This is a genomic window from Nocardia sp. NPDC051756 (assembly GCF_040681495.1).
In the GTDB taxonomy this organism is placed as follows: Bacteria; Actinomycetota; Actinomycetes; order Mycobacteriales; family Mycobacteriaceae; genus Nocardia.
In genome coordinates, this window is the sequence record NZ_JBFAYV010000016.1 from 1 (window position 1) to 57,671 (window position 57,671).

49 protein-coding genes and 1 tRNA gene (1 of these 50 running past the window's edge) are annotated in these 57,671 nt (G+C 68.3%); 21 read left to right on the top strand and 29 right to left on the bottom strand.

What is annotated here, in order from left to right; translation table 11 throughout:
* The first annotated feature begins 210 nt into the window (after positions 1-210).
* Positions 211-3,519 carry an arabinosyltransferase domain-containing protein gene (locus AB0M22_RS42120; protein WP_364738863.1) on the top strand — a complete coding sequence of 1,103 codons (3,309 nt, stop codon included), beginning with the start codon at positions 211-213 and terminating at the stop codon, positions 3,517-3,519.
* 7 nt (positions 3,520-3,526) lie between these two features.
* Here AB0M22_RS42120 and rarD read toward each other — a convergent pair whose 3' ends face one another.
* A complete protein-coding gene (gene rarD, locus AB0M22_RS42125) occupies positions 3,527-4,447 on the bottom strand; it encodes an EamA family transporter RarD (protein WP_364738865.1) in 921 nt (306 codons plus the stop codon).
* Between the two features lie 35 nt (positions 4,448-4,482).
* Between rarD and AB0M22_RS42130 the strand changes: the two genes are divergently transcribed.
* Together AB0M22_RS42130 and AB0M22_RS42135 are read left to right on the top strand one after the other, a co-directional pair.
* Positions 4,483-6,906 (top strand): HAD-IC family P-type ATPase, encoded by a 2,424-nt coding sequence (locus AB0M22_RS42130; RefSeq protein ID WP_364738867.1) that lies wholly within the window; start codon positions 4,483-4,485, stop codon positions 6,904-6,906.
* An 80-nt stretch (positions 6,907-6,986) separates the two neighbouring features.
* Positions 6,987-7,805 (top strand): PhzF family phenazine biosynthesis protein, encoded by an 819-nt coding sequence (locus AB0M22_RS42135; protein WP_364738869.1) that lies wholly within the window; start codon positions 6,987-6,989, stop codon positions 7,803-7,805.
* A 159-nt stretch (positions 7,806-7,964) separates the two neighbouring features.
* Here AB0M22_RS42135 and AB0M22_RS42140 read toward each other — a convergent pair whose 3' ends face one another.
* Positions 7,965-10,034, bottom strand: coding sequence for an MMPL family transporter (locus AB0M22_RS42140; protein WP_364738871.1), 2,070 nt, complete (start codon positions 10,032-10,034; stop codon positions 7,965-7,967).
* A 131-nt stretch (positions 10,035-10,165) separates the two neighbouring features.
* On the opposite strand from AB0M22_RS42140, the gene AB0M22_RS42145 reads away from it, so the two are divergent.
* The 3 genes from AB0M22_RS42145 to AB0M22_RS42155 are packed head-to-tail and all read left to right on the top strand — an operon-like array spanning position 10,166 to position 12,037.
* On the top strand, positions 10,166-10,552 hold the full coding sequence (locus AB0M22_RS42145) for a hypothetical protein (protein WP_364738873.1): 387 nt from the start codon (positions 10,166-10,168) through the stop codon (positions 10,550-10,552).
* 37 nt (positions 10,553-10,589) lie between these two features.
* The gene (locus AB0M22_RS42150) at positions 10,590-11,384 is read left to right on the top strand and encodes a sensor histidine kinase (protein WP_364738875.1); all 795 of its coding nucleotides are present in this window, start codon (positions 10,590-10,592) and stop codon (positions 11,382-11,384) included.
* A complete protein-coding gene (locus tag AB0M22_RS42155) occupies positions 11,381-12,037 on the top strand; it encodes a response regulator transcription factor (protein ID WP_364738878.1) in 657 nt (218 codons plus the stop codon). Before AB0M22_RS42150 ends, AB0M22_RS42155 begins: the two co-directional genes overlap by 4 nt.
* Here the strand turns inward: AB0M22_RS42155 and AB0M22_RS42160 are convergent.
* Positions 12,004-12,561, bottom strand: coding sequence for a helix-turn-helix domain-containing protein (locus AB0M22_RS42160; RefSeq protein WP_364738880.1), 558 nt, complete (start codon positions 12,559-12,561; stop codon positions 12,004-12,006). The two genes, AB0M22_RS42155 and AB0M22_RS42160, sit on opposite strands and share 34 nt — an antisense overlap.
* Positions 12,562-12,597: 36 nt before the next feature.
* On the opposite strand from AB0M22_RS42160, the gene AB0M22_RS42165 reads away from it, so the two are divergent.
* Entirely contained in the window at positions 12,598-13,542 is a 945-nt protein-coding gene (locus AB0M22_RS42165) for an alpha/beta fold hydrolase (RefSeq protein WP_364738882.1), read from the top strand.
* A 96-nt stretch (positions 13,543-13,638) separates the two neighbouring features.
* On the opposite strand, the gene AB0M22_RS42170 is transcribed toward AB0M22_RS42165, so the two are convergent.
* The 3 genes from AB0M22_RS42170 to lspA are packed head-to-tail and all read right to left on the bottom strand — an operon-like array spanning position 13,639 to position 15,861.
* A complete protein-coding gene (locus AB0M22_RS42170) occupies positions 13,639-14,307 on the bottom strand; it encodes a hypothetical protein (protein WP_364738884.1) in 669 nt (222 codons plus the stop codon).
* On the bottom strand, positions 14,300-15,226 hold the full coding sequence (locus AB0M22_RS42175) for an RluA family pseudouridine synthase (RefSeq protein ID WP_364738886.1): 927 nt from the start codon (positions 15,224-15,226) through the stop codon (positions 14,300-14,302). The genes AB0M22_RS42170 and AB0M22_RS42175 overlap by 8 nt, the downstream gene beginning before the upstream one ends.
* On the bottom strand, positions 15,223-15,861 hold the full coding sequence (lspA, locus tag AB0M22_RS42180; protein ID WP_364738888.1) for a signal peptidase II: 639 nt from the start codon (positions 15,859-15,861) through the stop codon (positions 15,223-15,225). The genes AB0M22_RS42175 and lspA overlap by 4 nt, the downstream gene beginning before the upstream one ends.
* Positions 15,862-15,937: 76 nt before the next feature.
* Here lspA and AB0M22_RS42185 point away from each other — a divergent pair, with 76 nt between their 5' ends.
* From AB0M22_RS42185 to AB0M22_RS42195, 3 genes are all read left to right on the top strand, one after another.
* On the top strand, positions 15,938-16,891 hold the full coding sequence (locus tag AB0M22_RS42185) for a hypothetical protein (RefSeq protein WP_364738890.1): 954 nt from the start codon (positions 15,938-15,940) through the stop codon (positions 16,889-16,891).
* The gene (locus tag AB0M22_RS42190; RefSeq protein WP_364738892.1) at positions 16,879-17,604 is read left to right on the top strand and encodes a hypothetical protein; all 726 of its coding nucleotides are present in this window, start codon (positions 16,879-16,881) and stop codon (positions 17,602-17,604) included. Before AB0M22_RS42185 ends, AB0M22_RS42190 begins: the two co-directional genes overlap by 13 nt.
* Positions 17,605-17,685: 81 nt before the next feature.
* The gene (locus AB0M22_RS42195; protein WP_364738894.1) at positions 17,686-18,147 is read left to right on the top strand and encodes a VOC family protein; all 462 of its coding nucleotides are present in this window, start codon (positions 17,686-17,688) and stop codon (positions 18,145-18,147) included.
* On the opposite strand, the gene AB0M22_RS42200 is transcribed toward AB0M22_RS42195, so the two are convergent.
* The 4 genes from AB0M22_RS42200 to AB0M22_RS42215 form a co-directional block, all read right to left on the bottom strand.
* A complete protein-coding gene (locus tag AB0M22_RS42200; RefSeq protein WP_364738896.1) occupies positions 18,144-18,584 on the bottom strand; it encodes a Rieske (2Fe-2S) protein in 441 nt (146 codons plus the stop codon). The genes AB0M22_RS42195 and AB0M22_RS42200 overlap by 4 nt on opposite strands.
* A 14-nt stretch (positions 18,585-18,598) precedes the next feature.
* The gene (locus AB0M22_RS42205; RefSeq protein WP_364739128.1) at positions 18,599-19,144 is read right to left on the bottom strand and encodes a DUF6529 family protein; all 546 of its coding nucleotides are present in this window, start codon (positions 19,142-19,144) and stop codon (positions 18,599-18,601) included.
* A gap of 16 nt (positions 19,145-19,160) precedes the next feature.
* A complete protein-coding gene (locus AB0M22_RS42210; protein WP_364738898.1) occupies positions 19,161-19,823 on the bottom strand; it encodes a hypothetical protein in 663 nt (220 codons plus the stop codon).
* 557 nt (positions 19,824-20,380) lie between these two features.
* Positions 20,381-23,617: a BTAD domain-containing putative transcriptional regulator gene (locus tag AB0M22_RS42215; protein ID WP_364738900.1), complete on the bottom strand. Its 3,237-nt coding sequence runs from the start codon at positions 23,615-23,617 to the stop codon at positions 20,381-20,383.
* A 79-nt stretch (positions 23,618-23,696) separates the two neighbouring features.
* On the opposite strand from AB0M22_RS42215, the gene AB0M22_RS42220 reads away from it, so the two are divergent.
* Entirely contained in the window at positions 23,697-24,593 is an 897-nt protein-coding gene (locus AB0M22_RS42220; protein ID WP_364738902.1) for an alpha/beta hydrolase, read from the top strand.
* Positions 24,590-25,165 carry an NAD(P)H-dependent oxidoreductase gene (locus tag AB0M22_RS42225; RefSeq protein ID WP_364738904.1) on the top strand — a complete coding sequence of 192 codons (576 nt, stop codon included), beginning with the start codon at positions 24,590-24,592 and terminating at the stop codon, positions 25,163-25,165. The genes AB0M22_RS42220 and AB0M22_RS42225 overlap by 4 nt, the downstream gene beginning before the upstream one ends.
* 124 nt (positions 25,166-25,289) lie before the next feature.
* On the opposite strand, the gene AB0M22_RS42230 is transcribed toward AB0M22_RS42225, so the two are convergent.
* From AB0M22_RS42230 to AB0M22_RS42270, 9 genes are all read right to left on the bottom strand, one after another.
* On the bottom strand, positions 25,290-26,225 hold the full coding sequence (locus AB0M22_RS42230; protein WP_364738906.1) for a PHB depolymerase family esterase: 936 nt from the start codon (positions 26,223-26,225) through the stop codon (positions 25,290-25,292).
* A gap of 103 nt (positions 26,226-26,328) precedes the next feature.
* A complete protein-coding gene (gene acs / locus AB0M22_RS42235; RefSeq protein WP_364738908.1) occupies positions 26,329-28,272 on the bottom strand; it encodes an acetate--CoA ligase in 1,944 nt (647 codons plus the stop codon).
* 70 nt (positions 28,273-28,342) lie between these two features.
* Positions 28,343-29,977: a cation acetate symporter gene (locus tag AB0M22_RS42240; RefSeq protein WP_364738910.1), complete on the bottom strand. Its 1,635-nt coding sequence runs from the start codon at positions 29,975-29,977 to the stop codon at positions 28,343-28,345.
* The gene (locus AB0M22_RS42245; protein ID WP_364738912.1) at positions 29,974-30,330 is read right to left on the bottom strand and encodes a DUF485 domain-containing protein; all 357 of its coding nucleotides are present in this window, start codon (positions 30,328-30,330) and stop codon (positions 29,974-29,976) included. The genes AB0M22_RS42240 and AB0M22_RS42245 overlap by 4 nt, the downstream gene beginning before the upstream one ends.
* 163 nt (positions 30,331-30,493) lie before the next feature.
* A complete protein-coding gene (locus tag AB0M22_RS42250) occupies positions 30,494-32,248 on the bottom strand; it encodes a cation acetate symporter (protein WP_364738914.1) in 1,755 nt (584 codons plus the stop codon).
* A 90-nt stretch (positions 32,249-32,338) separates the two neighbouring features.
* Positions 32,339-32,707, bottom strand: a complete 369-nt coding sequence (locus AB0M22_RS42255) for a hypothetical protein (RefSeq protein WP_364738916.1) — start codon at positions 32,705-32,707, stop codon at positions 32,339-32,341.
* Complete coding sequence (locus AB0M22_RS42260; RefSeq protein ID WP_364738918.1) at positions 32,704-33,501, bottom strand: LytTR family DNA-binding domain-containing protein; 798 nt, start codon at positions 33,499-33,501, stop codon at positions 32,704-32,706. The genes AB0M22_RS42255 and AB0M22_RS42260 overlap by 4 nt, the downstream gene beginning before the upstream one ends.
* 160 nt (positions 33,502-33,661) lie before the next feature.
* Positions 33,662-34,861 carry a histidine kinase gene (locus tag AB0M22_RS42265; protein WP_364738919.1) on the bottom strand — a complete coding sequence of 400 codons (1,200 nt, stop codon included), beginning with the start codon at positions 34,859-34,861 and terminating at the stop codon, positions 33,662-33,664.
* A gap of 191 nt (positions 34,862-35,052) precedes the next feature.
* Entirely contained in the window at positions 35,053-35,502 is a 450-nt protein-coding gene (locus AB0M22_RS42270) for a hypothetical protein (protein WP_364738921.1), read from the bottom strand.
* Between the two features lie 133 nt (positions 35,503-35,635).
* Between AB0M22_RS42270 and AB0M22_RS42275 the strand changes: the two genes are divergently transcribed.
* Complete coding sequence (locus AB0M22_RS42275) at positions 35,636-36,025, top strand: DUF3052 domain-containing protein (protein WP_364738923.1); 390 nt, start codon at positions 35,636-35,638, stop codon at positions 36,023-36,025.
* A 258-nt stretch (positions 36,026-36,283) separates the two neighbouring features.
* Positions 36,284-39,832, top strand: coding sequence for a DNA polymerase III subunit alpha (dnaE, locus tag AB0M22_RS42280; RefSeq protein ID WP_364738925.1), 3,549 nt, complete (start codon positions 36,284-36,286; stop codon positions 39,830-39,832).
* 22 nt (positions 39,833-39,854) lie between these two features.
* On the opposite strand, the gene AB0M22_RS42285 is transcribed toward dnaE, so the two are convergent.
* The 3 genes from AB0M22_RS42285 to AB0M22_RS42295 form a co-directional block, all read right to left on the bottom strand.
* Positions 39,855-39,935, bottom strand: a tRNA-Ser gene (locus tag AB0M22_RS42285).
* Positions 39,936-40,054: 119 nt separating this feature from the next.
* Positions 40,055-41,242 carry a Cmx/CmrA family chloramphenicol efflux MFS transporter gene (locus AB0M22_RS42290; protein WP_364738926.1) on the bottom strand — a complete coding sequence of 396 codons (1,188 nt, stop codon included), beginning with the start codon at positions 41,240-41,242 and terminating at the stop codon, positions 40,055-40,057.
* Between the two features lie 76 nt (positions 41,243-41,318).
* Positions 41,319-41,891 (bottom strand): TetR/AcrR family transcriptional regulator, encoded by a 573-nt coding sequence (locus tag AB0M22_RS42295; RefSeq protein ID WP_364738928.1) that lies wholly within the window; start codon positions 41,889-41,891, stop codon positions 41,319-41,321.
* Positions 41,892-42,004: 113 nt separating this feature from the next.
* Between AB0M22_RS42295 and AB0M22_RS42300 the strand changes: the two genes are divergently transcribed.
* Both AB0M22_RS42300 and AB0M22_RS42305 read left to right on the top strand, forming a co-directional pair.
* On the top strand, positions 42,005-42,325 hold the full coding sequence (locus AB0M22_RS42300) for a hypothetical protein (protein ID WP_364738929.1): 321 nt from the start codon (positions 42,005-42,007) through the stop codon (positions 42,323-42,325).
* A complete protein-coding gene (locus AB0M22_RS42305; protein ID WP_364738931.1) occupies positions 42,322-42,645 on the top strand; it encodes a type II toxin-antitoxin system PemK/MazF family toxin in 324 nt (107 codons plus the stop codon). The genes AB0M22_RS42300 and AB0M22_RS42305 overlap by 4 nt, the downstream gene beginning before the upstream one ends.
* A gap of 136 nt (positions 42,646-42,781) precedes the next feature.
* Here the strand turns inward: AB0M22_RS42305 and AB0M22_RS42310 are convergent, their stop codons facing one another.
* Together AB0M22_RS42310 and AB0M22_RS42315 are read right to left on the bottom strand one after the other, a co-directional pair.
* A complete protein-coding gene (locus tag AB0M22_RS42310; RefSeq protein WP_364739130.1) occupies positions 42,782-43,399 on the bottom strand; it encodes a methyltransferase domain-containing protein in 618 nt (205 codons plus the stop codon).
* Between the two features lie 757 nt (positions 43,400-44,156).
* Positions 44,157-45,020: a hypothetical protein gene (locus tag AB0M22_RS42315; protein WP_364738932.1), complete on the bottom strand. Its 864-nt coding sequence runs from the start codon at positions 45,018-45,020 to the stop codon at positions 44,157-44,159.
* A gap of 246 nt (positions 45,021-45,266) precedes the next feature.
* Between AB0M22_RS42315 and treZ the strand changes: the two genes are divergently transcribed.
* Positions 45,267-46,991, top strand: coding sequence for a malto-oligosyltrehalose trehalohydrolase (treZ, locus tag AB0M22_RS42320; RefSeq protein WP_364738934.1), 1,725 nt, complete (start codon positions 45,267-45,269; stop codon positions 46,989-46,991).
* A gap of 89 nt (positions 46,992-47,080) precedes the next feature.
* A complete protein-coding gene (locus tag AB0M22_RS42325; protein WP_364738936.1) occupies positions 47,081-48,328 on the top strand; it encodes a serine hydrolase domain-containing protein in 1,248 nt (415 codons plus the stop codon).
* Position 48,329: 1 nt separating this feature from the next.
* On the opposite strand, the gene ilvA is transcribed toward AB0M22_RS42325, so the two are convergent.
* Positions 48,330-49,685: a threonine ammonia-lyase IlvA gene (ilvA, locus tag AB0M22_RS42330; protein ID WP_364738938.1), complete on the bottom strand. Its 1,356-nt coding sequence runs from the start codon at positions 49,683-49,685 to the stop codon at positions 48,330-48,332.
* A 54-nt stretch (positions 49,686-49,739) separates the two neighbouring features.
* Positions 49,740-50,177: a nitroreductase family deazaflavin-dependent oxidoreductase gene (locus AB0M22_RS42335; protein ID WP_364738940.1), complete on the bottom strand. Its 438-nt coding sequence runs from the start codon at positions 50,175-50,177 to the stop codon at positions 49,740-49,742.
* Positions 50,178-50,266: 89 nt separating this feature from the next.
* On the opposite strand from AB0M22_RS42335, the gene AB0M22_RS42340 reads away from it, so the two are divergent.
* Positions 50,267-50,494 carry a hypothetical protein gene (locus AB0M22_RS42340; RefSeq protein ID WP_364738941.1) on the top strand — a complete coding sequence of 76 codons (228 nt, stop codon included), beginning with the start codon at positions 50,267-50,269 and terminating at the stop codon, positions 50,492-50,494.
* On the opposite strand, the gene AB0M22_RS42345 is transcribed toward AB0M22_RS42340, so the two are convergent.
* Positions 50,491-53,178 carry an AAA family ATPase gene (locus AB0M22_RS42345; RefSeq protein WP_364738943.1) on the bottom strand — a complete coding sequence of 896 codons (2,688 nt, stop codon included), beginning with the start codon at positions 53,176-53,178 and terminating at the stop codon, positions 50,491-50,493. The genes AB0M22_RS42340 and AB0M22_RS42345 overlap by 4 nt on opposite strands.
* A 124-nt stretch (positions 53,179-53,302) precedes the next feature.
* On the opposite strand from AB0M22_RS42345, the gene AB0M22_RS42350 reads away from it, so the two are divergent.
* Together AB0M22_RS42350 and AB0M22_RS42355 are read left to right on the top strand one after the other, a co-directional pair.
* Complete coding sequence (locus AB0M22_RS42350) at positions 53,303-53,902, top strand: MspA family porin (RefSeq protein ID WP_364738945.1); 600 nt, start codon at positions 53,303-53,305, stop codon at positions 53,900-53,902.
* Between the two features lie 149 nt (positions 53,903-54,051).
* Positions 54,052-55,263 (top strand): DUF2235 domain-containing protein, encoded by a 1,212-nt coding sequence (locus tag AB0M22_RS42355; RefSeq protein WP_364738947.1) that lies wholly within the window; start codon positions 54,052-54,054, stop codon positions 55,261-55,263.
* On the opposite strand, the gene treY is transcribed toward AB0M22_RS42355, so the two are convergent.
* Both treY and glgX read right to left on the bottom strand, forming a co-directional pair.
* The gene (gene treY, locus AB0M22_RS42360) at positions 55,183-57,567 is read right to left on the bottom strand and encodes a malto-oligosyltrehalose synthase (RefSeq protein ID WP_364739132.1); all 2,385 of its coding nucleotides are present in this window, start codon (positions 57,565-57,567) and stop codon (positions 55,183-55,185) included. The two genes, AB0M22_RS42355 and treY, sit on opposite strands and share 81 nt — an antisense overlap.
* A 59-nt stretch (positions 57,568-57,626) precedes the next feature.
* Positions 57,627-57,671, bottom strand: the 3' portion of a protein-coding gene (gene glgX, locus AB0M22_RS42365) for a glycogen debranching protein GlgX (RefSeq protein ID WP_364738949.1). Its footprint extends 2,076 nt past the window's final position; 45 of the gene's 2,121 nt are visible here — the last part of the coding sequence; its start codon lies off the right edge, out of view; it ends in the stop codon at positions 57,627-57,629.

Here is a 57,671-nt window from a genome sequence, read left to right on the forward strand (position 1 = left end):
GGGCCCCCCACGCCTCCCCCCCCCCGCCCCCCCCGGCGCGGGGGGCGGCACGTCCGGCCCCGCCGCGCGCCCCACTGGGCCCCCCCCCCCCGACAACGACTTATTTGTCCGGTACCGCAGGGTGCCGAATACGCAGGCTGAGTTAGTGATTCGAGCGCTGATAGCTGGGACTCTGTGTCATCCGATGATTTCGCGCTAGCATCCACCGTCGTGACTGTCAGTGACGCTGTGCGTGAATCCGCCCAACCGTCGGCACAGCGGGCAGGCCGGCCGGATTCGAGCGAGCGTCTCGCCGCCTCCGGCCGACTCCGATTGCTGGCGATCGTCAGCGGGGCGCTCGCGCTCCTCGCCGCGGTGTCGATTCCGTTCCTGCCGATCAAGCAGGACCAGTCCAGTGTGGCGTGGCCGCAGACGGCCGCGGTGACATCGGTGACCTCGCCGCTGATCACCTACGCCCCGATGAACCTCTCCGCGCAGATCCCGTGCGCCGCGTTCGGCGCGCTCGCGGAGACGGGCGGCGTTGTGGTGTCGACGATTCCGCGCCAGTCGCCCGATCTCGAGCGCTACGGGTTCGTCGCGAAGGTGGTCGCCGACGCACCGGATCGCGCGGGCCGGGTCGACGTGGTGTCGCGCAACATGCTGCTGTGGTCCGCCCCGTTGAGCGCGGTCCGCGACGCGTCCTGTTCGGTCGGCATCGAGATGAACACCGAGCGGACCACGGTGTCCGCGCCGGGTCTCGCGGACTCGGACAAGGAGTTCGCCGCCGACATCCGCCCGCAGGTCGTCGGCGTGTTCAGCGAGCTGACCGGCGCCGCACCGTCCGGCCTGCACGTGAATGTCCAAGTGGATTCCCGGTTTTCGTCGTCGCCGACGCTGCTGAAGCTGGCCGCGATGGCGCTGGCCGCGCTGGCCACCGTGGTCGCGCTGGTCGCCCTGTACCGCTTGGACGGCCTCGACGGCCGCCGCACCCGGCGGTTCCTGCCGACCAGCTGGTGGCGGTTGCGCCCGGCGGACTACGTCGTGTTCGCGACGCTGCTGGTGTGGCATTTCATCGGCGCCAACACCTCCGATGACGGCTACATCCTCGGCATGGCGCGCGCCTCCCAGAGTTCCGGCTTCATGTCGAACTACTACCGCTGGTTCAGCGTCGACGAGGGCCCGTTCTACACCCCGTACACCGACATGATCTCGTTGCTGACCCACGTGTCCGCGGCGAGTCCCTGGGTTCGGTTGCCCACCTTGCTGGTCGGCGTTTTCACCTGGTGGGTGATCAGCCGCGAGATCCTGCCCCGGCTCGGTGCGGTGTTGCGGGACAACAGGATTGTGGTGTGGACCAGCGCGCTGGTGTTCCTCGCGTTCTGGATGCCCTACAACAACGGCTTGCGCGCGGAACCCTTTGTGGCCCTTGGCGTCGTGCTCACCTGGGCCTCGGTCGAGCGAGCCATCGCGACCCGGCGGCTGCTGCCCTACGCGTTCGCGATCATCGTCGCCGCGCTGACCCTGACCTGCGCGCCCTCGGGCCTGATCTGTCTCGGCGCGCTCGCCGCCGGCGCCCGCACGATGACCGCGGTGCTCGTGCAGCGGGCGAAGAACTCCGGTTACTTCGCGCTGCTGTTGCCCGTGCTCGCGGCCGGGACCGTGGTGCTGACCGTCGTGTTCGCGGACCGGACCTTGGCGGGCGCCCGCGAAATGTTCTACGTGCACGGCCGGATCGGCCCCGGCGAGTCCTGGTTCTTCGAGTTCCTGCGCTATCAGTATCTGTTGCAGATCAACGCCGACGGCTGGCTGACCAGGCGGTTCGGCATGTTCATGCTGCTGCTCGGCCTGGCCGTCTGCGTGGTCACCATGCTGCGCCGGGGCGGGCGCATTCCGGGGACGGCGCTCGGGCCGGGACGCCGGCTCGTCGGCATCACCGTCGCCGCGATGGTGCTGATGATGTTCTCCCCGACGAAGTGGACCCATCAGTTCGGCGTCTTCGCCGGCCTGGCCGCCTGCGTCGCGGCGCTCACCGCGGTCTCGATCAGTCCCGCGGTCATGCGCCCGCTGCGCAACCGCGCGCTGTTCGCCGCGGGCGTATTCTTCGCCATGGCACTGACTTTCGTCGGCGCCAACGGCTACTGGTACGTGTCGGCGTGGGGCATCCCGTGGTGGGACAAGCCGCCGACCTTCGCCGGTTTCGGCCTGTCGACCTTCGCCGCGGGGCTCACGGTGCTCGCGCTGGCGGTCGCGGCCTGGTTCCATATCCGCCCCGAGACCCAGCCGCGTTCGGACTCGGTGCCCGGCCGGTTCGCCCGGGTGCCCGTGCTCGCCGTCGTCGCGGCCGCGATGGTGGCGTTCGAGGTGCTGTCCTTCGCGAAAGCCGCGGTGGCGCAGTACCCGTCGTATTCGCTCGCGCAATCGAACCTGTCCGCGGCCACCGCCGGTGGTTGCGGACTCGCCGACAAGGTGCTGATCGAGACCGACCCCAACGCGTCGTTGCTGAGCCCGCTGGCCGGCACCGCCGCCACGGCGCTCGCCGGTACCGACTCGACCGGCTTCACCCCGAACGGCGTGGCCACCGACCTCACCTCCGACGAGGTCGAATCCACCACGGGCAAGGCGAACTCCGTCGCCAGCGCCGACTCCGACGACACCACCGATCCGAAGGCCGGCTCGAAATCGCCCGGCTCCGAAGCGGGTACGTCGGGCGTCGGCCTCAACGGCAGCAATGTCCCGCTGCCGTTCGGCCTCGACCCGGCCACCACCCCGGTGCTCGGCAGCTACCACGACGGCGCGCAGGTGCCGGCCGAGCTGACCTCCGGCTGGTATCGACTTCCCGAGGACAGCAACGGAAGTCGCGGCCCGATCATCTCGATCGCGGTGGCGGGCCGGATCCGGCACGTGGACAGCGACGGCATCGTGCACCCCGGTCAGGACCTGCGCGTCGAGTACGGCCGCGCCGGATCCGACGGCACCGCAACCACACTCGGCAGCGTCGACCCGATCGACATCGGGCCGTCGCCGTCCTGGCGGAATGTGCGCGTTCCGTTCGACCGGCTGCCCGGTGACGCGAACGTCGTCCGAATCGTGGCCAGCGACAAGGATCTCGGCAAGGACCAGTGGCTCGCGGTGACCCCGCCGCGCGTGCCGCAGACGAAAACCCTGACCGCCGTGGTCGGTTCGAAGACGCCGGTGCTGCTGGACTGGGAGGTCGTGCTGCACTTCCCGTGCCAGAACCTGGTGCCCACGCACGCGGGCGTCGGCGATCTGCCGACCTACCGGATCCTGCCGGACCGCAACGGCGCCACCATCACCAACCTGTGGCAGGCGCACGACGGCGGCGGCCCGCTCGGCTGGACCCAATTGCTGTTCACCGCCCGGACGCTGCCCACCTACCTGGACAACGACTGGGACCGCGACTGGGGCTCGATCGAGCAGTACCTGCCGCTGGACCCCAACGCGCAACCGGCCAAGGTGACCGTCGACCAGACCCGACGCTGGGGCACCTGGACCCCGGGCCACATCAACACCGCTTGGTAGCGAAGGACTACCCGCGCTCCGCCCCGGCGGCCGCGGTGCTTCGCGCGTCGATATGGATACGCCGCGCACGCAACAGGGCGTGCGCGGTGAAGATGGCCAGCGCCGCCCAGATGAGCGCGAAACCGGCCCACCGGGAGGCAGGCATGGGTTCGTGGGCGATCGCGACGCCCCAAGCCATCTGGAGGGCCGGAGTGAGGTACTGCAACAGCCCCATGGTGGACAGCGGAACCCGTTGCGCGGCAACCGAGAACAGCAGCAGCGGAATCAGCGTGACCGGCCCGGTTGCCATCATCAGCGCGGCATGCCCTGCGCTGGAACCGAATTCGCTGCGTCCGGTGACCGCGAGCGCGAGCACGAAGATCAGCGCGAACGGCGCGGCCACCACCCCCTCCGCCGCGATGCCGCGCAGGGCGTCCAGCGGGATCACCTTCTTCACCAGCCCGTAGGTCGCGAACGAGCAGGCCAGCACCAGCGCGATGACCGGCGGTCTGCCGTAGTCGACGGTGAGCACCGCCACCGCGGCGGCACCGAGCCCCAACGCGGCCCACTGCGCCTTGGCCAGTCGCTCCCGGAAGATCAACACCCCGAACGCCACCGTGACGAGCGGGTTGATGAAGTACCCCAGCGCGCACTCCACCACATGCCCCGAGATGACGCCGTACACGTACACCCCCCAGTTGAGCGCGATCGCCGCCGAGGCGACCGCGGCCAACCGCCAGATCCGCGGGCCGATCCCGCGCAGCTCGCGCAGCCGCCCCGACACCAGCAGCACCGCGAGCACCACCAGCAGCGTCCACAGGATCCGCTGCGCGACCACCTCGGCCGCACCGGCGAACGCCAGCAACCCGAAGAACGCGGGGAACAGACCCCAGAGGAAGAACGCGCTCGTACCGAACGCAACACCCGGGATAGACCTGCTCCGCTGCACGCTTCCGACGCTACTTCTCCCGTAGCCTTGCGGTCATGTCGACAACCGTGCAGGCTTCGCGCGCCACCGGACTCACCGCGGCGGAGGTCGAGCAACGTCGCCGCGACGGGCTCACCAACGATGTGCCGGACCGAGCCAGCCGCTCGGTCCGCGACATCGTCAAGGCGAACGTCTTCACCCGGATCAACGCCCTGCTCGGCGTGCTCTTCGTGCTGGTGCTGGCCACCGGTTCGATCATCGACGGCATGTTCGGCCTGCTGATCATCGCGAACAGCGCGATCGGCATCATCCAGGAGGTGCGGGCCAAGCGCACCCTGGACAAGCTGGCCATCGTCAGCCAGACCAAGCCGACCGTGCGCCGCGACGGCAAGGCCGTCGAGGTGGCGCCGCGCGAGGTGGTGCTCGACGACCTGATCGAGCTCGGCCCCGGCGACCAGATCGTGGTCGACGGCGAGGTCGCCGAGGCCGCGCAGCTGGAGATCGACGAGTCGCTGCTCACCGGCGAGGCCGACCCGATGGACAAGCAGGTCGGCGCGGAGGTGATGTCGGGCAGCTTCGTGGTCTCCGGCAGCGGCTGTTACCGCGCGACCAAGGTCGGCAAGGACGCCTACGCGGCCAAGCTGGCCGACGAGGCGAGCAAGTTCACCCTGGTGAAATCGGAGCTGCGCAGCGGCATCGACACGATCCTGAAGGTGATCACCTACCTGCTGATCCCGGCGGGCCTGCTGAGCATCTACAACCAGCTGTTCTCCAGCAAGGAGTCCTGGCGGCCCGCGGTGAGCGGCATGGTCGCGGCGCTGGTGCCGATGGTGCCCGAGGGCCTGGTGCTGATGACCTCGGTCGCGTTCGCGGTCGGCGTGGTCCGGCTGGGCCGGCGGCAATGCCTGGTGCAGGAGCTGCCCGCCATCGAGGGCCTGGCCCGGGTGGACGTGGTCTGCGCGGACAAGACCGGCACGCTCACCGAGAACGGCATGCGGCTGTCCGACATCAAGACCCTGGAGTCGTTCGAGGACAACGACGTTCGCCAGGCCCTGGCCGCGCTGGCGACCGACGACCCGCGCCCGAACGCGAGCGTGCAGGCCATCGCCGAGGCGCTGCCGGACGCCCCCGGCTGGTCGCGCACCGCGGTCGCGCCGTTCTCCTCGGCCAAGAAGTGGAGCGGCTGCTCCTACGGCGAGCACGGCGACTGGCTGCTCGGCGCACCCGACGTGCTGCTCGACCCGGACTCCGAAGACGCCAGGGTCGCAGAGGAACTCGGCTCCTCCGGCCTGCGCATCCTGCTGCTGGCCCGCAGCGACCGCCCGGTCGACGCCGCGGACGCGCCGGGCACCGTGCGCCCGGCCGCGCTGGTCGTGCTCGAGCAGCGGGTCCGGCCCGACGCCAAGGAAACGCTCGAATACTTTGCCAGCCAGAACGTTTCGATCAAGGTGATCTCCGGCGACAACGCCGTCTCGGTCGGCGCGGTCGCCGCCTCGCTCGACCTCACCGGCGGCGATCACGCGGTGGATGCGCGCCAATTGCCCGAGGACCGTGAGCAACTCGCCGACGTGCTCGACCACGAGACCACCTTCGGCCGGGTTCGCCCGGACCAGAAGCGCGCCATGGTCGCCGCCTTGCAGTCGCGTGGCCACACCGTCGCGATGACCGGCGACGGCGTGAACGACGTGCTCGCGCTCAAGGACGCCGACATCGGCGTGGCGATGGGTGCGGGCAGCCCGGCCACCCGCGCGGTCGCGCAGATCGTGTTGCTGGACAACAAGTTCGCGACGCTGCCGTACGTGGTGGGCGAGGGCCGCCGGGTGATCGGCAATATCGAGCGGGTCTCGAATCTGTTCCTCACCAAGACCGTCTACTCGGTGCTGCTGGCCTTCCTGATCGGCATCGCCGGCGTCGGCTCGCAGATCTTCGGCTACGACCCGATCGGCTATCCGTTCCTGCCCCGGCACGTCACCATCGCCGCCTGGTTCACCATCGGCATCCCGGCGTTCATCCTCTCGCTCGCGCCCAACAACGAGCGCGCACGCAGTGGATTCGTCCGGCGCGTCATGCGTTTGGCCATCCCGTCCGGCGTGGTGATCGGTGTCGCCACCTTCGTCGCCTACCTGATCGCCTACGCCGGCCCGGACGCCACCGCGCAGCAGAAGGAACAGGCGGGCACCACCGCGCTGATCACCCTGATCATGATCGCGGTGTGGGTGCTCGCCATCGTGGCCAGGCCGTACGTGTGGTGGAAGGTGGTGCTGATCGGCGCCTCGGTGGCCGCCTACATCTTCCTGTTCACCGTCCCGTTCACCCGGCACTTCTTCAAGCTGGATCCGTCCGACGTCGGGCTCACCACGGCCGCATTCATTTGCGGCGCTGTCGGAATCGTGCTCGTCGAGGTCGCGTGGTGGGTGAGCGCGACGCTGCTCGGCGAGAAAGGAAAACTGTTCCCGACCCCGAATAACGGCGTTTCCTGACAAACTGGACATCTGACCCGGCGCGCCGCGAGAAGCCTTGTGCGAAGCGACCATTCAGTGTTGGAGTACCTTCTCCGAATATGGAGGTACTGCTGCACCAGATCGACGCGTTCGCCGACGCACCGTTCTCGGGCAACCCAGCCGCGGTGATGCCGCTCTCGTCGTGGCTCCCGGATTCGTTGCTGCAACACCTGGCCGAGGAGAACAACCTCGCCGAAACCGCCTTCTACACCGCGGAATTACCGCCGGAGGCCGGTGCGCCGCCCGGGGACTGGCCCGCGTTCCACCTGCGCTGGTTCACCCCCGCGGTCGAGGTCGACATGTGCGGGCACGCCACGGTGGCCAGTGCCGCACAGATTTTGACCGACATGCACCCCGGCGCCGACCGGGTGAGCTTCTTCACTCGCAGCGGCTGGCTGCACGTGGACCGCACCGACGACGACGAATTCGTGCTCGATCTGCCCGCCGTGCCCGCCACCGAGGTGGAACCCGATCTGGTGCTGGTCGCCGCGCTCGGCGTGCGCCCGGTGCGTGCCTTCACCGGCACCGACGAGGTCATCGTGGTGGCCACCGAACAAGAAGTCCGCGACGCCGAGCCGATCTTCACCGCGTTCCCCCCGCTGCCGCGCGGCGTGATCGTCACCGCGCGCGGCGACTCCGTCGATTTCGTCTCCCGCTTCTTCGCCCCCGGCGTCGGCGTCCTGGAGGATCCGGTCACCGGATCGGCGCACGCCCAACTGGTTCCGCTGTGGGCCCGCGAACTCGGCCGCACCGAACTCGCCGCCCGCCAGCTCTCCCGCCGCGGCGGGAGCCTGCGCTGCGAGCTCGCCGGCGACCGCGTGCTGCTGATCGGCCGCTGCCGCCGCTACCTGGATGGGGTTGTCCAGCTGCCGGACTGAACCCGAGTCCCGCGACTCCCGCGCGCTACCACCAGGATTCGCGCAGCCGAGTCGTGCCCTGTCACCACGGCGCAGCAAACCGCAACGCGGCGTGGTGATTTCAGTCCTCCGCCGGGATGAAGTGGGGATGAATCATCCCGGCGGAGGGCTGTCCCCTCCCTATATCGGCGACGGTTCCTGCTCACGCGGAACCGACACCGAATCCTTTTCCGGCCTGGCCGGTTTCGACGGCCACCAGACCCGATCGCCTGCCAGCACGGTCAGCGCGGGTACCAGCACCGATCGCACCAGCAGCGTGTCGAGCAGCACGCCGAACGCCACCGTGAACCCGACCTGGACCATCGCCACCAGCGGCAGCGTCATCAACACCGCGAAGGTCGCGGCGAGCACCACGCCCGCCGAGGTGATCACGCCGCCGGTCACCGACAGGCTGCGCAGTATCGCGTCCCTGGTGCCGTGCCGCGGCGTCTCCTCGCGCGCGCGGCTCATCAGGAAGATGTTGTAGTCCACGCCGAGCGCGACCAGGAACAGGAACGTCATCACCAGCAGCGACGGCTCCAGTCCATGGAAGCCGAACACGTGCTCGAAGACGAAAACGCTTGCCCCGAACGCGGATCCGAACGACAGCAGCACGGTCAGCACCAGCCCGACCGGCGCGACGACCGAGCGGAGCAGCAGGCCGAGGATGATGGTCACCACCAGCAACACCAGCGTCAGCACCCGCCAGTTGTCCCGCGCGGAGGCGGTGTCGACATCGAGATTCATCGCGCTCGGGCCGCCGACCAGCGTGCCTGCGCCGACCTTCGGCAAGGTGTCGCGCAGTCGTTCGATGGTGGCGTACTCGGCCGCCGAGTCCGGCGCGTCCACCGGGATCGCGGTGATCGCCGCGTATTCCGGCCCGGCCCGGCCTTCCTCGGCGAACCCGATGCCGGGGTCGGCGCGCACCGCCCGCAGCACCTGCGCCCGGAATTCGTTGCGGGCCAACACGGTCAACGGCAATCCGCCGCGCTCCGGGAAGTGCTCGGCGATCTGTTGTTGTCCGGCCACCGAGTCCGGCGCGGTGACGAACCGATCCGCCTGGCCGAGCGCGCCGGTGTCGCCGAGCAGGCCGAGCGCCAGCACGGCGAGCACGCCGACGGACCCCGCGACCGCCGCGGCCGGGCGACGAGAAATGGCCTGCCCCAAGCGATCCCACAACCCGGCCCGCGGAGCCACCGCGGCCTGCTGGTGGGGAATCCGCGGCCAGAATACCCAGCGGCCGCACAGCACGAGCATCGCGGGAAAGAACGTGAGCATGACCGCCAGCGTGCCGACGATCGCCGCCGCTCCGACCGGGCCGAGCCCCGCGGTGCTGTTCATGTCGGCAACCAGCAGACACAGCAGCCCGGCGGTCACCGTCGCCGCCGAGGCGACGATCGCCGGGGCCGCCCGGCGCAGCGCCGCGAACATCGCCGCGCCGGGCGACGAATGCCGGTGCAGCTCTTCGCGATACCGCGCGACGATCAACAGCGCGTAATCGGTGCCGACGCCGAACGCCAGAATGGTGAGGATCGCCGAACTCTGATCGCTCACCGTGATGCCGAACGCCCGCACCAGCCCGTACACCGCGGCCATCGACGCGACGTCGGCCACCGCCACCGAGATCAACGGCGCCAGCCACAGCAGCGGACTGCGATAGGTGAGCAACAGCAGCACGGCCACCACGGCGACGGTCACCAGCAGCAGTTGGGTATCGACGCCGTCGAAGCTGCCGTCGAAATCGGCCTGGAGTGCCGCGGGGCCGGTGACGTGCACGGTGAGTCCGTCCGGGTGGTCGGCGACCGTCTTGCGCAGGCCCTTCAGGTACTTTCCTGCCTCGCCGCGGGATTCGTCGACCGTCAGCGAATACAGCAGCGCGGTGCCGTCCCTGGCCGAGGTCGGCTGGATGCCCGAAGTGTCGGTGCCCGGAGTCAATTCGGCGGACAGCGTCGAAAACTGCTGCGCCGCAACCGACCGGTCCAGGTCGGTCAATCCGCTCTGCCGAAAGTAGGACAGCACGAACAGGTTCGCGGAGCCGCCCGGCAACGTCGCCTCCAACTCGGCGGCCGCCGTCGACTGTGCCGACGCGGGTAGATATTCCACCATTCGATCGGTCTTCACGCCGTCCAGCCGGCCGGCCAACGGCACCAGCGCGAGCAGCGCGACCAGCCACAGGCCGAGCACGATCAGCGCGCGCGTTCGCATCCCCATCTCTTCTCCTCCGTCGAGTCCCGAATACAGCGTCGCGAGCCGGCGCGGCGAAAGCGTCCGCCTACGGTGGGCTCTTCGGCGTACTCCGCGCGGAGTACCTGCAGGGCGGGCAAGCCGCGCACAATGGCGGAATGGTGCGGCGATGGTGGATCGACGGCGCGATCACCGGTGTGGTCCTGTTCCTCGGCTTCGGCTGGGCGCTGCTGATGCCGGGCAAGACCGCCCTCGACCCGCTCGGCGCGCTGCTGCTCGTCGCGGGCGTGCTGCCGCTGCTGGCGTATCGGCGCGCTCCGCTGGCGGTGCTGGTCGCGAACGTGGCGGTCGCCGTCGGCTATCACCTGTCCGACTACCCGCACGAGGCGCTGATCCCCGCCACGATGGTCGCCCTGTTCGCGGTGGCCAGGTACGGCAACCGGCGGCGCACCCTGCTGGTGTTGCTGACGGTCATCGCGCTGACCGAGCGCGCTCCTGGCGATCGACGCGATCGGCTGGATCCTGGTCGCCTGCGTCGCGGGTGAGGCGGCCCGCCTGCAACACGCCTACCTCGCCGCGATCGTGGACCGGGCCGAACGCGCGGAACGATCCCGCGACGAGGAGGCGCACCGTCAGGTCACCGAGGAACGGCTGCGCATCGCCCGGGATCTGCACGATCTACTCGCGCACACCATCACCGTCATTCAGGTGCAGGCCGGCGTCGCCGCGCATCTGCTCGCCGAGCGCAAAGCCGAACCCGCGACGGTGATAGCTGCCCTGGACACGATTTCCGCCGCCTGCGTGGACGCCAGGGCCGAACTCACCGCCACCGTCGGCGTGCTGCGGTCCGCGGTGGCCGAGCCGCGCGCCCCGCTGCCCACCCTCGCGCAGCTCGGCGCGCTGGCCGAACCCCTCGAAGCGGCGGGTGTCGCGGTGCGGGTCCACCGCACCGGCCGGGTGCGCGCGCTCGCGCCTGCCGTCGAGTTGGTCGGTTACCGGATCGTCCAGGAGGCGTTGACCAACGTGGCCAAACACTCCGGGGCGAGCGCGGCGCGGGTGGATCTCGACTACGCGGACGACCGGCTCACCATCCGGGTTACCGACAACGGACGCGGAACCGCAAGCACGACAACCGGACTCGGGTCGAGTCACGAAATAGCGAGCATCACCACCGGATTCGGCATCGTCGGCATGACCGAGCGCGCCGAGGCGATCGGCGGTAGCTTGACCGCGGCCGGGACGAGCGGGGGATTCGTGGTCACCGCCGACCTGCCGCTCGCGGATCGGGGCGCGGCCGGACCCGGCCTGCTCGGCAAGTTCCCCGATCCGGCCGAGGTGCAGGCCGGGCCCACCGACTTCGCCGGTGCCGCCTCATGATTCGCGTGCTGCTCGCCGATGATCAAACACTGGTCCGCAGCGCCTTCGCGATGCTGGTCGCCTCGGCGCCCGACATGGTGGTGGTCGGCGAGGCCGCCACCGGTCGCGCCGCGATCGCGATGGCCCGCACCGAGCGGGCCGATGTCGTCGTGATGGACATCCGCATGCCGGATCTCGACGGCATCGCCGCCACCGCCCGAATCGCGGCCGACGAGAACCTGGCCGGTGTCCGCGTCTTGGTGCTCACCACGTACGACACCGACGACAACGTGCTCGCCGCGCTGCGCGCGGGTGCCAGCGGCTTCCTCATCAAAGACGCGAAACCCGCCCTGCTGCTCGATGCCATCCGGACGGTCGCCGCGGGTGACGCGTTGCTCTCGCCGGGCGCGACCGCCGCCGTGATCGCCCGGGTCCGCGCGGTTCCGGATCCGGTGCCGCGCCCGGAGATCACCATCCTGACCGACCGCGAGCTGGACGTCCTCGTCCGCATCGCCCGCGGTATGACCAATGCCGAAATAGCGGAAGCCCTGACGGTCAGCCCGCTGACGGTCAAGACGCACGTCAGCCGGATTCTCGCCAAACTCCTTGCCCGGGACCGGGTTCAGCTGGTCATCGCCGCCTATGAAGCGGGGCTCGTCACGCCGTCGGGCTGATCTTCGAGGGGGAAGAGGATGGGGCTCAGCAGGTATTGCGTGCGATCGGGGGCCGCCTCGTTGCCCAGCTTGGGGAGGATCGCCGCGCGCATGCCCTCGATCAGTTCGAGCACCTCGTCGTCGCTGAGCCAGATCGCGTGCTGGCGGTAGCCGACGGCGTCGCGGGTCAGGTCGGCTTCGGGGCGATCGAGGTAGGCGTTGAATTCGGCCAGCAGGGTGGCCATGGCCGCGGTGAAGACCCGGCGGTGGTCGTCGGGGGTCAGCGATCGAACGGCCTCGGGGTCGACGCTCGCGCGGTCTTGCCGTAGCCGGTACCGGCGCTGGACGGCCCCGCGTACCCGCTCCTCCTCGGCCACCTCGAGAATTCCACCCGCCGTGAGCATTTCGACGTGCCGGTAGACCGTCGCCTTCGACGTATCGGGAAGTCGCTCGCACAGTTGCGCGGTGGTGAGCAGGCGTCCGCCGCGCATCGCGTGCACGATCCGCAATCGCACCGGATGCGCCAGCAGCTCCAAGGGGTCCATTGCCTTACGATCTCACAACTGATACCGTTCTCAAACATGAGAACGGTAGACCTGTCGGGGTGGACGCCACCGGCTTACGCGGACCCGGGCAGTTTCGCGGAGCGCGAGATCAGCGTCGGCTCCGGCGAATTCGCGGTGCCTGGCACGTTGACCCGGCCGCAGGCCGACGGGCCCGGTGTCGTCCTGCTCGGCGGCGGCGGGCCGTTCGATCGGGACGGCACGGTCGGGCCGAACCGGCCGCTACGCGATCTCGCGTGGGGTCTGGCGAGTCGTGGTGTCGCGGTGGTGCGTTTCGACAAGATCACCCACACCCGTCCCGAGGTCATGGCCGATCCGGACTTCACGATGACCGACGAGTACGTGCCGTACGCGGTCGAGGCGGTCAAGCTGTTGCAGGAGAACGTCGATCCGGCAAGGGTTTTCGTCGTCGGCCACAGCATGGGCGGCAAGGTGGCGCCGCGCGTCGCGGCCGCCGAACCGTCCGTTGCGGGACTGGTGCTGCTCGCCGCCGACGCCGAACCGATGCACCACGCCGCCGTGCGCGTGCTGCGCTACCTGGCAACAGTGACGCCCAGTCCGGAGGCGGACGCCATGCTCGCCGCCGTCACCCGCGGTGCCGCGGCAGTGGACAGCCCCGGCCTGTCCCGCGAAACACCCTCCGCCGACCTGCCTTTCGGCATGAGTGGCGCTTATTGGCTGGACTTACGCGACTACGACCAGGTCGCAACCGCCGCCGCGCTGCCGCAACCGATGCTCATCTTGCAGGGCGGACGCGACTATCAAGTGACGGTCGACGACGACCTCACCCGCTGGCGGGCAGGCCTCGAAGCACGCGCCGACGTGACCACCCGCGTCTACCCCGCCGACAACCATATGTTCTTCCCCGGTGCCGGACCGTCGACGCCCGCGGATTACGAAGCGCCGCAGCACGTGGACCCGGCAATCGTCACAGACATCGCCGACTGGCTGGCGCGCCACTGACGCCCATCCTGGGTGCGTTGATCTCCCTGCGTACGAGCCGGCCCGCGAACCTGTGCGCGGCAGGGGAATTGGCGCGGTGTCGCCTTCGGGGCCGTTTCACTGATCCGGTACAGGGCCGTCGTTCGGGCCGGGCTGGACGACGTCGAGCTGGTCGGGGAGCAGCGGCACCACACCGAAGCGACCGGCCACGGCATCCGCGGGCAGCGCCTCGACCGCGCGGATGCCGTTCCGGGAGGCGATCTTCCGGAGACCGTCGAGCGGTCCGCGCACGACCAGGCCGACGGTGCAGGCGCACCCGGAGCGCAGGCGAGCGGCGGAGAGCGCGGCGATCCGGGTAGCGCGTTCGTCGGGTGTGTTCCGGGGGAGGAGCCATGCGGCCGATTCCGCGGAAGTCACCGCCGCCTCATCGCCCTCCGGTACCGGCACCGCGACCAACGGAGTCTGCACCCGGGGAATCGGAACCTGGTACAGCACTTGCGAAATCCGCAGACCACCGCTGTGCGGCGGAATCTGTTCCGGCACCAACGGTTCGGTGAACGACACCAGCGCCCAATGATCAGCACTGTCCGTACCGGTCAGCGAATCCCGAGCGCGCGCAATATACTCCGCGACCTGCTCACCCTGCTCCGGCCCGAGCCGATCGGTGAACACCCCCGCCTTCCGCGGCGGATTCAGCACCCCGAGCAGCACGATGAACACGACCAGCGCGACGGCCGCCGCCCCGAGGACGATCCGGCCCAGGGGCAGCGCCCGCCGGTCAGGCATTGCGCAGGACGTCCAGCGCGTGCTTCAGATCGTCGGGGTATTCGCTGGTGATCTCCAGCCAGCGACCGTCCGCGGGATGGTTGAAGCCGAGCGAACGGGCATGCAGCCATTGCCGTTCCAGGCCGAGCCGCTGGGCCAGTCGCGGGTCCGCGCCGTAGGTGAGGTCACCGCAGCAGGGGTGCCGGATCGCGGAGAAGTGCACCCGGATCTGGTGCGTGCGACCGGTTTCCAGATGAATGTCGAGCAGGCTCGCCGCCTGGAACGCCTCGACGGTGTCGTAGTGCGTGACGCTGGGCCGGCCGTCGGCGGTGACCGCGAACTTCCAGTCGTTGCCGCGGGCCCGTCCGATCGGGGCGTCGATGGTGCCGCTGCTCGGATCCGGATGTCCTTGCACCAGTGCGTGATACCGCTTGGCCACGGTGCGCTGCTTGAACGCGCGCTTGAGCACGGTGTACGCGTGTTCGGACTGCGCGACCACCATCACCCCGGAGGTGCCCACGTCGAGCCGGTGCACGATGCCCTGCCGCTCGTGCGCGCCGGAGGTGGAGATCCGGTAGCCGGCCGCGGCCAGCCCGCCGATCACCGTCGGCCCGGACCAGCCGACGCCGGTGTGCGCGGCGACGCCGACCGGCTTGTCCACCGCGACGATGTCGTCGTCGGCGTAGAGGATGCGCATGCCTTCGACCGGGGCGACCTCGATCGACAGCTCGCGCTTCGGTTCCGGGAAGATCACCTCGAGCCAGGCGCCCGCGGCGAGCCGATCGGACTTGCCTGCCGCGATGCCGTCGAGCTGCACGGAGCCTTCCTCGGCGAGCGCGGCGACTGCGGTGCGGGACAGGCCGAGCAGCCGGGACAGGCCCGCGTCCACCCGCATGCCGTCGAGCCCGTCGGGAACGGGCATGGTTCGTGTTTCCCTCATGCAGTGTTCCCTTCGCTGGTGGTCTTGTTCGCGGTGGTTTCGGTCGCCGCGTCGTCGGCGGTGTCGGGCTCCTCGCGTCCGGTGCGCGTCCCGTTCGGCTCGAAGCCGAACACGGTCAGTACGACCAGCAGGATCGCACCGCAGACGATCGACGAGTCGGCCACGTTGAACACCGGCCACCAGCCGACCGCGATGAAGTCGACCACATGTCCCTGCAACGGCCCCGGCGCCCGGAACAGCCGGTCGACCAGATTGCCGAGCGCGCCGCCGAGCACCATGCCGAGCCCGATCGCCCACCACAGCGACCGCAGCGTGCGCCCGATGCGCACCACCCCGATCACCACGGCCGCCGCGACCAAGGTCAGCAGCCAGGTCATGCCGGTCGCCATGGAGAAGGCCGCGCCGGGATTACGCACCAGGCTGAACCGCGCGAAGTCGCCGATGATCGACACCGGCTCGCCCGGCTTCAAGTTCGCCACCACGAGACATTTGGTGAGCAGATCCAGTCCGAGCAGGACGCCCGCGATGATTAGTAGGGTCCGCAGCCGCTGCGGCGGAGCCGCTGGTGTCGCCTCCTCGGCGTGGTTTGCTGGGTTCTCCTCGGACGGCGGCTCATCACTCACACGCACCATCATCGCTCGAGCTACCCGACACGTTGTGCGGTGGTCACCCGCAAGACCCAGCTGACACTCAGGAACCGGTCGTACCCTGATGCTCGTGACGGTGTTGTCTTCCCCCCACATCCCTCGGTTCGCGCGTTCGGGTGTGCTGCTGATAGTCCTCGCGGTCGGCCTGACCGCGTTCGGAACCGGTTGCAGCGGTGGCACCGAGTCGCGCTCGGAACCCGACAGCACCGAGCCGCTCGGTATCGGCAAAGGCGTGACCGTGCCGATCCCGGCCGCGATCACCACCATCGTCGACCCCGGCGCCGAGCCGCGCTCGCTGCTGCGCCGCGACTACCCGGCCGGCACCGTGCAGCAGGTGACGCTGAATACCTCGCACCGGATCGCGCAGCAGATCAACGATCAGCCCGCGCGCGACTTCTCCGCGCCCGCGCTGTCCATCCCGATGACCGCGCAGACCGACGCCGAGGGCATCGACCTGACGCTGGGCACCGTCACCACGCCGGACCCGGCACTGGCCAAGGCGCTCACCAAGACCGGCGGTTCGCATGCCGGATTCGACCTCAGCGACCTCGGCGCCATCACCGCGCTGCGGCTCGAACCGTCGCCGGACACCTCCAATCCCGCGCGGGCCGCGCTGGAACAGGCCTTCTATCAGGCGGTCTACCGATCGATCGCGTTCCCCGATCAGCCGGTCGGCGAGGGCGCGGTGTGGACGGTGCAGCAGGAGATCAGCGGCGGGGTCACGCTCGAGCAGACCACCACGGCGACGCTGACCAAGCGCGACGGCGACCGGTTGACCATCGAGCTCGACGTCATCCAGCAGCCCAAGTCCGCGGTGTGGAACCTGCCCAACAACGCGGGCAAGCTCGATATCCAGGACTACGTCATGCAGGGCAACGGCACCATCACCGTCGATCTCGGGTTGCCGCTGCCGGTCTCCGGGGCGATCACGGTCGGCGGGCATCAGGGTTACCGCGATCCGCGCAGCGCGAGCGTGCTGGAGCAGACGATCGACACGCAGGTGTCGTGGACGGAGTGAGCCGCGGGTTCGGCCTGTCGCTGGCCGCCGCCGCTACCGCGCTCGTCGCGGCGTGCGGATCGTCGAAATCGGCGACTCCTGAATCGTCGTCCCTGCCCTCGCTCGGTCCGGTCGCGACCGCCGCGCCGGTGACCGCGCCACCGATCACGGACGCCGACCGGTTGCGTGACCAACTGCTGACCGGTACGAATCTGCCGCCGAACTTCACCGCGCTGCCGACGCGGGCCGACGTGGCTGCCGATGGGCAGGCCTCGCCGACCGACCCGGCCGAATGCGCGAAGGTGCTCACCCCGTTGGCCGCGCAGCGGCCGGGCTCGCTCGCCAAGGCGTCCGTCGGGTATTCGGGGCCGAACTTCTCCAGCATCGATATCGACGCGGCGAGCTTTGCGAATGCGGTGGTGGCGTCCGCGTTTTCGGAAGTGCAGGCGACCTTGCGCCGGTGCACCCATTACTCCGGCACGGATGCCACCGATATCTCGGTCGATTACCGGGTCGGCGGGCTGACCCCGCCGTCCGCCGGTGACGCGGTGACCGCCTTCCAGGTGCGCACCAGCAGCGACGGGCTGACCCTGCATTCCTCGGTCGCGATCGTGCAAGTCGGCAGCACGCTGGCGCAGGTGGCGGTGACCGCGCCGGAACCGGTCGAGGCCGGGGTGTTGAGCGATCTGACCGCCGCGCAGGTGCGCCGGCTCCAGGGTGTTTCGGGGCCTTGATCAGGGCGGATTCGTCGTGGGGCGGCGTGCGCCGGGGATAGGCTCACACCGTCCGATACATCGCCTCGATGGAGGTTTCGCATGTCTGAGGTCAAGCCCGTCCCCGACGGCTACCCGGTGGTGTCGCCGGGACTCGCGATCGACGGCGCGGCGGCCGCGATCGATTTCTACAAGCATGTTTTCGGCGCATCGGAGCGGATGCGCATGCCTGGTCCGGACGGCAAGGTCGCGCATTGCGAGCTGATGTTCGGCACCTCGCTCGTCATGGTCGGCGACCCGTCCGCGGAGCTGTCCTTCCGCGATCCACGACAGGTCGGCGGTACACCGGTGAACCTGCTCGTGTTCGTCGAGGACTCCGATGCCGCCTTCGCGGCGGCCCTCGCCGCGGGAGCTACCGAACTCAGCCCGATGACCACCCAGTTCTACGGTGACCGCAGCGGGTCGTTCGAGGATCCGTGGGGTCACCACTGGACGGTGGCGACCCATGTCGAGGACGTGCCGCCGGACGAGATGGACCGGCGGATGGCCGAACACCTCGGTTAGCCGGGCACCACCGAATCGCCCACGACTCGAACGGTTTTCGCGGCCAGTGGTTTGGTTGCCGGGCCGTTCGAGACCGAGCCGTCCAGCTTGTACTTGCTGCCGTGGCACGGGCAGTTGATCGTGCCGCCGGACACCGACGCGACCGTGCAGCCTGCGTGCGTGCAAACCGAGGACAGGCCGACGAAGGTGCCTGCGCTCGGCTGCGTCACCACGGTGTCGCCGACGATCACGCCGCCGCCGACCGGGACGTCGGCGGTCTTGGCGAGCGCCTTCCCGGCGGGCTGATCGGCGCCTGCCGGGTTGCCGGTGGGTGCGGGATTCGGTGCGGGCGCGGCGTTTTCCTTGCCGTAGGTGGTGCAGGCGGTCAGGGCCGCCGTCGCGACGACCGCGCCGGCCGCGACCACGCTGCGGCGGGTGCAGACCGATTCGTTGGTCATGGATGGATCTCCGATCAGAAGGTGAGGCCGTTGTTCTGGAAGAACCAGAGCGACGAGGTGAGCCAGAGGCCGGTCAGCCCGGCCAGGACGAGACCGCCCGCGACCGGGATCGCCCAGCCCGGCAACCCTTTTCGGGTGAGCAGCAGCATCTTCGCGACGAACGCGCCGTAGAAGAAGCAGCCGAGCAGTGAATGCAGCAGCACCCTGGTGTCGTATTGCTGAAAACCCAAGGCGTACAGGCAGTGCACCGCGACCGGGACGCTGACCAGCACCGCCAACCGGCCCGACCAGGCGTGCGCGGTGCCGATCCAGGACGGTGTGCGGACCGGCAGTTTGCCGTACATGGCCAGCGCCGAAGCGAATTGGCACAGCGCGAGCAGGAATGCGACGGTCGCCAGCCACGCCTTGACCGCCTGCGGACCGGAGAAGCCCGCGATATTGACGGAGAATGCCGACGGCTCATGGGTTTTGGCGTAGACGCCGAGCAATACCGATACCGCAGCGCCGATCAGCAGCGGAATCGCAATGGCCGCGAACGCTTTTGCGTTCGGCTGCCCGATGGGCGTCGTCTCGCGATCAGCCGACACTGTCACCACCACTTACCTTGTTTGCAGTTATCTTCTTGCCGTTGACGATTGCCGTCGCGTCGGGGGAAAGGCCCGGGGCCGGGGAAGTCGAACCGTCGGGCGCACGCTGGACGCCCGTGACATTGCCGTTCGCGTCGACAATCCAGCTCTGCCGAGCGCCACCTTCGTTGTAGACATACAGCCCGGCAGGTGATTGCACCGGCGCGGCACTGAATTCCCACTTCTTCTCGCCTAGCCACAGCGTGCCCCCGACCGCCTTGCCGTCGTAGCGTCCCTCCAGCTTGGCGTCGTTCTTCCCGGTCAGTTGAAGCGCGCCGCCGACCGCGGTGCCCTGCAACCACGACTCGACCTTGTTGCCGTCACAGGCATAAGCGGTCGCCTTGTCGCCCGCGACGGTGACCGAAAGCGTGATCGGAGCCCCTGTCGCCAGCGGAATATTGCCGACATAGTCCGCTTTCGGCGGAAACTGTAGTGGCGGCGCACTGGTAGTCGGCGCAACAACCGCACTGGTCGTCACCACACTCGTAGTCACCCCCGGCGTATTCGGCACAGCCGCCACCGGTTCGGTCTCCTTCGACATATTGACAACAAGCAAGACAATCCCCAACACGGCCACCGCCGCCAGAGTGAGCCAAGGCCCAAGACGTTTCATAAGATCTCCTCGACAAACGGCCCGCACCGCTCTTCGCATTGTCAACGGCACAGCCCACCCCTCCGGTTCAAACGGACATTCACGACAACCAAACCCCGGCGTGTCGACCCCTGTGTCGCGCCGCCCTACCGGCCGTCCCCAGGAAGCTTTCTGTACTGAAGGGGCAGCACCGGAGTTCGATCTGTCAGCCGCGCCGGAGAATCCGATCGAGCTCTTCGCGAGCGGGTGTTCAACGCGGACTCACTTGTGGCCCTGACAGTCTCCGCTCCTCGGGCCATAGCGAAGCGCTACCGTCGTGTTATGGAACCTCTGATCACGCACGACTCGCCTCGAAGGCCATGGATTCCCGCAGCGGAGACCATTCCGGAACTGGCTCGCCTCGGGCCTGACACCACGAACTGGCGTGCGGAACTGTACGAAATATTGGCCCAGACAACGGACGATCTGCGTTGGTGAACACCGAGCGGGACCAGAGCGGCGTCGAGGGCTAGCTCCTCAGACGCAGACCGGTTCGGCGTGCTGAACGCTCGCAGGTAGTGAGCATGCTCGGCACGCGCTCAGGTGTGGGTTGAGGGGGTGGCGAGGGTGCGGGCTTCGGGGATGGTGAGTTTGGTGCCTGCGGTGTGGGCGGCGGTGAAGGCTGGTTCGCCGAGGGCGGCTCGGAGGGTGGTGGTGGGGCGGTCGATGTCCGGGCGTTCGGCGGGGAGTAGGGGGATGCCGTTGGTTTCGCGGATGGTGTGGGCGGCGCCGAGGAGTTGGGCGGCGGTGTCGAAATTGCCCAGGGCGGCGGTGGCTGCGGCCAGGGCGGCGAGGGCGAAGGTGGTGTCGCGGGGGGCTTCGATGCGTTGGGCGCCGTCGAGGGCGGTCAGCGATAGGGCCAGGGCCGCGGACGGGTCGCGTGGTTCGAGGATGTAGCTGAGTTCGACCTGGAGCATGGGGATGAACAGCGGGGTTTCCTCGCCGTCGGCGGGGGTGAAGACCAGGAGTTCGCGCAGGATGTGTTCGGCGACCTCGGGTTTGCCGTTGCGGCGGGCGGTGAAGGCGAGGACAACCGAGGCGAAGATGCGGCCGGGGCCGTAACCGTGTTCGGCGGCGACGCGCATGGCCTGGTCACCCAGGGTTTGGGCGCGGTCGAACTCGGTGTGCTGCATGGTGATCCAGCCGAGCCAGCAGAGATGGGTGCACACCTGGCCCCACAGCTCCAGCTCCTGGGCCAAACCCAGTGCCTCCGTGTGAATGTCGGTGGCGCCGGACAGATCGCCGGTCAATTCGGCGAGACCACCGAGCCATTCGGCGGCTTGCAGCCGGCCCCAGCGGTCATCGATCTCGGCGAACAGATGAGCGGCGGTGCGGGCGTGGTGTTCCAGCGCGGGCAAGTCGACCCGGCTGTGTGCGGCCTTCGCCAACGCGACGTGTCCGAGCCCGATGCCCCAGCGGTCGCCGAGTTCTTCGCATACCGGAAGTGCCTTGTGCACCAAGGCTTCCAGCTCCGGGAGGTCACCCGATTCGAGCGCGGAGAACGCGAGGAACAGCTCGGCCCGGGCGCGCCCGGCCGGATCGTCGACGGTGTCGTACACGGCCGCGATCTCGCGCCGCCGGGTCGCACCGTCGGTGAATTCGCCCTGCTGGAAGGTGAACCCGACTCGCCAGGCAAGGGCAGGCGCCCGCCGCTGCGCCGAACCACCCAGCGCGAGAGCGGCATCGAACCACCGTCGCGCTTCGGTCAACCGCCCGCGCAGCAACCAATACCACGCGAGCGCATTGACCAGCCGCAAGGATTCCTCGGCCGCACCGGCGCGCACGAATCCATCCAGCGCCGCCCGCAGATTCGCCGCCTCCGCATCCAATCGCCGCAACCAGCGCTGCTGATCGGCCCCGTGCAGCTCGGGCGCCGCCTGCTCGGCCAACCCCAGGTAGTACCGATGATGCGTCCGATGCACCCCCTCGAACTCACCCGCCTCCGCCAGCCGATCCAGGCTGAACGCCGCCACCGACTCCAGCAACCGATACCGCCGCCCCGTGGCCTGCACGAGCGACCGATCCACCAGCCGCGCAACAACATCGGCGATAGTCGACTCCTCTAGCAGCGCTGCGCCGGTTGCGGCACCTACAGACTTGAACCCCGCTGTAGCGCAAACGATCTCGGCAGCATCGAGCGTGCATCCACCCGCGTGCACCGCGAGCCGGCGCAGCACCGCCCGCTCCGTCTCGTCGAGCAACTCCCAACTCCAGTCGATCATCGCGGTGAGCGTCTGCTGACGCGGCGGGGCGCCACGGTGCCCGGTGGCGAGCAGCCGGAACCGATCATCGAGGCGAGCGACCATCTCGTGCACGCCGAGCGCGCGCACCCGCGTCGCCGCCAGTTCCAGCGCGAGCGGGATGCCGTCCAGCCTGCGGCACAGCGTCGCGACCGGCTCGGCGGTCTCGGCGTCGAGGACGAAATCGCGGGCTCCGGCCCGGGCTCGGGTGACGAAAAGCTGTACCGCGCTGGACTGTTCGAGGTCGGCCAGGTCCGCGTGGGATGCCGGTATGGCGAGTGGTTCGACGGCGACGACCTCCTCACCGGGCAGCCGCAGCTGCTCGCGACTGGTGGCCAGGATATGCAGGTTCGATGCCGCCCCGAGGAGTAGTTCGGCGAGATCGGCGGCGTGCTCGACGACGTGTTCACAGTTGTCGAGAACCAGCAGCAGTTCCTGCTCGGCCAGCACCTCGCACAGCAGCTCGGTCGGATCGGCGCCATCGGTGGCGCGAATGCCGAGCACCTGCGACACCGCGTCGACGAGGAAGCTCGCCCCATCGGCCGCGGTCGGTTGCAGCGGCGCCAACTCGACCAGCCAAGTGCCGTGCGGGAATCGGTCGGTCGACTCGGCCGCGGCGGCAAGCGCGAGCCGGGTCTTACCGACCCCACCTGGCCCGGTCAGCGTGACCAGCCTGGCGTCACCGACAGCACGGCTCAATTCGGCGAGATCCGCCGCGCGCCCGATGAGTTCGGTGCGTTGCGCGGGAATGTTGGAACTGCGCCGCCGCAGTATGGTTTCCGGCCGCGGCGCGGCCAGTTCCAACTCCTGTCCGAGGATCGACCGGTGCAGCGCAACCAATTCGGGACTCGGATCGAGACCGAGTTCATCGGCCAACTGCCTGCGCAGATCCGCGTAACTCTCCAGCGCCTCGGCCTGCCGCCCTGCCCCGTACAGCGCCCGCAACTGGGCTGCGCGAAGCCGTTCGCGCAGTGGATGTTCGGTCACGATGGTGGCGAGTTCGCTGGCCACATCCCGATATTCGCCCAGCGACAACCGGGCCTCGGCCAACTCTTCCACCGCGACGAGACGCTGCTCCGTCAACTGCGCGATGGCCGGTTGCGCGAACGCGGCGTCCCGAAAGTCCGCGAACGCGGGCCCACGCCACAGCCCGAGCGCTTCGCTCAGCACCCGCGCCCGAGCCCGCGGCTCGGCCGTCTCCCGCGCGGTCGCCACCAGCGAGCGGAACCGCAGCGCATCGAGATCGGTACTCGCCAACCGGTAACCAGGCGGCGGCGAGACCACCAGATCACGCCCGCCGGGTTCGGCGTCTTCCAGCGCACGCCGCAATTGAGAGGCCTTCGCCGCCAGCGTTCCCGCCGGATTACCGGGCGGATCATCGGCCCAGATGTCATCGATGAGCCGATCACCCGACACCGGTTGCCCGGCATTGACCAGCAGATCCGCCAGGAACGCGCGCACCTTGGTACCAGGGATCGGCACGGTCGTACCGGAATCCGTCCAGACCAGCAACGGACCGAGCACACCGAAACGCATGCCGGTAGCTTAGCCACGCCGCGGTCCAGCGGAAACGCACCGTAAACAAACCGGAAGGCGCCCCGGCCACAGTGAGTGCATGAAACTCACCACCGTCTTCGCCACCGCCGCACTCGCCGCCACCGCCTTACTGACCGGCTGCGGATCCACCGACCCGAAGCCCGCCGACCCCGGCGCCTACGCCGACATAAACGGCCTGCACATGTACTACGAACTGCACGGAACCCCGACCGACCAACCCCCGCTGGTCCTGCTGCACGGCGCGCTGTCCGGCATCGGCACCGACTTCGGCCAGCTCATCCCGGAACTCGCCAAGACCCGCCGGGTCATCGCGATCGAACAGCAGGCCCACGGCCACACCGCCGACATCGACCGCCCGCTGCGCACCCCGCAGATGGCCGAGGACACCGTGGCGCTGCTGCACGAACTCGGCGTGCAGCGCGCCGATATCCTCGGCTACAGCATGGGCGCCGGTGTCGCCCTGCAGATTTCACTCACCCACCCGGAACTGGTGCGCAAGCAGGTCCTCGCCGCCGGCGGTCTCGACGCGGGCGCGATGCATCCCGGCCTGATGGACGGCCTCGCCGAGCTGAAACCCGAACAGCTGCACGGCACACCGTTTCACGACGACTACCTGAAGAACGCCCCGCGCCCCGCGGACTTCCCGCGCCTGGTCGCCAAGGTGACCGAACACGATCAGGACGCGAGCCCGGTGTTCCGAGCCGACGCGGTGCGTCAGATCAAGGCCCCGACCCTCACCGTCATCGGCGATTCCGACATCATCCGCCCCGAGCACGCGGTCGAGATGTTCCGCCTCTTCGGCGGCGGCATCATGGGCGACACCCCCGCCGGCCTGCCGAACGCGCAGCTGGCCATCCTCCCCGGCACCTCACACATCACCCTCGTGCACCGCCCAGAGCTGCTGCTGCCGATGATCCCGGCCTTCCTCGACGCCGCCGCCAAGGACGCCCGATGACCCGGCTGCGGGTGGCGCTGATCGTCGGCAGCACCCGCACCGGCCGGTTCGGCCCCACCGTCGCCGACTGGTTCGCCGCCCGCCTCCGCCGCCGCGACCTGGACCTGGACCGCGTCGACCTGGCCACCGCCGACCTGCCCGACCAACTGACCGGTCACGACGACCCGGCCCCCGCCGCCGTCTGCGCGCTCGGCGCCCGCCTGGCCGCCGCCGACGCCTTCGTCGTGGTCACCCCCGAATACAACCGCAGCTTCCCCGCCTCGGTGAAGAACGCCATCGACTGGTTCGACACCGAATGGGCCGCAAAGCCGGTCACTATTATCGGCTACGGCAGCGAGCCCGAGGGCGGCCACGCCGCCGCCCACCTCCGCCAGGTCTTCGCCGAACTCAACGCCGTCCCCATCCGCCGCACCCTCACCATCCCCAAGGCTTGGCAACGCTTCGCCGCCGACGGCACCTGGCCCCGCCGCGACCCCGAGCTGGAAGAAACCACCAACGCCCTGCTTGATCAACTCCTCTGGTGGGCCACCTCGCTGCGCACCGCCCGGGAAACGTCCCCCTTCGTCCCATAGCTCTGGCGGCGGACCCGGCCCCCCTCAACGCTGCGGTGGCCGGGTCCGCCGCAGTGGGGTTACCCCGGGGCGATCGCCTGGGAAACCTCGGATCGGGCGGGGTGGTCTTGGGGCGCTGGGGGATTCAGCAGGTTCGATGTGGGGGTGGCATGCGGTGGGCGAGCAGGAAGCGCATCAGGTTTCGCTGGATTTCGAGGCCGTGCTCCTGCTGGACGAACCCGGCGCCGATGGCGTGTTCGGCGAGTACCGGGAGGTTGAACTGGGCGAGTTCGCAGCCGGCCGGGCCGGCGTAGTGCTCGACGGTGAGCGGGATCGGTATGCCCGGGCCGACGGCGAGGGCCTGGACATCGGTGGGCAGGGCGGGGGCCGAACCCGGGTCGGCGAGGTTGTCGGCGGCGAGCCACTGGCTGAGATTGGTGCGGCCGATGACGATGTTGCTGATCTCGTCGAACAGGGTTTGCAGGAAGAAGGCCGGCATCGGGCGGGCGCGTCGCCCCATCGCGTCGATGATCGGCCGGGCCTCGAGTCTCGTCAGATACGGCGCGCCCGCCATGGGGGCGATCGCCGCGTACAGGTCGGGATAGGTGGCGCCGAGATTGGTGGTCATCGCGCCGCCCGCGGAGTAACCGCCCAGATAGACCCGGGCGCGATCGAGGTGGAACTCATCGATGAGCGCGGTGGTGAGGCCCGCGATGATGGACGGCTCACCCTCGCCGCGCTGTTGGTGCCCGGCCTTGTCCCAGTTCCAGCACAGGCCCTTGTTCGACGCGCGATCCTGGATCGGATACGCGAGCACGAAACCCATCTCGTCGGCGACCCGCCTGAGCGAGAAGCCGCTCGGCTGCGGGTGGGCGATCGGGTCGTCGCACCCGTGCAGGTACACCATCAGCGGCCTGCCCGCGGTCACACCGGACGGCACATGGAGGTAGTAGCACCGGGTGCCCGCGCCATTTGTGAAGCAGCGCTTGTCCAATCCGGCCTGCGCACCCGGCGCGCCGACCAGCAGACAGGCCGCCAGCAGCAGGAACACGGTGACGAGGCGGAGCACGGTGACTCGCACACCACGAGCCTAAACCACCCGCCGCGTATCGCGGGACTCCCTGGGCGACGGACCCGACCCCTCATCGCCATTGCGGTCGCCGGGTCCGTCTCCGGGGCGGGAGTTACCCGCGGGCGATAGCCTCGAAGACCTTGGGGTCGACCAAGGTAGAGGTATCGCCCAGCTCGCGGCCTTCGGCGACGTCGCGCAGCAGCCGGCGCATGATCTTGCCGCTGCGGGTCTTCGGCAGTTCCGGAACCAGATGGATCTCGCGTGGGCGGGCGATCGGGCTGATCTCGTGCGAGACCGCCGATTTTAGCTCGATGACGAGCGGATCTCCGGTGTTCGTCGCGCCCGCGGTGAGGATGACGAAGGCGACGATGGCCTGTCCGGTGGTGTCGTCGCTGGCGCCGACCACCGCAGCCTCGGCGACCGCAGCGTGCCCGACGAGCGCGGATTCCACTTCGGCGGTGGAGATCCGATGGCCGGACACGTTCATCACGTCGTCCACCCGGCCGAGCACCCACAGGTCGCCGCCGTCGTCGAGCTTGGCTCCGTCGCCGGCGAAATACCAACCGGCGTCGGCGAATCGGTCCCAGTAGGTCTCGCGGAAGCGGTCCATGTCGCCCCAGATGCCGCGCAGCATCGACGGCCACGGCTGGTCGAGCACCAGCAATCCGGCTGCGCCACGGTCGAGTTCGGCGCCGTCGTCGTCGACCACCTTCGCCGAGATGCCGGGCAGCGCGGCCATCGCCGCGCCGGGCTTGGTCGCGGTGACGCCGGGCAGCGGGGAGATCATGATCGCCCCGGTCTCGGTCTGCCACCAGGTGTCCACGATCGGCGTGCGGTTGCCGCCGATGACCTCTCGGTACCAGCGCCAGGCTTCCGGGTTGATGGGTTCGCCGACGCTGCCGAGCAGCCGCAGTGAGGACAGATCGTGGGCGTCGGGGATTTCGCGGCCCCACTTCATGAAGGTGCGTACCAGCGTCGGTGCCGTGTAATAGATGCTGACGCCGTACTTTTCGATGATCTGGAAATGCCGGTGCTCGTCCGGCGAATTGGGCGTGCCCTCGTACACCACCTGAGTGGCTCGATTGGCGAGCGGCCCATAGACGATGTAGCTGTGTCCGGTGACCCAGCCGATGTCGGCGGTGCACCAGTAAACGTCTTGTCCCGCTTTGTGATCGAAGACGTTGTGGTGCGTATACGCGGCCTGCGTGAGGTATCCGCCGGAGGTGTGCAGGATGCCCTTGGGTTTCCCGGTGGTGCCGGAGGTGTAGAGGATGAACAGCGGATGCTCGGCATCGAACGCCTGCGCCTCGTGTTCGGGCGACGCATCGGTGACCGTGTCGTGCCACCACAGATCGCGACCCTCGGTCCACGGCACGTCGATGTTGGTGCGCCGCACCACGAGTACGTGCTCGACCGTCGATCGCGCACCGCCGAGCGCCTCGTCGACCGCCGCCTTGAGCGGCGCGGCGGTCCCGCGCCGCCACTGCCCGTCGGTGGTGATCACCAATCGAGCCTCCGCGTCGTCCACTCGCTGGCGCAGCGCGGTGGGGGAGAAGCCGGCGAACACCACCGAATGGGTGAGCCCGAGCCGGGCGCAGGCGAGCATCGACACGATGGCCTCGGGCACCATCGGCATGTAGAGGGCGACCCGATCACCCGCCCGCAACCCCAGCTCGGTCAGATAGTTTGCCGCCCTGCAGATTTCGTCTCGAAGTTCCTCGTAGGAGATATCGCGTGAGTCGCCGGGCTCGCCTTCCCAGTGAATGGCGATCTGGTCACCGTGCCCGGCGAGCACGTGCCGGTCGACGCAGTTGTAGGCGACATTGAGCTTGCCGCCGACGAACCACTGCGCGACCGGCGCGTCGCTCCAGTCCAGAACCTGCGTCCACGGCTGTTCCCAGTACAGCCTCCGCGCCTGCTCGGCCCAGAACTCCATCCGATCGGCCGCCGCCAGGTCATACAGTCCCGCATCGGCATTCGCCGTCGCGGCGAAGGTATCGCCGGGTGGGTAGGACACCGGTGCGGTGTCGCGGGGATCGGTGGTTGCGCTGGTCACGCGATATCTCCTTACGAGAGAACAAGGGGGCTGTGAACCCTCGAGCTTGGGGCGACTATCGGCTAAGAGATCAGTGCACAACCGCCTTCTCGGCGCCGACGCCGGTGAGCGAACGGACCTCCATCTCGGCGGCCTTGGCCGGGTTCTCGTCCGCCTTACCGAGGAACGTGCCGACCGCACCGAGCACGAAAGCCAGTGGGATGGACACGATTCCGGGGTTGGACAGCGGGAACCAGTCGAAATCGGAGCCCGGCAGCATGGAGGACGCGGTGCCGGACACGGCCGGCGAGAACACGATCAGCACGATGGTCGAGATCAGGCCGCCGTACATGCTGAACAGCGCGCCGGTGGTGTTGAACCGCTTCCAGAACAGCGAGTACAGGATCGTCGGCAGGTTCGCCGCCGCCGCCACCGCGAACGCCAGCGCGACCAGGAAGGCGATGTTCTGCCCGTTGGCCAGGATGCCGAGGCCGATCGCGATCAAGCCGATCACCACCGCGGTGATCCGGGAGACCCGCACCTGCTTGGCGTCATCGACCTTGCCGCGCTTGATGACTCCGGCGTAGATGTCGTGCGCGAACGAGGTCGCCGCGGTGATGGTCAGTCCGGCGACCACCGCGAGGATGGTGGCGAACGCGACCGCGGAGATGATCCCGAGCAGGACCACGCCGCCGAGTTCGAAGGCGAGCAGCGGTGCCGCGGAGTTCTGTCCGCCCGCCGCCGCCAGGATCCGGTCCGGTCCGACGATGGCCGCGGCACCGTAGCCGAGCACCAGGGTGAACAGGTAGAACGCGCCGATCAGCCCGATCGCCCACACGACTGATCGGCGCGCCTCCTTCGCGGTCGGCACGGTGTAGAAGCGCATCAGCACGTGCGGGAGACCCGCGGTGCCGAGCACCAGCGCCAGACCGAGAGACAGGAAGTTCAGTTTCGACGTGGCATTGGCGCCGTACTGCGCGCCGGGCGCCAGCACGTCGCGGGCGGCCACGCCCTTGGCCTTGGACCCGGTGACATGCTCCTGGGCCGAGCCGAGGATGTCGGAGAGGTTGAAACCGAACTTGGCGAAAACCATGACCGTCATCAGCGCGGCGCCCACGATCAGCAGCACCGCCTTGATGATCTGCACCCACGTGGTGCCCTTCATGCCACCGACCAGCACGTACACGATCATCAGCACGCCGACCACGGCGATCACGATGGACTGCCCGGTCTTGTCGGAGATGTCGAGCAGCAGCGCGACCAGGCCACCGGCGCCGGCCATCTGCGCGAGCAGGTAGAACAGCGACACCGCGAGCGTGGTCAGCGCCGCGGCGGTGCGCACCGGGCCCTGCTTGAGCCGGAAGCTCAGCACATCCGCCATGGTGAATTTACCGGTGTTCCGGAGCATTTCGGCGACCAGCAGCAGGGCGACGAGCCAGGCGACCAGGAACCCGATGGAGTACAGGAACCCGTCGTAGCCATACACCGCGATCGCACCGGCGATGCCGAGAAAGCTTGCGGCAGAGAGATAGTCGCCCGCGATGGCGATGCCGTTCTGCGGTCCGGAAAAGCCGCGGCCGCCGGTGAAGAAGTCGGCGGCGGTGGCATTGTTGCGGCTGGCCCGCACGACCACGACCATGGTGATCGCGACGAACACCGCGAAGATGGCGATGTTGGCCGTCGGGTTGCCGACCGTCGCGGCGGCGGCATAGGTACTGACGCTCACGCGTGGCCTCCCTCGAGCTGGTTGCGGATGGCCGCCGCGCGCGGATCCAGTTCACGGTTGGCGAACCGGACGTAGAGCGCGGTGATGGCGAAGGTGGAGACGAATTGCCCGAGGCCGAGCAGCAATCCGAGGTTGATGTTGCCGAAGGCCTTGTGCGCCATGAAGTCGTGCGCGTAGGCGCCGAGCAGCACATAGCTGAGGTACCAGAGCAGGAACAGGGCGGTCATCGGAAATACGAAGCGGCGCAACCTAGTTCGTAACTCTTGGAAGTCCGGGCTGGCCTGTACCTCGATGAATTCGTCTGCACTCGGCGTGCGCCGTGGGGCGGTGCCGTCGAGTTCTGTACTAGTCATGGTCGTCCTAGCTTGTGACATGGCTTACTTGTTCAGCACCGTATCCAGGCGCGCGTGAGGAAACGATGATGTGGTGTGGGTCACTCCGGGAACGCGGCCGATTGTGCGGTGAACGGTCGGTGTGACGCGATGAGCGGTTGAGCGTCGATCGCGGCCGGACGGCTCAGTTCGAGCGCAAGGTGCCTTCGCGATCGGCGCCCATGCCGAGCCGCTCGGGGGCGTGCATGCGGACGAAGATGCGGCCGACCCGCCGGGCGCCCGGACCCTGAGTCACCTTGCTGACCAGCACCATTGCCGCGAACGCCAGTGGGACGCTGATTGCCGCCGGATAGCCGATCAGCGCGGCCGGCCAACCGTCGGCTACCTCGCCGGACAGTCCGCCGGTCACCGACACGACGGTCGCGCCGCCGGCCGCCAGCCCGCCGGCGATCAGCCCGGCGCCCGCGCCCGCCGCGGTGAGTCCGCGCCACCAGATGCCGAGGACCAGCAGCGGGCACAGGGTCGAGGCGGCCACCGAGAACGCGAGACCGACCGTGCGGGACAGGTCGAGCGAGGCCACCGTGAGCGAAAGGGTAAGCGGCACAGCGCCGGCCACCACTGCCGCCGCCCGGAAGTCGCGAATTCGCCCGCGCAGCATGTCGGTGCTCAGCACGCCGGCGATGCTCACCAGCAGTCCGGACGAGGTGGACAGGAACGCGGCGATCGCGCCGGCCGCGACGAGGGCGGCCAGCAATTGGCCCGGCAGGCCGAGGACCACCGAGGCGGGCAGGAGCACGACGGCCGCGTCGGAGGTTCCGGTGATCAGCAGTTGCGGTACGTACAGCCGCGCGAAAACCCCTAGCAGGATAGGGAATAGGTAGAACACCCCGACGAGTCCGATGACGGCCGCCGCGGTCGCGCGCGCGGCCCGGCCGTCCGGGTTGGTGTAGAAGCGCACCAGCACATGCGGCAAGCCCATGGTGCCGAGGAACGTCGCGATGATCAGCGAATACACCTGATAGGTCGGGTGTGCGCCGCCGAAACCGACGCCCGGCTCCAGCCATTCGGCGCCGTTCGCGGGTGCGCCCGCGACCACCGGCACCGTGGCGCCTGCCTCCAGCACCAGCTCGGTGCCCGGCGACAGCGCGTGCGGACCCGGAGGCAGCAGCACCTGGCCGCTCACCGGACTGCCGTCGAGCGTCCCGGCGATCGAAACCTGTTGTGCCGCAGCGACCTGCACCACCACCGCGGTACGCACGTCGACCACGGTGCGCTCGGTGACCACCGGGGGAGCGGGCGCACCGAGCTGCCGATCCTCGGCCAGGAAATGTCCGAGCAGCACCAGCGCCGGAATCGTCACCGCCGTCAACTTCAACCAGTACTGAAACGCCTGCACCAGCGTGATCGACCGCATTCCGCCGCCGGCCACGTTCGCGATCACAATCGCGCCCACCGCCGCCGCCCCCACCCAATCGGGCACTCCGAGCAGCGTGTGCAGCGTCAAGCCCGCGCCTTGGAACTGCGGAATCAGGTACACCGCGCACACCAGCACGACCACCGTCGCCGCCAGCCGGCGCAATCGCACAGAGCCCAAACGGAATTCGGCGAAGTCCGGCACGGTGTAGGCCCCGGATCGGCGCAGGGGCGCGGCGACGAACAGCAACAGCGACAGGTAGCCTGCGGTGAATCCGACCGGATACCACAGCGCATCCGCGCCGTACTTCGCGATCAACCCCGCGACACCGAGAAACGAAGCAGCCGAGAGGTATTCACCGGAGATGGCAGCAGCATTCCAGCCGGACCTGACGCTGCGCGAGGCCACCAGGAAGTCGGAAGTGGTGCGCGCCAACCGAACCCCGTAGGCACCGATGGCGACCGTCGCGAGCGCAGCGAACAGCAAAGCGAACACCGTCAACAACGGCACCGCCCCCGCGGTCATCGCGCCCCACCAGCCGCACACCTGTTGATTTCCCGCATACCAATTCGCATGCGATTCGGTATGCGGGAAATCAACAGGTGTGCGGCCACGTCAGTCCTCGGCCAGGTCGAGGAAGTCCTGCTCGTTGCGTTCGGCGAGGTGGACGTAGAGGCGGCCGACGAGGTAGAGGAGCGGGTAGACGGCGACGCCCAGTAGGAGCCACGGTAGGCGCAGGCCGAAGACGACCGTCGAGCCGACGGTGCCGATGCCGAAAAGCACTGGCAGTGAGCACAATACGACGACGATGATCAAGCCGAGGCGCAGTGCGAGGCCGAGCTGGGCGCGGATCAGGCCGCCGATCAAGGCTTCGCCGATCTCGGTTTGCTCGGCTACTTCCATTCGGGTGCGGACTCGGCGCGCGCCGCGGCGTTCCGACAGCACGACGCGCTGTCTGGCCGGGCGATGCAGCGGTCCGGTCATTGGCCGGTCCACTGCTGCCGCGGGCCGTGCACCAGACGCTGTTTCAGTTCGCGGACTTGTCGGCGGCTGACCGGTAGTTCCACCGCGGCGGTATTGCCGTCGGCGCGTAGGCACACCACCGTTCCGGTGCCGACTGTGCGCAGGCCGGTGACGAGTCGCAACGCGACCAGATAAGAACGGTGTACGCGCAGGAATCCCGCGTCCTGCCAGCGGGACTCCAACGCGGACAACGGAATCCGCACCAGGTGGGAGCCATCGCTGGTGTGCAGCCGCGCGTAGTCGCCGTCCGCCTCCACCCAGCTGACGCTCGACCGGGGCACCAGCGTCGTGACGCCGCCGAGTTCGACGGGAATGACCTCGTTCGGATCGGCCCCGGGCTCGTCGGCAATCGGGGCAGGCGTGCCGCGAGTCGAGGCGATCCGGCGCACCGCCTCGGCCAACCGCGCCTCGCGCAACGGCTTCAGCAGATAGTCGACCGCGCCCAGATCGTAGGCCGCCACCGCACGATCATCGTGCGCCGTCACGAAAACCACCGCGGGCGGGTTCGCGAACTCCGACAGGATCCCGGCCAGCTCCATCCCGTCCAGCCCCGGCATGTTGATATCCAGGAACACCGCATCGATCGAATGCGCGCGCAACACCCGCAACGCGGTGGTCGCGTCGGCCGCATCATGAATCTCGCCGACCCCGGGCTGCGCGCGCAACAGGTACACCAGCTCGTCCAGAGCAGGCTTTTCATCGTCGACAGCCAGCACCCGCAGGGTGCCGCCCGCACTATCCGTGGTCCGCGTCACAACCGCTCCATCGTAAGCAATCACCCCAGCTGCCCGACCCGGATCCCCATCGAGTGGCCCACCACAGCGCGGCCTTTCTCTCCGTTTGCCGCCACCACCCGCGGATGCACCCCGCAGTCCGTGGCGAGCGGTGTCCCGGGTCCGCGCGCTGAGCCACGGCTCAGGCTTGGATGCCGGCGCGGAACTTCGGGACGCGCAGGGAGACCTTGGTGCCCGCGCCCGGGGCGGTTTCGACGATGAGGCCGTAGTCGTTGCCGAAGGCGGCGCGCAGGCGGTCGTCGACGTTGGCGAGGCCGACGTGCGCGGATTCGCCGGAACTCGCGGGGCCACTGCCGGTTTCGATGGCGTCGAGGGCGCCGGAGCGGAGCAGTTCGGGGTCCATACCGACGCCATCGTCCTCGACGCTGATCAGGCAGTCGGTGCCCGCGTCGGTGGCGGTGATGCTGACGGTGCCGCCGCGAGTCGCGCCGGCGAGGCCGTGGCGGACCGCGTTTTCGACGAGGGGTTGCAGCGCGAGGAAGGGCAGCACCACGCCGAGGACCTCGGGAGCGATTTGCAGGCGCACGTCCAGGGCGTCGCCGAAGCGGGCGCGTTCGAGGGCGAGGTAGCGCTCGATATTGCGCAACTCGTCGGCCAGCACGGTGAATTCGCCTGCGGCACGGAAGGAATAGCGGGTGAAGTCGGCGAATTCGAGGATCAGTTCGCGGGCGCGGTCCGGATCGGTGCGCACGAACGAGGCGATGGTGTTGAGCGCGTTGTAGATGAAGTGCGGGCTGATCTGGGCCCGCAACGCCCGCACCTCGGCGCGGTCCAGCCGCGCCCGCGAGGCGTCCAGCTCGGCCAATTCGAGCTGCCCGCAGGCATACCTGGCCACCTCGGCCACCGCCCCGAGCCACCCCGGCCCCGGCTGACCGGTCGTGACCACGCCGATCGCCCCGGCCACCCCGGTGCTGTCGATCAGCAGCGGCTGGGCGATCAGCGTGCGCCCCGCGTGCTCGCCACTGCCCGGCCCGGACACCAGCACCGGCCGCTCACCCGCGACGGCCCGCTTGGCCGCCTCGGTGAAGTGTTCCGCGAGTTCGGCATGCGGCCCGTCCCAGGCCAGCAGCGCGCCGTCCGGATCGGCCACGCCGAGCGCCTCGGCCCCGGTCAGCACTCGCAGATGCGGAGCCGACTCCTGCGCCGACTGCGCGGTGAGCCCGCGCCGCAACGGAATCGCCGCCAGCGACGCGGTATGCAGCGCCGAATGCACCGCCCGCTCGGCAGGCGTGGTCACCACCCGCCGAGTCCGCGGCCAGATGACCAAGGCCCCCGCGATCAACGCCGCCGAGACGACGAGGGCGACAACGGTAGTCGTCATCGCAGTCCCGAAAACCAGCACAGCCCGTTCATCCGCTGATTATGGCGTCCATCGAAAGCCGAAGCGCTGCACCCGTCGCACCCCACCAACCGACTTGACGCATGCTGCGTCTTCTTGACGCTCGTTGCAGCATGCGTCAAGAGGATGCGACGCACGTCAAGTGCCTCGCGGGTTGCCGGGGGACGGGTGGACTATCCCTGGTACGGATCGACCCGGAACTCGACCGTGCCGGGCTCGGGGATGTGGGCCGCGCCGACTGTCATCGTGCCGGTGAACTTGCCGATGCCCGGGTGGAACAGGGCGGAATAGCCGCTGTTGCCCCAATATCCGGGTCCGTGGGCGGTCACCGTGAACGCGCCGGTCTCGCCGGTTTCCACATTGCGCCAGTTCAGCGTGAGCGGCAGGTTGCAGCTACCGGCGCCGAACATGTTGGTCGCCACGCTGAACGCCGCATGCTCCGGATAGGCATTGCTCGTGACCGCGGAGCTGACCTGCGCGACGCAGAGCCCCTCGGTGAGCGAATAGAAGCTGTCGAACTGGTCGACGATTTGAGCTGCGGCGGGCGCGGACGTGGCCACCATGGCGGCCACCGCGACGGCGGGTACGGCGGGAATCGCGAACAGTGCTTTGAGCGAATTCATCAAACACCTCGGCAGGTTCGGTCACACTCGGGTCTGTCCTATGCCCTGACTATGCTCCTTCCGCACGGCGATATCCCCGATTTGCTGCCCTCGATTCCGGGGGCATCCGGTCCGTGCCGCTTACAGTCGAACCATGACCGCCGGTTACTCCGGAACGCCGTTGGCGAAGAAGCTGGGGATCAAGCCCGGCCATCGGCTCGCGCTGCGGCACCGCCCGGCCGGCTGGCAGATTCCCGATCTCCCCGCCGATGTCGAGATCGTCACCGAGACCCCAGACGTCCTGCTCGCCTTCTATCGCACCCATGCCGAGTTGGCCGCCGAGGCGCCGAACCTGGCGGCGCACTTGCCGCGCGGCAGCATGCTGTGGATCGCCTGGCCGCGCAAGGCCGGCGGGCACGTCAGCGACATCGCGGAGAACGATCTGCGCGAGCTGCTGCTGCCGATCGGCGTCGTCGATGTGAAGGTCGCCGCCTTCGGCAACGATTGGTCCGGTTTGAAATTCGTCTGGCGGAAGAAAATCTGACCGTGTGTGTCGCGGCCGACTGCCGCGGATGGCTCGAGCACGCCAGAGTAGGGTCAACCGGTCCGCGCCAGACGTCACTCGCGGAAATCAGACATCTCTACGGCGACTCGCCAGACGCGCCGGTGATCTTCGACACCGACACGCCGGGGCCTCCTGGGACGTCTCGTTGCGCGCCGCGCGCCTCGGAAAAAATGTCATACCGACGTGCCTAGAATCGCTAGGCCAACCCCCGTCGAGACCTTGGGAGGAAGGACCGTCTTGGCCGCCTCGTCCGGATCGTTCGTTCACCTGCACAACCACACCGAGTACTCCATGCTCGACGGTGCGGCTAAGATTTCGCCCCTGTTCGCCGAGGCGAAACGCTTGGGTATGGACGCGGTGGGGATGACCGACCACGGCAATATGTACGGCGCCTCCGAGTTCTACAACTCGGCGAAGAAGGCCGGCATCAAGCCGATCATCGGCATCGAGGCCTACATCGCGCCCGCCTCCCGGTTCGACACCAAGCGCGTGCAGTGGGGCGATCCGAGCCAGAAGGGCGACGACGTCTCCGGCTCCGGCGCCTACACGCACATGACCATGGTCGCGGAGAACGCGACCGGGCTGCGCAACCTGTTCAAGCTGTCCTCGCTGGCGTCGCTGGAGGGTCAGCTCGGCAAGTGGGCGCGCATGGACGAAGAGATCATCGCGCAGTACGCCGAGGGCATCATCGCGACCACCGGCTGCCCGTCGGGTGAGGTGCAGACGCGCCTGCGCCTCGGCCACGACCGGGAGGCGCTGGAGGCCGCGGCCAAGTGGCAGGAGATCTTCGGGAAGGAAAATTTCTTCCTGGAGATCATGGACCACGGCCTGTCCATCGAACGCCGGGTCCGCGAGGGCCTCATCGAGATCGGCCAGAAGCTCGGCATCCCGCCGATCGCGACCAACGACTGCCATTACGTCACCAAGGACCAGTCGACCAATCACGAAGCGCTGCTGTGCATTCAAACCGGCAAGACGCTCAGTGACCCCACCCGCTTCAAGTTCGACGGCGACGGCTACTACCTGAAGTCCGCCGAGGAGATGCGCGCGCTGTGGGACGCCGAGGTGCCCGGCGCCTGCGACAACACCGTGGCCATCGGCGAACGCGTGCAGTCCTACGACGACGTGTGGGAGTTCCGCGACCGGATGCCGGTGTTCCCGGTGCCCGAGGGCGACGACCAGAACTCCTTCCTGCGCAAGGAAGTCGACCGCGGTCTGGCCCGCCGGTTCCCGGACGGGGTGCCGGAGGACTACTACACCCGCGCCTACTTCGAGCTCGACGTCATCAAGCAGAAGGGCTTCCCGGCCTACTTCCTCGTCGTCGGCGACCTCGTGTCGCACGCGAAAGAGGTCGGCATCCGGGTCGGCCCCGGCCGTGGTTCGGCGGCCGGTTCGCTGGTCGCCTACGCGCTCGGCATCACCAACATCGACCCGATCCCGCACGGCCTGCTGTTCGAGCGGTTCCTGAACCCGGAACGCCCGTCCGCGCCCGATATCGATATCGACTTCGACGATCGCCGCCGCGGTGAGATGGTCCGCTACGCCACCGAGAAGTGGGGCACCGACCGGGTCGCCCAGGTGATCACCTTCGGCACCATCAAGACCAAGGCCGCGATCAAGGACTCGGCGCGAGTCCTGTTCGGCCAGCCCGGTTTCGCCATCGCCGACCAGATCTCCAAGGCGCTGCCGCCGCCGATCATGGCCAAGGACATCTCGGTCGCCGGCATCACCGACCCCGACCACGAGCGGTACAAGGAAGCCGCCGAGGTCCGCGAACTCATCAGCAACAACCCCGATGTCGCCAAGATCTACGAGACCGCCCGCGGCCTCGAGGGCCTGATCCGCAACGCCGGCGTGCACGCCTGCGCGGTGATCATGTCCTCCGAGCCGCTCACCGACACCATCCCGGTCTGGAAGCGCGCCCAGGACGGCGCCATCATCACCGGCTGGGACTACCCGTCGTGTGAGGCCATCGGCCTGCTGAAGATGGACTTCCTCGGCCTGCGCAACCTCACCGTCATCGGTGACGCGATGGAGAACATCAAGGCCAACCGCGGCATCGATCTCGACCTGGACACGCTGCCGCTGGACGACAAGGCCACCTACGAATTGCTGTCCCGCGGTGACACGCTCGGCGTGTTCCAGCTCGACGGTGGTCCGATGCGCGACCTGCTGCGCCGCATGCAGCCGACCGGCTTCAACGACATCGTCGCGGTGCTCGCGCTGTACCGCCCCGGCCCGATGGGCATGAACGCGCACAACGACTACGCCGACCGCAAGAACAACCGACAGCCGATCAGCCCGATCCACCCGGAGCTCGAGGAACCGCTCAAGGACATCCTCTCGGAGACCTACGGCCTGATCGTCTACCAAGAGCAGATCATGTTCATCGCGCAGAAGGTCGCCTCCTACTCGATGGGTAAGGCCGACGCGCTGCGTAAGGCCATGGGTAAGAAGAAGCTCGAGGTGCTGGAGGCCGAATACAAGGGCTTCCACGCGGGCATGACCGCCAACGGGTTCTCCGAGGCCGCGGTGAAAGCCCTGTGGGACACCATCCTTCCGTTCGCCGGTTACGCGTTCAACAAGTCGCACGCCGCCGGCTACGGTCTGGTCTCGTTCTGGACCGCCTACCTCAAGGCCAACTACCCGGGCGAGTACATGGCCGGCCTGCTCACCTCCGTCGGTGACGACAAGGACAAGGCCGCGGTCTACCTGTCGGACTGCCGTCGCCTCGGCATCACCGTGCTGCCGCCGGACGTCAACGAATCCGAGCTGAACTTCGCCTCGGTGGGCAAGGACATCCGGTTCGGGCTCGGCGCGGTGCGCAACGTCGGCGCGAACGTGGTGTCCTCGATCATCGCCGCGCGCAAGGAGAAGTCGAAGTTCACCGACTTCTCCGACTATCTGAACAAGATCGACGCGGTCGCCTGCACCAAGAAGGTCACCGAATCCCTCATCAAGGCAGGCGGATTCGACTCGCTGGAGCACCCGCGCAAGGGCCTGCTGCTGATCCACTCCGACGCCATCGACGCGGTCATGTCGACCAAGAAGGCCGAGGCGATCGGGCAGTTCGACCTGTTCGGCGGGGTGGACGCGGACGAGTCCGTGTCGTCGGTGTTCAACGTGAAGGTGCCCGACGACGAGTGGGAGTCCAAGCACAAGCTGGCGCTCGAGCGCGAGATGCTCGGCCTGTACGTGTCCGGGCATCCGCTCAACGGCGTCGAGCATGTCCTTGCGGCGCAATCGGATACGCAGATCCCGGCGATCCTCGAAGGCGATATCAAGGACGGCACCCAGGTGACCGTCGGCGGCATTCTCGCCTCGGTGAACCGGCGGATCAACAAGAACGGCCTGGCCTGGGCGTCGGCGCAGCTGGAAGATCTGGCCGGTGGCATCGAGGTGCTGTTCTTCCCGCAGTCGTACTCGGTGTTCGGGCACGACGTGGTCGAGGACGCGGTGGTGCTGGTGAAGGCGCGCGTCTCGGTGCGCGACGACCGGATCTCGTTGATCGCCAACGATCTCGCGGTGCCGGATCTTTCGTCCATCGGGGTGGCCAAGCCGCTCGCGGTGGTGATGTCGACCCGAATGTGCACGCCGGACAAGATCGGCGAGTTCAAGCGCATCCTGTCCCGGCATCCCGGCACCGCCGACGTGCACATCCGGCACGTGGGCGCCCGGGAGAAGACGACTCTGCTGAAACTCGATGACAGCCTGCGGGTTACGCCGTCATCGGCGCTGATGGGTGATTTGAAGGCGCTGCTCGGTCCCGGTTGCCTGGCGGTCTGATCGCCGCCAGGTCCGGTGTCGGCGGAAGCGACAGGATTCGAACCTGCATGGGCAATGCCCAGCCAGCTTCTCACTGACCCCTTTTCCAGTCAGGCACGCTTCCGATTTCAGTATGCGAGCCGGGGTGCCTGCGGGTGGTGCTTCGGGGAACATCCTGCGGGTGGGCTGTTCGACGCAATAATCTCCGGCGGGGTCGGCCCGCCGGAGATTATCTGATTGTGCTCAGTGCACGAGTTCGGGCTGTTTACCGGGTTGCGCGGTGGTGGCGGGGCGGCGGTTGAGGAGTTGTTCCCAGGTGACGGTGCCGATGGCGGCCACCCCGATGGCAGCGCCGATCCAGGCGACCGACGCGTAGCCGAGGCCGGCGCCGATGGCCAGGCCGCCGAGCCAGGGGCCGAGGGTGATGCCGATGTTGAACGAGGAGACGTTGAAGGCCGGGGCGAGGGTGGGTCCGTCGGCGGCCAGGTTGAAGACTCGGCTGTTGAGCGTGGGGTTGGTGCCGAAACCGAAGGCGCCGAGCAGGAAGGTGAGCACGACGACGGGGGCGGCGTGTTCGGCGGTGAGGGCCAGCAGGATCGACGTGATGATCACGCCGGTGAAGCCGATGTACAGGGTGCGGATCGGGTGCGCGTCGGCGGTGCGGCCGCCGACCACGATGCCGAGGAAGCTGCCGATGCCGTAGACCACCAGCACGATCGGGATCCAGGCGTCGGTCAGGCCGGTAGTCTTCGACAGCAGTGCGCCGAGGTAGGCGAAGGTCACCATCAGCGCGGCGGTGGAGAGGGCGGTGGTGCTGTAGGACAGCCACAGCCGGGGGTTGGCGATGCTGCGCAGTTCTTTTCGGAGGTCCGGCTGGGTGTCCGCGCGGCCGGCCGGGATCTTGGCGAGCACGCCGATCATGGCCAGCGCGGACATGATCGCGACGGCCCAGAACGCGGCGCGCCAGCCGAGGTGCTGGCCGATCACGGTGCCTGCGGGCAGGCCGATGACGGTGGCGATGGTGAGGCCGCCGGCGACGATGCTCATCGCCTTGCCGCGGGCGTTCGCGGGGACCAGGCCGATGGCGGTGGTTGCCGCGACCGACCAGAAGCCGGCGTAGACGAACGCGCCGACCGCCCTGGTCGCGAACAGTACCCAGTAGTCGGAGGTCAGCGCGCCGACGACGTGCGCGCCGACGAAGACCGCGAGGAAGGCGAGCAGGGCGCTGCGGCGAGGGAGGCGCAGGGTGGCGACGGCGAGGATCGGCGCGCCGATCAGCATGCCGATGGCGAAGGCCGAGATCAGCAGTCCGGCTTGGGGAATGGTGACGCCGAGGTCGGTGGAGAGCTCGGTGAGCAGGCCGGAGAGCATCATCTCCGAGGTGCCCTGGGCGAAAATGGATAAGCCCAGGATGTAGACGGCGAACGGCATCGGGTACCTCTCTGGTTTTAGATCATTCAGTTCAAAACTGGCGCGTGGAAAGAGACTGTTGGCGTGGGGGATTGGGTCAGAGGGCGTTCAGTGCGGTCGCGGCGATGGCTTGCAGTGCATCGCGGCCGACCCCGCCGCGGGCGGCTACCCGCATTCCGCCGATGGTGGCGTTGATGAAGTGCGCCAGCTCGCGGGCATCTTTGGTTTTGTCGATTTCCCCTGCGCGCCTGCCGCTTTCGAGTGCGTCGGTCAGGGCGGCGAGGCGCAGTTCCTGGTCGTCGCGCAGGGTTGCGGCCACGTCCGGATCGCGGGGTGCGAGTTCGATGATCGAATTGACGACCAGGCAGCCGAGTGGGTCGTCCTCCGGGGCGTCGACGACCTGTTGCAGGAGGGTTCGCATCTTGTCCAGTGCGGATTCGTCGCTGTCCAGCATTGCGAAGGTGGCGGCGTTCTTCGTGGCCATATATCGGCGCAACGCCCGCTCGAACAAGTCGTGCTTGCTGGTGAAGGTGTTGTAGATGCTGCTGCGGCCCAATCCGGTTGCGTCGCAAAGGTCTTGGGTCGAGGTCGCCTCGTAGCCCGCGGTCCAGAACGCGCGCATCGCGGCATCCACCGCCTGCTCCTCGTCGAACTGCCTCGGTCGTGCCATGCGAAAGAGGCTAACACGGTTTTGGACTACTCGTTTCAAAAGATAGTGATGCGGACTATCGCATCACTATCCGATGCTTGATAGCGCATCTACATCGATGTAATATCTGATGCATGACCAGACGGACCACCTTGACCCTCACTGAGCGGGAGGAACGCACTCTCGCGACGCTCAGTGACCGAAAGGGAGCCGAGTGGGTGCTGTTCGAATCCCTCGCCGCCCACCTCGGTTACTCCCTTACTTCCGACGTCTCCGAAGCGACTGTGATCCGAGTGCTGATGTCGATCGGCGCGCAGGTGCTGATCGATGAGGCACTGGAACAGGGCTACGCGCAGGTCGCGGAGTTTTATTACTCCGAGGTGCATGACGTCGATGAAGCGAATGAGTTTCGGTGCCGAAGTGTCGAGCGCGCGAAAGGAACGATGCCCAAATGAAGGGCTCCGCACCGACCCGTGGGCAGATCTACAACGTCGACATTGGGCATGGCCCACAGCCGTGGCTGATTGTCTCTAATGACCGGCGAAATCGCCTATTGCGTGACGTCTTGATGTCGCGAATTACTACTACCGGTGAGGATGTGGGATTGCCTACGTGGGTCAAGCTTTCCAGCGCGGATCCAGTCGTCGGAATCGTGATGGCGGACGAGTTGAGGCGAGTGGACCGCGACCAGCTCGGCCCACTGCTCGGCAAGATCAGCCCGGCGACAGTCCTGGCTGTCAACGCTGCCTTGAAGCTTGCGCTCGCGATTCCGTGAACTGGGGGCCGACGTCGTTCGCCTGCCGGAGTGAGATGTGAATAATCCTGCCCGAGTTTGACGGTATCGCGGCTCGGACAGTAACCGCCGCGGACCGGCGTGCGCGGTGATCGCGGTCCAACACCGAGTGCTGCGGTTAGGGGGAGACGGCTGTGCCGAGGGATTGGGCGGCTAGGAAGCGGGGGGCGTCTTCGCCGTAGAAGACGTCGATGTCTTGGATTTCGAAGCCGGCGGTGGTCAGTAGGCCGCGGATGTCGCGGTTCAGGTTGCAGCCGCCGCAGAAGGTTTTTTGCAGGGGGTTCAGGCGGTTTTGCCACGCCTGGACCTTGGGATCCGGTGCTAGGCCGTGTTCGACGAAGTGCAGGGTTCCGCCGGGGTTGAGTACTCGGCGGACTTCGGCGAGGGCGGTCACGACGTCGGGGATGGTGCACAGCGTCCAGGTCGACACCGCGGAGTCGAAAGTGTTGTCCGCGAACGGAAGCGACTGCCCATCCAGCCCGGCCCGCTCGACCGGCACCTTCGACGCGGCAACCCGCTCGCTCGCCAGCTTCCACCCCAGATCGGCAGGCTCGACCGCACTCACCGAATCCACCGACCCTGGATAGAAAGGCACATTCAACCCCGACCCGAACCCGATCTCCACCACCCGCCCGCGCAACCCGGAACACACCCGCTCCCGCAACGGCTCGTTGAACCGCATCCCACACGCCACATCGACGATCCGCGGCACAATTCGATCTCCATAGAAGCCCACCGACCCACTCTCCCAGCACCGACCCGAACGCGCCACCAGGTGCGGTGGACCTCGCCTCGATTGCTCGATGGTGCGACCGCGCCCGATGCTGTCGTGGTGCCACGGCTGACCAGCGGCGCACCAGGCTGTCATGTTCGATTTTCCGCCGTCTATCCGGCTCATCCAGGCAATGGCCCTGATTTGGTGGGTGCCCGCGGTGGTAGGGGTCCACGTGACGGATCGGTCGCCGCCCGGTCCGTGGGCGGGGCCGATTCCGATCTGGGTTTCGTTGTCGTAGAAGAAGGTTGACCACCCGGTGGTGGGGGCCGGGACAGAATGCGAGGTCAGGGTGACGGTGCAGCCGACCGCGACGGTTCCGCCGATGACTTCGACGGTAGTGACCGAGGTCGCCGCCGCGCTGGGCGCCAACAGCACCCCGGCTGCGAGCATCGCCGTCGCCCCGGCTGCCGCCGCGGTGATGGACCGGGTTCTCGAATGCATTGGGTATCTACTCCTCGCTGCGTGCCGAATTACGAACCAGAGCTGGTGAATTCAGGATGCGCGCCACTGCGGCGGCGGCGCGATATTCCGGTTCGCTGATCGGCGCCGCGTCGCCTGACGGAGGTCTCCGAGCTGGTGCTGGCTGCCGATCGTCGCGGCGCAGGCCGTGGTGATCGGCGCATGAATCTAAACAGCGGCGGGCAGCCGACCACGCGTCTATGCCGGTTGCTTATCGGCACGGCCCGACTGGATGGGAGGCGGTCGTGCGGAAGTTGGTCTACAGGCCGGTGCAGGGTTTTGGTGGGGCGGCGGGGGCCTTGTCGGCGACTGGTTGCATGGTTGGGCCTAGTACTGGGCGCAACCGGGACCAGGGGACTTCGACGCAGGGGTAGCCGTAGACGTAGAGGCCGGTGTCTATGTAGATCTGGATGCCGGTGGGGGTGGGGATCCAGTTGGCGAAGTTCTTTTCGGTGGGTTGCAGGGCGGCGGTGATGGTGGGGCTGTCGGCTATTTGGGGGTGGAGCTGCTTTGTGGCTTCGGTTGTGGCTGCGGCCAGTTCGGTGATTCCGACATGGCGGTCGGTGAACAGATCGCCGATCAGGACAGGGGCGGCCGTGCGGCTGTTGGTGGTGATGGTGGCGAGGATTTTGAATGGGTGGGCCTCGCCCTGGTAGCTGATCAGGCCGGTCACCAGTTCGCTGATGGTGGTGTCGGTGGCGAGGATTCGGCCGGTGGATTCGACGAAGTGTGGGCGAGGGTCGTCGCTGCGGTTGGTTGTGTCGACTTGTTCCTGGATGAACGTTCGTACGCCGCGGTTGAATACCTCGGTCACTCGCGGGTCGCCGCCGGACAGTTCCAGTGATGCCGCGACGCCGGAGATGCCGACACCGTTGGGCACCTCCACCTTTCGGACCGTGTAGGTCGTCCCGGCGGACTGGACAGTGGTCGAGTCCGCAGGTTCAGCGCCCGTGACCGGGGCTGTCGAAGTGCTGCCGGTCGTTGCCGCCGAGGCACTCGGGCGCGGCTGCGCGGAGGTGCTCGGGTCGGCGCTGTTCGAGCTGTCGGCACCGCATCCGCTGAGCGCCACGGCCAGCGACAGCCCCAGCACCGCCCGCGACACCGTCCTTGATTGCTTGGTCACCGATCGCACCGTTAGACCTCCTCGTGGCATCGAGCCGCACACATCATCGCTGTACCGTGGTCCGGTGGGAAGTAGGCACGCGAAGGTTGGCACTCGTATGTCGCATGTCGATGTACGCGACAACGAGCGCCCGCGCACCGCTCAACCTCGACCGCCTATCAACCGCGTCATCCGACACTGAGCCCTCGCGGCGACGCAGGATCGGGTTGCGGGGCGGCGGGACCGGACCCGTGGAATGCTGGCGGGGTGACCTTGTTCGAGGTGTGGGCGCCGCGGGTGGAGCAGGTGCGAGTGGATGTGGATGGTGTCATCCATCCGATGGGGCGGTCCGGGGGTGGTTGGTGGCAGGCCGAGGTGGCTGCTGCTGATGGGGCGCGGTACGGGTTTGTGCTCGACGATGACCCGCAGGTGTTGCCGGATCCGCGATCGGCTCGGCAACCGGATGGGGTGCATCAGCGGTCGGCGGTGCACAGCCTCGATCTGTCGGTGTGGACGGACTCGGGATGGACCGGGCGGCAGTTGGCCGGCGCGGTGTTCTACGAGCTGCACGTCGGCACCTTCACGCCGGAAGGGACATTCGACTCGGCGATCGAGCGGCTCGACTATCTGGTCGAACTCGGCGTCACCGTCGTCGAATTGATGCCGGTGAACGCGTTCGACGGTACGCACAACTGGGGTTACGACGGGGTGCTCTGGTACGCGGTGCACGAACCCTACGGCGGGCCGGACGGATTGCAGCGGTTCGTGGACGCCTGCCACGCACGGGGATTGGCGGTCGCGCTGGACGTCGTCTACAACCATCTCGGTCCGTCCGGGAATTATCTGCCGCGCTTCGCGCCCTACCTCACCGAAGGCCGCAACACGTGGGGCCAGAGCCTGAACCTGGACGGCCCGGACTCCGACGAGGTGCGCCGGCACATCATCGGCAACGCCTTGCGCTGGCTGCGCGACTTCCACATCGACGCGCTCCGCATCGACGCCGTACACGCACTGGTCGACCGCACCGCGAACCACGTGCTCGCCGAACTCGCCACCGAGACAACGCGTCTCGCGGCACACGTGCGCAGGCCGCTCACCCTGATCGCGGAGAGCGACCTCAACGACCCGAAGCTGATCACCCCGCGCGCCGCAGGCGGCTACGGACTGACCGGCCAGTGGAACGACGACCTGCACCACGCGATCCACACCGCCGTCTCCGGCGAACGCCAGGGCTACTACGCCGATTTCGGCTCACTGCGCTGCCTGGCCCACACGTTGACGCACGGATTCTTCCACGCCGCAACGTTTTCCAGCTTCCGCGCCCGCACCCACGGCCGCCCGATCGACACCGCGGTGATCCCGGCCAGCGCCCTGCTCGCCTACACCTGCAACCACGATCAGATCGGCAACCGCGCCATCGGCGACCGCCCCAGCGCCCATCTCACCGACGGCCAACTGGCGATCAAGGCCGCGCTGGTGCTGTGCTCGCCGTACACGCCGATGCTGTTCATGGGGGAGGAGTGGGGCGCGACCACACCGTTCCTGTTCTTCACCTCGCACACCGATCCGGTGATCGCGGCCGCCACGGCGGACGGCCGCAAGGCCGAATTCGCCGAGCACGGCTGGAGCACCGACGAGGTGCCGAACCCGCAGGACCCGTCCACGTTCCTGCGCTCGAAGCTGAACTGGGCCGAACTCGAAGAATCCCGCCACATCCGGCTACATTCCTGCTATCGAAAGCTGCTGGCCCTGCGCCGCGAGCGACCCGAACTCACCGACCCGTGGCTAACCCACATCTCGGTCGACTACGACGAGAACGCGCGCTGGATCGTCGTGCATCGCGGCGAGCTGAAACTGGTGTGCAACCTGTCCGAGGACCAGGTCACGGTGCCGGTAACCGGCTTTTCGCTGCTGTCCTGGGAGCCGCCGACCTTGGGCCCGTCGGCGACAACGATTCCCGCGCACTCGTTCGCGATCCTCGCCGACCGCTGAGGAAAACTCCGGTTGCGGGGAAGTCACGATAGAAAACTGTCCGAGACAGATCCATTGCCCGGTGTGACCGCCGCCATTACCGTAGAAAGATGAGCAACGACGCTTCCGGGGATCTAGCGCCGATCCCGACCGGGATGGGTGGCAGCGCCACCGCCGAATTCGCCCCACTGGTGCGCGCTTTCGCCAGGACCTTCGGACACCGCCGCGGCGCGGGCGGCGCACTCTCGGTGCACCTGCACGGCGAGCCGCTGCTCGACATCTGGACCGGATCCGGCGGCAGCACGCCGTGGACCCAGGACACCGGGTCGATCATCTTCTCCGCGACGAAGGGCGTCACCGCCACCGTCATCCATCGGCTCGCCGACCGCGGGCTGATCGATTACACCGCACCGGTCGCGGAGTACTGGCCGGAGTTCGCCGCCAACGGCAAGGCGAAAATCACCGTGCGCCAAGCGATGACGCACAGCGCAGGCCTGTCCGCTCTTGCGCCGCTGGCCACCGGCCTGGGCGACGTGCTCGACCACGAGCTGATGGAACAGCGCTTGGCCGCCGCGAAACCCGATCGCCTGCTGGGTGTTCCGGCCTACCACGCGCTCACCTTCGGCTGGCTGATGGCGGGCCTGGCCCGCGCGATCACCGGCCGCAGCATGGGCGAGCTGTTCCGTTCGGAGGTCGCTGAACCGCTCGGCATCGACGGCATCCACCTCGGCGCACCGCCGCCGGACGCGCCGACCACCTACGCGCCGCTGGCCGGCTCCCAGCTGAGCCTGATCGGAAAGCCGGTCAGCGCAATGATATTGGGCCGTAGCCACCGGATCCCCGGTGCGCTGGGCGCGGCCACCCGCTGCCTGTTCCTGCCCGGACTGGAATCCATTCTGGCCGGCGAACAGCCACCGATCCTGCACACCGAGCTCGGCGCGGGCAACGGTGTCTGCACCGCACCCGCGCTCGCCACCATGTACGGCGCGCTCGCCAACGACGGTGTGGCAGACGGCCGTCAGTACCTGAGCCCGCGAACCATCAAGGCGATCCGGCGGATTCAGACCTACCGCCTCGACCACGCCCTGTTCTACACGCCGATGCTCTGGCGGCTCGGCTACCACTCGCTGCCGATGCCGGGCGCGCACGCCGGATTCGGCCACATCGGTCTCGGCGGTTCCTTCGGCTGGGCCGAACCGCGCCTGGGCCTTTCGGTCGGCTTCGTGCACAACCGGCTGTCGGCGGGGCAACTGTCCTATGACATGTCCGCGGCGTTCTGGATGCTGCCGATGCTGCTGAACTGCCTGCGCGCCACCCGGCGCATCCCCATGGAGGAGACGCGCGAGGCGGCGGCGTAGGTCAGGTCAGGTAGCGGTAGGCCGGCGAGCCCGGTTCGAGTCGCTCGCACTGGATCGGCGACTCGGCCATCCGTTCCAGCAACGCGCCCAACCCATCCGGGGCGCCGAGCTCGATACCGACCAGCGCCGAACCGGTTTCGCGGTTGTTGCGCTTGACGTACTCGAACATGGTGATGTCGTCGTCCGGCCCGAGCACCTCGTCCAGGAAGCGCCGCAGCGCGCCCGGCTCCTGCGGGAAGTCCACCAGGAAATAGTGTTTCAGGCCGCGGTGCACCAGCGAGCGTTCGATGATCTCGCCGTAGCGCGACACATCGTTGTTGCCGCCGGAGACCAGGCACACCACCGTCGAACCCGGCTCCACCGTCAGCTCGGACAGCGCCGTGACCGCAAGCGCCCCAGCGGGTTCGGCGATGATGCCCTCGTTCTGGTACAGGTCGAGCATGGTCGTGCAGATGGCGCCCTCGTCGACCTGCATCATCCGGAAAGAGCTTGTCCCGGTGGGGGACTCGGTGGTGGTCAGTAACGGCAGCGACGCGTGCGAGACCACCCGGCCGCCGAATCCGGCGATCGCCGCGAACGGCACCACGCCGATCCGGCGCACCGCGGCGCCGTCGACGAACGGGTCGATCTCCGGCAGCGTCACCGGTCCACCGGCGACGAGCGCCGCGGTCATCGAGGCCGCGCCGGCCGGTTCCACGCCGAGGATCGAGGTGTGCGGCGAACGGTCGCGCAGGTAGGTGCCGACCCCGGCCAGGCAGCCGCCGCCGCCCACCGGCACCACGACCAGGTCGGGCGAGGTGCCGAGCTGCTCCAGGATTTCCGGCGCGATGGTGCCCTGCCCGGCCGCGGTGCGCACGTCGTCGAACGGCGGCACCATGGTCGCGCCGGTGCGCTCGACATCGTCGCTGGCGGCCGCGGCCGCCGCATCGTAGGTTTCGCCGACCGCGATCAGCTGCACGAATTCGCCGCCGTGCACCCGGATCCGGTCGCGCTTCTGCTTGGGCGTGGTGGTCGGCACGTAGATGCGGCACTTGATGCCCATCGCGTGACAGGCGAACGCCACGCCCTGCGCGTGGTTGCCCGCGCTGGCCGCGACCACACCCGCGGCCCGTTCGCTCGCGGTCAGCTGCATCACCAGGTTGTAGGCGCCGCGCAACTTGTACGAGCGGACCGCGGACAGGTCCTCTCGCTTCAAGTAGACGTTCGCTCCGGTGAGCCGCGATAGCCGCTCGCTGCGTTGCAGCGGAGTCGGCTCGATAATCTCCGCAATTCGCTTGGCGGCAGCGTCGATCTCGTCCGCGCTCAGCGCGGGACGAGAAGCGGACAGTGCGTCGATGACATCAAGCGGATTGGACACCCGAAATATGCTGCCACCCGCCGCTTCGAGCTGCTGCGGCGGGTGGCAATCGACTCAGTCCTGCGGAGTCAGCACGAAGACAGGGATGACCCGGTCCGTCTTCTTGGTGTACTCGTTGTAGTCCGGCCAGACCTCGGCGGCCCGGTCCCACCACACCTGCCGCTCGTCACCGGTGACCTCGCGGGCGGTGTAGTCCTTGTTCTCCGTGCCGTCGCGCAGTTCGACGTGCGGCTCGGCCTTGATGTTGTAGTACCAGACGGGGTGCTTCGGTGCGCCGCCCAGCGAGGCGACCACCGCGTATTCGCCGTTGTGCTCGACCCGCATCAGCGGGGTCTTGCGCAACTTGCCTGATTTCGCGCCCTTGGTTGTGAGCAGGATGACCGGCTTTCCCTGCAGCGTGGTGCCAGTCTCGCCGCCGGAGTTCTCGTACTTCTCGGCTTGCTCGCGGGCCCAGTCGGATGTACTCGGTTCGTATTCACCTGTCAATGGCATGAACGAGGGAACGCATCAGGGATCGAGTGTGTTCCCGGCGACATCAAAGTTCGGTAGACCGAACTTCACTGTCCGTATATCCTCACTAGATGGCAGTTGTTCACCCGTCGGCCCGCTCCGCGACCATTGAGATCGCCGGGAGCGCGTGGCCGCTGTACAAGCTCGAGGCGCTGGCCGCCGCGCTGGTGACCTGCCTGATCCTGGCGCTGATCACCGGATCGCCGCAGGTGGCGGTGCTGATCGCCGCCGCGGTCGGTGCGGCTCGCTGGCTCATCGGCGCGATTGTCGCGTGTCGTTCGGCCGACCGTAGCGCCTAGTCCGCGTCGAGCGGGAGATCCGCGAGTTCACCTCGCGACAGCACGCCCAGCTTCGGATACGCCTTGTACAGGTGATGGCCGACCGTGCGTGGACTGAGGAACAACTGCGCGGCGATGTCCCGGTTGGACATGCCTTGCGCGGCCAACCTGACGATCTGTAGTTCCTGCGGTGTCAATGCCGCCAACACGCCTTGCGCGGGCCGGGCGGCGGTGCCGACGCCGAGTGCCGCGAGTTCGGTACGGGTTCGGTGCGCCCATGGGCCGGCGTCGAGTCGTTCGAAGGTTTCCAGCGCGGGTTGCAGCTGGGTTCGCGCGTCGGCCTTGCGGCGTGCGCGACGCAACCATTCGCCGTACAACAGTTGGGTTCTCGCCTGTTCGAACGGCCGGCCGCCGAGTCGCAGCGCGGCGCGGTAATGCTGGTCGGCGTTCGCGTCATCGGTAAGAGCCCGGCAGCGGAAGACCAATGCTTCGACCCACTCCTGCTGCGAGACCTCGGCCCATTCGGTCAGCCGGTCCAGTGCGTCGCCCGCGCGGGCCGGATCGCCGAGCCGGACGGCTGCCTCGATCAGTTCGGGTAGCGCACGCCGCCCGGCCACGTGATGACGTGCGGGTTCGACGGTCAGCAGAGCCAACCGGGCCAACGCGCTGTCCACCTTGCCGAGCCCGAGCTCCAGCAAACCGAGCGCCAGCTGCGTCCACGGTGCGCCGGCCGCGGCACCGCCGCCGAACTCCTCGGCGAGCGCGCGATCGACCAGCCCGCGACAGTCTTCCGCCCGGCCTTCCAGCGCCGCCGGATACGCAAGGTAGGCCGACAGCTGACTGATCCACTGCCCGTGTCCGAGGTCGGTCGCGATCCGCAACCCCTCGGTGGCGGCGATCCGGCCTTCACCCGGCCTGCCGACGAACGCTTCGGCCTCGGCCCGGAAGAACAGCAGCGTCGGCAGCAGCGCGATCCGGCCCTGCTCGCGGCATTCGGCGACGAGCTCGCCGGCCAGCTCGGTCACCTGATCGTCCTGCCCGACGACCAGCCCCATCCCGCACAGCTGCACCAAGTCCCGCGGACTGTCCGCGCCCGCGGTCCGCGCCGCGGTCGCCGCCGCGCGCAGGTCGACGGTGAACCGCCCGTTGGCCGCCGCGACCATGTAGCGCGCGATCGGCGCGAGCGGTTCGTTGTCCGGCAGCGCGAGCGTCGTCAGCGAATCGACCGCCTCCGCCAGTTCCGGCGCACCGAGATACCAGGCGGTGTGCAGCGCTTGCGCGAGGATGCGCGCGGCACGTGGTGGCTCGGACCCGCGCACTGCGGCGGCCGCGCCGAGCAGCAGTCGGTGTGCCGAAAGCGGCTTGCCCGCACCGAATTCCGCGACTCCGCGGACGAGATCGAGCCGCGCCAGCACCAGCTGATCGGTCGTCTGCGCGGCCGCGCGTTCGGCCAGTTGCCTGGCCAGATCGGGCAACCCGGTTTCGCCCGCGGTCTCGGCGGCGAGCACCAGCCTGCGCACCCGATCCGCCGCGTCGGTGCTCAATCCTGCCGCACGTTCGTAGGCCGCGACGGCACCGTGATAGCCGCTACGTTCGCGCGCCCGATCGGCGGTGTGCTCGAGCGCGGCGGCCGTCGTTTCATCCGGGCCCGTTGCCGCCGAGGCGAGGTGCCAGGCCCGCAGGTCAGCGTCTTCATCCGAGGTCAGCGCCTCGGCGAGCGCGCGGTGCGCGGCGAGGCGCTGAGTCAAAGGCGCACCCTGATAGATCGCCGAACGCAGCAACGGATGGCGGAAGCTCAACGTCCGGCCGTCACTGTGCACGAGCCCGGCGTCTTCGGCCGGGGTCAGATCGGACAGGTGCGCGTCGAGCGCGGCACCCGCGCGCAGCACCGTGCCGAGGTCGGCATTGCTCGCGGCCGCCGCGATCAGCAACAGCAGCCGGGTCGCCGCGGGCAACCTGCTCGCCTGACCGTGGAACGCGACCTGTAGCCGCTGCGTCAACGGCAGCGGATTCGCCCCCGCCCCAGGCGATTCCGCCGCGAGCACCGCGGGTAACTCCCGCAAGGCCAGCGGATTGCCGCCCGCCTCGCTGAGCAGCCGATAACGCAGCACCGGTGACAAGTCGGGGTCGTGGCTGTCCACCAGGGCGGCGGCCGCATCCGGCGGCAGTCCGGTCACGATCAGCTCGGGCAGCCCCGGCGCCGGGAAAACGTCCGCCCCCTGACGGGTCGCGAAGATCATCACCACCCCCTCCGCGTCCAGCCGTCGCGCCGCGAACAGCAGCGCCTCCGCGGTCGCGCGATCGAGCCAGTGCGCGTCATCGATTAGGCAGAGCAGCGGCCCGTCGGTCGCCTCCTCGGCCAGCAAGGACAACACCGCGAGACCGATCAGCAGCCGATCGCCCGGATCCGGTTGCGCCAGGCCGAAAGCGCCGCGCAACGCGTCGCGCTGCCGGTCGGGCAGGGTGTCCAGCAGCGCGATACCCGGACGCACCAGCAGATGCAGTCCGGCGAACGGCAATTCGGCCTCGGATTCGATGCCCGCGCTGCGCACCGTCGGAATGCCCTGGGCGGCCGCGTAATCCAGCAGCGCCGTCTTGCCGATCCCGGGTTCGCCGCGCAGCACCAGCGCGCCGCTGTGCCCGTCGCGTGCCGCAGCGAGAAGCCGATCGATGTGCGCTTGTTCGGCTTGACGTCCCTGGAGCATGTCCACACCGTATCGGTCAGCTGGACGACCGATCAGTGGTCGGCAAGCGCGTGCCCGGTCATGCCGTGTCGTACGCGGATGATATAGCGATCGGCTACTAAGGTCTGGGGCTATGGGGTCGAATGTGAAAAGGACTGTCCAGGCATTGGCGGGCGTCGCCATGACCTGTGCGTCTGTTGCTGCCCTCGCGCCGACGGCGGATGCCGAGGTAATCAGCATGCCCCCGCACGAGAAGTCGTTCGTCCCGCCGGGTGACGGCGCGAAGAAGTTCACCATCGGCAGCCGGGAGGAGTACATCTACCGGATCCCGCCGCTGAACTTCATGGGGACCACCCGCGAGGCACTGGTCAGTTCGATCGGCTACGGAAGGGTCGAGGGGGCCTCGGCGGGCAAGCTCCGGATCGGATATCACGTCGGCTGCGCGGTGACCATCGGCGCCGGCACCTTAGGCGCGACGCCCGACCTGGTCATCGGCCAGTCGCCGAGCGTCAATCCGAACCCGGTCGCCACCCTGAATCTCGCCCCTGGCGAGGTCGGCGAGGTAGCAATTGCCGAGAAGGACATGATTCCCGGCAAGTTGATCCAGCTCAGCTTCCGCGATTTCCATATCAAGGTGAATTCGTGCACCGGCCCGGTTACCCTCCGGCAATACGCATACGTCGATTACAAATCCCCCGAGGTCGACGATTCCGGGGCGGTCTTCGGCGAACCCACCTGGCTCTGACCGGCTGAATCCCGCGCCGTCCGACCTGGTCGAAACGGCCTACCTGATTGAAACAGGCGTTGTTCATTAACGCTGTTCACCGCGCGCTCGATGATTCGAGTAGTCGAGTACGCGGGTTTCATCAGGAATCCGGCGGGAGGATCTGGTCCATGAAACGCCTGGTCGTATGTTGTGACGGCACTTGGAAAGCGGAGTCCAGCACCACGGTCTCCAACATCATCAAAATCGCGCAGACCATCCGCTACGACGCGGCCGGTCCGCAGGGTGAGACGATCCCGCAGTGGGTCACCTATGTATCGGGCCCCGGTGCCCGCGGCTTCCTGTCCGATCGGCTGATGGGCGGCGCGTTCGGGCTCGGCCTGGAGGCGAACCTGTCCTCCGCGTACTGGCACCTGGCGCTGAATTGGCAGCCGGGCGACGAGATCTACATCTTCGGGTTCAGCCGCGGCGCGTTCACCGCGCGCAGCCTCGCCGGCCTCATCGACCGCATCGGGATCCTGACGCCCGAGGCCATGATCAACGGCAAATACCCGGAGGCGCTGAAGATCCATCAGCAGGTGGCGCCCAAAGACGGGACGACGCCGCAGGCGTGGGTGGACTTCCGCAAGCACAACTGCCACAAGAACGTGCCGATCATCAACTTCCTCGGGGTCTTCGACACCGTCGGCGCGCTCGGCGTGCCGGGACTGACCTCGCTGCGCTACAAGTTCCACGACGTCAAGCTCGCGCCGAGCGTGCACTGCGCGCGGCAGGCGCTGGCCATCGACGAGCGGCGGCGCAACTTCGAGCCGTGCCTCTGGGAGGTGCCGGTCGAGCCGAACGTGAAGTACCGCAGGGGATTCCAGCGGGTCAAGCAGGTGTGGTTCGAGGGCGTGCACAGCGACATCGGCGGCGGCTACGCCGAATGCGGGCTCTCCGACATCACGCTGCGCTGGATGGTGCGCGAGGCGGAATCGGTCGGGCTCGCCTTCGATCGCGACCGGCTCGACGAGCTGTCCAAGACCTGCCAGGCCGTGGATGCGAAGCGGCACATGCGCCCGCATCCGTCGCTGGGCCTCGGCTACCGCTTCCTGAATGTGCTGCGCACCGTGCGGCATCCGCGCAGCCCGCGGTTCTACCTGGACTCCTGGCGACGCCTGGCCAACGGGCACGAGCAGGGCATCCGGCTGGCCTCGGTGGTCAACGAGAACGCGGACTACCGCCCGCCGAACCTGCGCCGCTGGCGCGCCCGGTTCGGCGGGATGTTCCCGGAGGAGCTGCTGGAGAAGGTCAGCCCGGTCTCAGCGCACCAGCAGTGCGACGGGCAGCCGGCCGAAGAGCTTCTCCAGTCGAGCCCGGCCCTGGAAGGTGTGGCCGGTTAACCGGTCCGTCCAGGTACCCTGCGGCAGGTCGAGAGTCGTGTCGCCCCAGCCGGTTTCGGCGAGGTCGACGCTGTGCCTGGTGGTCGCGACGATCACCTCGGGGGCCGCACCGACGCGGCCCCTGGCATAGGACACCAGCCTGCTCGCCTGCTCGCCGATGGCGAACAGCGGCAGGTAGGTGCCGCCGACGAAGCAGTCGGGGCGTTCCCGGCGCAGCCACAGCGCGTACGCGACGATCCACATCTTCGCCGCGCCGGTGGTGTCCAGCGCCGGTGTGCCGGTGAGGGATTGCAGCATGCCGGTGCGGACCGCGAAGTCCACCGGGCGCCGGTTGTCCGGGTCGACGAGGGAGTCCTCCCACAGCTCGCACCCTTGGTAGATGTCCGGGATGCCGGGGCCGCAGAGTTGGAGCAGCTTCTGCGACAACGCATCCGACCACGCGTGCGGCGCCAGCTCGTGCACCAGGTCGCCGAGTTCGGAGCCGACCGGGCCGTCGATCACCGCGTCGATCCAGGTGTGCACCGCGGTCTCGAACTCGGAATCCGGTTCCTCCCAGGAGGATTTGGTGCCCGCCTCGCGAATCGACTTCTCCGCGAACTTGTGCAGCCGCTCGCGCAGGCCGGGCACCGACGCCGCCGGGCGGCCGTCGGCCGGCCAGACGCCGAACATGTTCTGCAACAGGAACAATGTGGTCGCGCCGTCCGGTCCCGGGGTCGACTCCTCCCACGACTCGACGTTCTGCGCCCACGTGTCGGCGGCCTGGGAGAGCACGCCGATGCGGGCGCGCACGTCCTCGCCGCGCTTGGTGTCGTGGGTGGACAGCGTGGTCATGGTGGCCGGCCAGCGCTGCGCGCGTTCGCTGTTGGACAGGTGGAACTCGTTGAGCGAGTGCGCGAATCGGGCTGGATTGCCGCCGACCTCTTGCAGCGAGACCAGCCGGGCGGCCTGGTAGAACATGGTGTCCTCCACCGCCTTCGCGGTGACGGCACCGCAGACCTGGCTGAACCGCACCGCGGCCTCGCCGTCCGCGGCGAGCGCGGCGACCAGCACCGCCAGCGGCGCGGTGAGTTCGCTGTTGCGCTTCTCCACCTCGGCGATGACGGCGGCGATCATGCCGGCCAGCGGCGCGTAGTCGGCCCGGTACACCGGCATGAACGCGAGCACCTCGATGGTGGCGTTGGTCATCGCCATGGTGTCGAAGCTCTCGGCGCCCGCGTCCCGCTTGATCGCCGCGACCAGGCGCCGAACCTCCGGCGCCAGAATGCTTTCCGCGACGGCCCGCTTGATCCGGTGCTCGGTCTCGCCGATCCAGGAGCGGTCGCTGCCGTGCCCGGCGACCTGCTTGGACAACTCGGTCAGCGCCTGCTCGCCGTCCGGGTCGATGAGCACGCCGCCGAGGTCGGCGAGCGCGTCGTAGCCGGTGGTGCCGTCGACCGGCAGGGTCGAGTCCAGCGGCTCCCGGTTGGCCAGGATCTTCTCCACCAGCAGCAGCCGGTTCGGGCCGATCAGCCTGCGCACCCGCGTGAGATAGGCGGCGGGATAGGACAATCCGTCCGGATGGTCGATGCGCACGCCGTCGATCAGGTCGTGTTCACACCAGGCGGCCAGCTCGCGATGGGTGGCCTCGAAGACCTCTTTGTCCTCCTGCCGGACCGCGGCGAGGCTGCTGACCGCGAAGAACCGGCGGTAGGTGCAGACGCCGGCCTTCCAGCTCACCAGGCGATAGTGCTGCTTGTCGTGGATGCGCAGCGCGTTGTCGCCGTCGGTGCCCTGCGCGATGGGGAAGCGCAGATCATGCAGGGCCAGCATCGGTTCGGAGCCGGATCGGTCGACCGTGAGCGCGGCCGGGTCGTTCTCGCTCTGCAACACCGGCAGGGCCAGGCGGCCGCCCGCGCCGTTGGCCGAGCTCCAGTCGATGTCGAAGTAGTGCGCGTACGCGGACTCCCGGCCGTTGCGCAGCACATCCCACCACCACGCGTTCTGCCGCGGATCGGCCACGCCGACATGGTTGGGTACCAGGTCGACGATCAAACCCATGCCGCGGCTGCGCACTTCGTCCGACAGCGCCTTGAGCCCGGCGGGCCCGCCGAGCGCGGCCGACACGGTGGTGGGGTCGGTGACATCGTAGCCGTGCGTCGAGCCGTGCGCCGCGGTGAGGATCGGCGACAGGTACAGGTGCGAAATACCCAGCTGCTGTAGGTATTCCGCGATGGTCCTGGCATCGCTGAAGGTCAGTGCGTCCGGGCGCAACTGGAGCCGGTAGGTGCTGCGGACCGTGGTCGGCCTGGCCGGGGTGCGGCGCATCGAGAGGGGATCGGTCACGTGCGTCTCGGTGGATTCCGGTGTGGTCATGGGCGTTCCGGTCATCCGGCGTGACGCAGGACCAGCAGACAACGGGATTCGATCGG

Bases quoted from the DNA above. Each gene is read 5' to 3' on its own strand.
- AB0M22_RS42130 (WP_364738867.1), top strand. From the start codon at position 4,483: ATGTCGACAACCGTGCAGGCTTCGCGCGCCACCGGACTCACCGCGGCG.
- AB0M22_RS42135 (WP_364738869.1), top strand. From the start codon at position 6,987: ATGGAGGTACTGCTGCACCAGATCGACGCGTTCGCCGACGCACCGTTC.
- AB0M22_RS42140 (WP_364738871.1), bottom strand. From the start codon at position 10,034: ATGGGGATGCGAACGCGCGCGCTGATCGTGCTCGGCCTGTGGCTGGTC.
- AB0M22_RS42145 (WP_364738873.1), top strand. From the start codon at position 10,166: ATGGTGCGGCGATGGTGGATCGACGGCGCGATCACCGGTGTGGTCCTG.
- AB0M22_RS42155 (WP_364738878.1), top strand. From the start codon at position 11,381: ATGATTCGCGTGCTGCTCGCCGATGATCAAACACTGGTCCGCAGCGCC.
- AB0M22_RS42160 (WP_364738880.1), bottom strand. From the start codon at position 12,561: ATGGACCCCTTGGAGCTGCTGGCGCATCCGGTGCGATTGCGGATCGTG.
- AB0M22_RS42165 (WP_364738882.1), top strand. From the start codon at position 12,598: ATGAGAACGGTAGACCTGTCGGGGTGGACGCCACCGGCTTACGCGGAC.
- AB0M22_RS42170 (WP_364738884.1), bottom strand. From the start codon at position 14,307: ATGCCTGACCGGCGGGCGCTGCCCCTGGGCCGGATCGTCCTCGGGGCG.
- AB0M22_RS42175 (WP_364738886.1), bottom strand. From the start codon at position 15,226: ATGAGGGAAACACGAACCATGCCCGTTCCCGACGGGCTCGACGGCATG.
- lspA (WP_364738888.1), bottom strand. From the start codon at position 15,861: ATGATGGTGCGTGTGAGTGATGAGCCGCCGTCCGAGGAGAACCCAGCA.
- AB0M22_RS42185 (WP_364738890.1), top strand. From the start codon at position 15,938: ATGCTCGTGACGGTGTTGTCTTCCCCCCACATCCCTCGGTTCGCGCGT.
- AB0M22_RS42195 (WP_364738894.1), top strand. From the start codon at position 17,686: ATGTCTGAGGTCAAGCCCGTCCCCGACGGCTACCCGGTGGTGTCGCCG.
- AB0M22_RS42200 (WP_364738896.1), bottom strand. From the start codon at position 18,584: ATGACCAACGAATCGGTCTGCACCCGCCGCAGCGTGGTCGCGGCCGGC.
- AB0M22_RS42210 (WP_364738898.1), bottom strand. From the start codon at position 19,823: ATGAAACGTCTTGGGCCTTGGCTCACTCTGGCGGCGGTGGCCGTGTTG.
- AB0M22_RS42215 (WP_364738900.1), bottom strand. From the start codon at position 23,617: ATGCGTTTCGGTGTGCTCGGTCCGTTGCTGGTCTGGACGGATTCCGGT.
- AB0M22_RS42220 (WP_364738902.1), top strand. From the start codon at position 23,697: ATGAAACTCACCACCGTCTTCGCCACCGCCGCACTCGCCGCCACCGCC.
- AB0M22_RS42225 (WP_364738904.1), top strand. From the start codon at position 24,590: ATGACCCGGCTGCGGGTGGCGCTGATCGTCGGCAGCACCCGCACCGGC.
- AB0M22_RS42245 (WP_364738912.1), bottom strand. From the start codon at position 30,330: ATGACTAGTACAGAACTCGACGGCACCGCCCCACGGCGCACGCCGAGT.
- AB0M22_RS42250 (WP_364738914.1), bottom strand. From the start codon at position 32,248: ATGACCGCGGGGGCGGTGCCGTTGTTGACGGTGTTCGCTTTGCTGTTC.
- AB0M22_RS42255 (WP_364738916.1), bottom strand. From the start codon at position 32,707: ATGACCGGACCGCTGCATCGCCCGGCCAGACAGCGCGTCGTGCTGTCG.
- AB0M22_RS42265 (WP_364738919.1), bottom strand. From the start codon at position 34,861: ATGACGACTACCGTTGTCGCCCTCGTCGTCTCGGCGGCGTTGATCGCG.
- AB0M22_RS42270 (WP_364738921.1), bottom strand. From the start codon at position 35,502: ATGAATTCGCTCAAAGCACTGTTCGCGATTCCCGCCGTACCCGCCGTC.
- AB0M22_RS42275 (WP_364738923.1), top strand. From the start codon at position 35,636: ATGACCGCCGGTTACTCCGGAACGCCGTTGGCGAAGAAGCTGGGGATC.
- AB0M22_RS42290 (WP_364738926.1), bottom strand. From the start codon at position 41,242: ATGCCGTTCGCCGTCTACATCCTGGGCTTATCCATTTTCGCCCAGGGC.
- AB0M22_RS42295 (WP_364738928.1), bottom strand. From the start codon at position 41,891: ATGGCACGACCGAGGCAGTTCGACGAGGAGCAGGCGGTGGATGCCGCG.
- AB0M22_RS42300 (WP_364738929.1), top strand. From the start codon at position 42,005: ATGACCAGACGGACCACCTTGACCCTCACTGAGCGGGAGGAACGCACT.
- AB0M22_RS42305 (WP_364738931.1), top strand. From the start codon at position 42,322: ATGAAGGGCTCCGCACCGACCCGTGGGCAGATCTACAACGTCGACATT.
- AB0M22_RS42325 (WP_364738936.1), top strand. From the start codon at position 47,081: ATGAGCAACGACGCTTCCGGGGATCTAGCGCCGATCCCGACCGGGATG.
- AB0M22_RS42335 (WP_364738940.1), bottom strand. From the start codon at position 50,177: ATGCCATTGACAGGTGAATACGAACCGAGTACATCCGACTGGGCCCGC.
- AB0M22_RS42340 (WP_364738941.1), top strand. From the start codon at position 50,267: ATGGCAGTTGTTCACCCGTCGGCCCGCTCCGCGACCATTGAGATCGCC.
- AB0M22_RS42345 (WP_364738943.1), bottom strand. From the start codon at position 53,178: ATGCTCCAGGGACGTCAAGCCGAACAAGCGCACATCGATCGGCTTCTC.
- AB0M22_RS42355 (WP_364738947.1), top strand. From the start codon at position 54,052: ATGAAACGCCTGGTCGTATGTTGTGACGGCACTTGGAAAGCGGAGTCC.
- treY (WP_364739132.1), bottom strand. From the start codon at position 57,567: ATGCGCCGCACCCCGGCCAGGCCGACCACGGTCCGCAGCACCTACCGG.